The sequence below is a fragment of the Bradyrhizobium sp. NBAIM03 genome, assembly GCF_020194055.1.
GTDB lineage: Bacteria > Pseudomonadota > Alphaproteobacteria > Rhizobiales > Xanthobacteraceae > Bradyrhizobium > Bradyrhizobium yuanmingense.
In genome coordinates, this window is the sequence record NZ_JADYVS010000018.1 from 112,316 (window position 1) to 153,054 (window position 40,739).

Genomic DNA, 40,739 nt, shown 5'->3' on the forward strand with positions numbered 1-40,739 from the left:
GACATGCGCGCGCGCGGCGATCTCCGGCACCACGCCGCCGAAGCGGGCATGCTCCTCGATCTGCGACCGCACGATGTTGGACAGGATCTTGCCCTTGCCGTCGGCCGCGCGTTCGATCACGGCCGCGGCGGTCTCGTCGCAGGTGGTTTCGATGCCCAGCACCAGCATTGGCGAATTGTTATCCAATTTGCGCCCTTGCGCTCATCCATAAAGCAGAGTTCTGGTACGTCCGGTAGCATCCCGGGGTCGGCTTGCGCAATCGTCACGCGCAGCCGTTCTGGTCAATGCGTCACCGCCAAATGGTCCGGGAACAGCAGCGATGTCCATTCTTGTCACACGGCCGCATCCCGACAATGCGGCGACGGCGGACAATCTGCGCACGCGCGGGCATGCGGTACTGCTTGCGCCGGCGCTCAAGCTCGAGCCGGTCGCCTTCCAAGGCGAGAGCGAAGTTTCTTATGATGCCGTTCTCGTCACCTCGGCCAACGCGATTCGCGCCATAGCGCCGCAATTGCCGGATCTCGGTCTGCTGGTGCTGCCATTGTTCGCGGTCGGCGAACATACGGCTGCAGCGGCGCGAGAGGCTGGTTTTGCCGAGGTGATCGTCGCCGGGGGCGACGCCGCGTCCTTGCGCGACAAGGTGATGCAGAGCGCGTGCGACAAGGTGTTGAAGAAAAACAGCACGCTGCTGTATCTCGCCGGCGCGGATCTGTCGCGCGACCTCGGCGGCGAACTCGGGGCGGAAGGTTTCCGCGTGGTGACGCAGACGACCTACCGCATGGCGCCGGTGAAGCATCTGCCGCGCGAGGTGTGCGAGGGCTTTGCCGCCCACGGGATCGAGGCGGTGCTGCACTACTCCCGGCGCAGCGCACGTGCGTTCCTCGATGCGGCGCGGGACGAAGGTGTCGAAATTTCGGCGCTGGCGATCCCGCATTGCTGCCTGTCCGAGACCGTTGCGGGCGTGCTGCGCGATGCCGGCGCGTCACAGGTTCTGGTGGCCGCAACGCCGGACGAAACTGCCTTATTCGACACCTTGGAGCGTGCGTTGCGGACCCGTTTGGCGTAAAGGTCGGGCCGAATCCGACGCAATCTAATCCATCCCTGGTATGGAAGTGTGAGGAACCGTCACGATGGCCGACGACAAGCCTGAAGACGCTGGATTGGCGCCCGATCCGGGTCGTGCCAAGCGCACCCCGCCCACCATCGACCTCGAGGCGACGGAAGTCTCGACCCAGCCGCAGCAGGTCGCGGGCGAGCCCGAGGCATCCGAGCATGTCGCGCAGGAGCAGGCCAGGGTGGAAGAGCCCGGCTCGGAGCAGGTCAAGGCCGAGCCTCAGTCCGAATCTGCAGAGCAGCAGGCCTCCGCGGCGGTGCCTGTATCGGCGCCGATTTCGCCCTGGGTCATCGCGCCGTTCTCCGGCGTTGCCGCGGCTGCGGTCGTGATCGCAGTCGGCTGGATGCTGGGCTGGCCCGCGGTGCAGGCCCCGCCGGCCGCGCCGCAGGTCACCAGTGCGACCGTCGATGCGCTGAGCGGACGCGTTGCCGCGGTCGAAGCCAGGGCCGCGAGGCCGGCGGCCGATCCGGCCCAAGTCGCGCGGATCGACGCGTTGGAGAAAGCGGCGAGCGCACTGCGCGGCGACATCGCCGATTTGCGCGCACAGTTCGATAAGACGGCGAGCGCGCTGAACGATGCGAAATCCGCGCCGCCGAGTGCCGCGCCCGATCTTGCCGCGCTCACCGACCGCATCGCCCAGCTCGAGCGCGCGAGCAAGACCGAGCGGGCCGAGCTTGCGCAGCAGGGCGAGAAGATCGCCGAGGCCAAGACGATGGACGACAAGCCGCTCCGCTATGTGGTCGCGGCGTCCCTGCTCGACGTTGCCGTTCGCCACGGCGACCCCTATCAATCGCAATTGGCGGCGGCGCGGTCGCTGGCGACCAAGCCCGATATGCTCAAGCCGCTCGAGGCGTTTGCATCGTCCGGCATCCCGACATCGGCGGCGCTGAGCCGCGAGCTCCTCAATATCGTGCCGAAGCTGTCGCCGCCGGCTGAAGCTCCGTCGAGCGAGGCCGGCATTGTCGAGCGGCTCCAGGCCGGCGCGTCAAAGCTCGTGCGGATCGAGCGCACCGATGGTGTCGGCAACGATCGCGGCGCCATCGTGACGCGCGTCACGGCGGCGGCGCTCCGCAGCGATTTCGCCGAAGCGCGGCGCGAGCTGAAGACGCTGCCCGAGGCTGATCGTGCTCCGGCGCAGGCCTGGCTCGACAAAGCCGACGCCCGCGACGCCGCGCTCGCCGCGTCCCGCAAATTCGCCGACGATGCCATGGCGGATCTCGCCAAATCTACTCAATAAGATCGCGCAACAATCGGCGCGTATAGGGATCGACCATGCTTCGCATCGTCCTGTTTCTCGTCTTGATCGCACTGGCGGCGGCCGGCGCGGCCTGGGTGGCCGACCAGCCAGGCGATCTCGTGCTGACCGCGGGCAGCTTCCGCATCTCGACGACGCTGCCGAGGTTCGTGTTCTTGCTCGGCCTCTTCGCCGCTTCCGTCGTGCTAGTCTGGAGCATCCTGACGATGATCTGGCGCATGCCAGGGCGCTTGCGCCGCCGCCGTCATGACAAGCGCCATGCCCGCGGCCGTCACGCCATCACCCATGGCCTGCTCGCGATCGGCCACGGCGATTCCGCGCTCGCGCGCCGGCACGCCGAGGCGGCGCGGCGGCATGCGCCGAACGATCCGCTCGCACTGCTTTTGCACGCGCAGTCGGCGCAGCTCGAAGGCAATCGCGACGAGGCGCAACGCGTCTTCCGCGCCATGGCCGAACGCGAGGATACGCGGCTGCTCGGCCTGCGCGGTCTCTTCATCGAGGCGCAGCGCGCCGATGATGCGGTCGGCGCCGTGATGATCGCGGAGGAAGCGATCAAGCTGTCGCCGTCCGCGACCTGGGCCTCGCACGCGGTGCTCGGCTTCCGCTGCGCGCGCGGCGACTGGAGCGGCGCGCTCGCGATCCTCGATTCGAATCTGTCCGCGGGCCTGATCGACAAGCAGACCTATCGCCGGCAGCGCGGCGTGCTGCTCGCCGCGCGTGCGCTGGAGCTGGAAACGATGGACCGCGACGTCGCGCGCGAGAGCGTGATGGAGGCGGTCAAACTCGCGCCGACCCTGGTGCCGGCGGCCGTGCTCGCGGCAAAATTCGAGAGCGAGGCGCATCAGGTGCGCCGCGCCATGAAGATGGTCGAAGCCGCCTGGCTCGCCAATCCGCATCCCGATCTCGCGGATGCCTATGCGCATGTGAAGCTCGGCGATTCCGCGTGGCACCGCTTGCAGCGGGTAGAAACTCTCGCCGCGAAGACCCCCGCCGACAAGCCCGGTTATGTCGAAGGGCAGCTCGCGATCGCGCGTGCTGCGATCGAGGCCTCCGAGTTCGCCCGCGCGCGCGAGGTGCTCGCGCCTTATCTCAAGGATCCGACCCAGCGCGTCGCGCTGCTGATGGCCGAGCTTGAGCGCACCGAGCATGGTGATGGCGGCCGCGCCCGCGTCTGGACCTTGCGCGCGGTGCGCGCGCGGCTCGATCCCGCCTGGACCGCCGACGGCTATGTCAGCGACCGCTGGCGTCCGGTCTCCCCGGTCACCGGCCGCCTCGATGCGTTCCAGTGGCAGGCGCCGGTCGCGAGCTTGCCGTCGGACAGGGGCCCCACGCTCGAATCCTCGGCCTTCGAGGAAGCGATGCTGGCCGCTCCGCCGCCGAAGCGGGTGACGGTGGCTCCCGGCGAAGCCGCGATGGAACCGCCGGAGGTGGCCCCGGTGCCGGCACCGGCCGCGCAGGACAATTCACCCCCTCAGGCCAAGGACGCCGCGAAGGAGGCTGCCAAGGAAGTGGCCAAGGAGACTGGGGAGCAAACTGCGAAGGTCGACGAGCCGGCCGTCACGCCCGCCGAGCCGGCGAATCCGGCTTCGGCGCCCGCCGAATCATCGCCGCCGGCGGCGACACCGGTCTTCCGGACCCGGGCCGACCTCAGCAAGCCCGCATCGGCGCCGACCCAGACCGTCATCCCGATCGTCCGCGCACCCGACGATCCCGGGATCGACGACGACGGCCCAAGCGATGAATTTACGGAACAAATCGGCACGCCCAAAGCCCAGGCGGGCGGCTGGCGCGGATTCTGGTCCCGCTGGGGCGCGTGAGCGGTATTTCGCCTCCCGCTTGTCCTTGCCAATTCGGGCCATGCCCGATATCAGGGGCGCGCGTATCGGGGCCGACATTGCTTTGGTCCCGGCAGGTTCGCCGCAATAGCTCAGTCGGTAGAGCACGTCATTCGTAATGACGGGGTCGGGGGTTCGAATCCCTCTTGCGGCACCAGCGCCCCGGTTCATCCGATCCCCAAGGGCTCGCTCGGCTGCGTGATCGCGATCACATAATCGCAGACATGGCTCCCCCTAACGTCCTGTCACGCCAACACGGGGAGACTTCACATGTGCAAGATCATTCTGATTGCCGCCATGCTGCTGGCTTCGGCCTCCGCCCAGGCAGGCGGCTCCCGCGGTCTGTCGCTGGCGGCGGCAGGCGAACAGACCTCCACTCCGCAAACCACGACATCGGCGAGCACCGTGACGGCGCAGGTGAGCGAAGCCGCGCCGGCCACCGAGGTTCAGAAATATCATGATCGTCCGCCGGCGGTGTCGCTCTCCGCGCCGACAGTGGCGACCACTCCGACGGTCACCACACCGGCGACGGCCTCCGCGCCGGTCACGACGCCCAAGCCCGCCGCCAAGACCACGGCAAAGGCGGACAAGCCGAAGCCCAAGCGCAGCTGGACCGAGCGCCGCATCATCAGCGAGCTGCATCGCCACGGCATCTATTGGTGAGGCGCTGACCTGTACCCTGATCTCGCCGTCATGCCCGGGCTTGACCCGGGCATCCACGTCTTCGCGCCTGATCCTAAAACGTGGATGGCCGGGACAAGCCCGGCCATGACGCAAGAGTTTTGGATTTGGCGCTTATTGCGAGATCGTTTGCACGACGCTCGCGATCGGACGGGAGTTCGTGCCTGCGGTCGGCACCTTCATGTCCTTCATCAGCGCCTCGTCATATTCCGGCAGCGTCTGGAGGCTCGTCTTGGCCTTCATCTGCACGACCTTGTAACCGCCGGCCTTCAGGCGCGCGAGCAGCGTCGGCAGGGCGAGGCCCGTGTTCTTCTGGAAGTCGTGCATCAGGATGATGCCCTTGCCGAGCTTGTCCAGCCTCGTCATCACGGTCTCGACGATCTTCTCCGGCGTCGCGCCCTTCCTGAAGTCGAAGGAGTCGATTTCGGTCGAGAACATCGCGACGTTGCGGGTGCCGAAATAGCTCACCATCGCGGGATTGTGCTGAAGCTGCGGGAAGCGGAAGAACGGCGCCGGGTTGGTGCCGAGCGCGAACTTCACCGCGCTGAAGCCCTTCTCGACCTCGTCCTTGACCTGTTGCTCGGTCAGCTTCTTGCTGTTCAGATTGACATGCGACCAGGTGTGCGTGCCCACCGTATGGCCCTGGGCCAGCACCTGCTTCAGGATCTCCGGATGGTAGGTCGCGTGCTTGCCGACCGAGAAGAACAGGCCCTTGGTGCACTCGTCCCCGAGAGCCTTCAGCACCGTGGGCGTATTCACCGGCCACGGACCGTCGTCGAAGGTCAGCACGACCTCCTTCTCGGTCAGAAAGTCGAACTGCTTGAAATGCTCGAAGCCGAAGCCGGGGCCGCCGGTCGTGTCGATCTCGACGACGCGGGACACACCCAGCGCGTTCGGATTGGCGCAGGCCTGCTTCGACTGCATCGGCATGAGCGGCGCTGGCGCAGGTGCCGGCGCGGCTGCGGCCGGCTTGGCCGCGACGGTCGCGGTGGTCTCGACGTCGTCCTTGGCGGCGAGCTTCGCCTGTGCCGGCAATGGATCGGCGGCACGGGCGGCAACTGTCTTGGGGGCGCCCTGGTCGGCGCGCGCGGAATAATAAAACCAACCGCCGGCGGCGATCACGACCGCCGCAACTACACTGGCCAGCATCAGGCCCAACGCATTACGCATCGTTACTCTTTCCAATTACGCAACCAAACCGGCGGAATTTCCCGCGCGACGAGCCATTAATGCGAAGTAAGAGTTAACGTGACACCAACACGACAGCGGTTGCGAAGGAATTTCAGTGGGCTGCGTCTGAGTGACTGAGATCACAAAAGACGGGTCTCCCGTGAGCGTCATCACAGTGGAAACGGTTTTGCCGGAGCATCGTAGCTCCCATCGACAACGGGCCCGCTGAGGCGGCGCCAACGGGAGCTTCAAATGACCAAGTCGTTTACCGGCAAGATCCGCGACGCCAGCCTGGCCCTGGGCTTTGCCGCCATCGTCTCGATCGCTTCGATGGGCGCGAGCTTCGCCTTCTCGGCCGAGGCGCAGCAGATGTGCACGGGCGATGCCTTCCGTCTCTGCTCGGCCGAGATCCCCAATATCCCGAAGATCACCGCGTGCATGATCAAGCATCGCTCGGACCTCAGCGCCGGATGCCGCGCGGTGATGGACAAGACCCTCGCCAAGGGCGCCTCGCGCAAGGTCGCTGACGCTCAGGACACACAGTAACCAAGACGCTGCAGCTCCCCTCGTCATGCCCCCCGGCATGAAGCCGGGGTGATGCGGCGGCGCCCTGCAGCTAGTCAACAAAGCCGTTGCAGGTGCGGGATCGTCGCACTAGCTTCGCCCGCACGTCTTTCCGGGTAAGAGGCAATTGCGCGATGACCAGACTGCTTTTCGTTATTTCCTTGCTCCTGTGCGCATCGAGTGCCTCCGCGCAACAGCAGCCCGGCCATGATGCCTGCGCGCGCGACGTCACGCGCTTCTGCCGTCCCGTAATGGACAATGGCGACGGTGCCGTGCTGGCCTGCCTGAAGCAGAACCGCACCAAGCTGAGCAAGGCCTGCGACAAGGTGCTGACCCAGCACGGGCAGTGATCGTCATTCCGGGGCGCGCGAAGCGCGAACTATGGTGCGCAACTGCGCACCTGAGAATCCATCGCGCGACCAACTCCTGCGATAAATGGATTCCGGGTTCGCACCTTACGGCGCGTCCCGGAATGACGAGAGGCCTACGTACTGCTTCCCGCCGCGGTCGCGACCACCGGCAGCACCTCGCTGTTGGCGCGGTCCGGCGTGTCGTCCTTCCAGCGCACCGAACCGAAGGGGCGCTCCAGCATGCGGCGGATTCGCACCGGCTCGGGACCGATGTGGAAATCGATCGCCTGCTGGTGCAGCGCGCGTTCTGACTGGGTCGCACGGTTGCGCTGACGCAAATAGTCGAGCCAGGTCGGGCAGTGATAGCGCTCGGTCCACAGCTCGGGGTCGGCGATGTCGCGCGCGATCGACCAGCCATAGGCACCGTTGCGCTGGCGCGAGAGCTGCACGTCCTGCATCACGTTGTGGAACGCGCGCGCATTCTCTTGCGCAACCCGATATTCGATCTCGACCACGAGCGGGCCGCTGCGCCCTGTCAGCGACAGCCTCACCTCGGGATCGGCCAGCATGTCCGCATCCTCGTTGCGGGCGCCGACACGCGGCATCGTGAGCCAGATGCCGAGCAGCGGCGAGATCAGCATCAGGCCGGCCGAGGTCAGCAATGCGATCTCGACGCCGGCATAGTCGGTGAGATGGCCCCAGCCCCAGGCGCCGATCGCGATGCCCCCGGCGATCGCGGCCTGGAAGGCTGCGAGCGAGCGACCGGCGACCCAGCGCGGGGCCGAGAGCTGCACGCCGATATTGAACAGCGCGATCGCCGCCATCCAGACTGCGCCGCCTAGCACCAGCGCGGCCGCCGTCAGCACCGGCTCCGTGCTCAAAGCGAGGGCGGCCATGGTGAAGGCCATCGTGATGGTGCAGGCGCGGATCGCGGCCTCGCCGCTCATGCGCTTGCGCAATTCGTGGATGTTGAGCGCGCCGATCACCGCGCCCATGCCGAAGGCGCCGAGCATGATGCCATACATCTGCGCGCCGCCATGCAGGAGGTCGCGCGCGACCAGCGGCATCAGCGCCATCACCGCGCCGCCGATCAGGCCCATCACCAGCGTGCGCAACAGCACGATCTTGATCGGCGGCGAATTGGTGATGTAGCGCACGCCCGAGACCATGGCGCGGTTGAGCTTTTCCCGCGGCAGGCGCGACACCTCGGTGTTGCGGCGCCAGAGCAGCAGCACCACCAGCAGCGGCAGATAGAGGATCGCATTGCAGGCGAATGCGGCCACCGCACCGAGCGCAGCGACGATGACGCCGCCGACCGCCGGACCGAAGCTGCGCGCGATGTTGTAGCTGATGCCGTTCAGCGCCACCGCGGACGCCAATGCCTCGGGCGGCACTTGTTCGCTGACCGAGGACTGCCAGGCCGGACCGAACAGCGCATTGCCGCTGCCGACGATGAAGCAGAAGGCGAGCAGCAATTCCGGAGTGATCAGGTTGAAGCCGGCCAGCACGGTGAGCACGCTCGCGCCGATCAGCGCGATCGACAGCGAAATCACACTGACGATGCGGCGGTCATACATGTCGGCAATGGCGCCGGCCGGCATCGAGATCAGCATGATCGGCAGCATGAGCGCGGTCTGCACCAGGGCCACCTTGTCTGCCGAGGCCGCCATCTGCGTCATCGCCCAGGCCGCACCCACGCCCTGGATCAGGAGGCCGAGATTGGAGAGCAGGCTGGCGAGCCAGATCCGCCGGAACACGGTGTACCGCAGGGGCGCAGTGATGCCGTCGGCGGCCAATTTCGGGCGGTTCGGCTGCTCGGTCATATCCCCTTCCATGTCGGATGGCAGAAGTGGTCGTGGTGATTCCGGCCAATTCAGTGATGCCCGCGAAAGTCCTTCGCTGTCCAGTGCTTAGGCCGGTATAAGCAGTGCAAAGAGCTAGGTTTGCCGGGGAGGAACAGATGAAGCTGTCGCGACGGACGATCTTGCAAGGGGCTGCGAGCGTGCCTTTCGCACTTGCGAGCTTGCGGACGGGCGCGCTGGCGCAGACCGCGCCCGCCACGGAGCTGCCGCCGATTCTGTTCGTCCACGGCAATGGCGATTACGGCGCGCTCTGGATGACGACGCTTTGGCGGATGGAGTCCAACGGTATCGCGCGCGATCGCATGATGGCGATCAATTTCACCGACCCGCTGGCGCGCAACGACGACAAGGTCGAGCAGGCGGGTCGCTCCTCGACCGAGGACCAGCGCCTCGAGCTCGCTGCCGCCATCACCGAGCTGAAGCGCCGCACCGGCGCAGCCCGCGTGGCGCTGGTCGGCAGCTCGCGCGGCGGCTACGCGATCCGTAACGTCATCAAGAACGGCGGCGCCGGTGATGTCAGCCATGCGGTGCTGTGCGGTACGCCCAATCACGGCGTGTTCGCAACAGACGACCAGCCGAACAACGAATTCAATGGCCGCGGCACGTTCCTGCGCGGACTGAACGAGGGCGAGAGTGAGGTGACGCCGGGAGTCGCTTTCCTCACGCTGCGCAGCGACGGTCTGGACAAATTCGCGCAACCCGATGGCCGCTTTATCGGCAAGCCCGGCATGCCGACCAATGTCACCGCCGAAGGGCCGGAGCTGAAGGGCGCCACCAATCTCGTGCTCGGCGCGCTCGACCATCGCGAGGTGGCGTTTCACCCGCGCGCGTTCCGCGAGATTTACAAGTTCATCGCGGGGCGCGAACCTGCGCGCATCGCGATCGTGCCGGAGACCAGCGTGAGATTGAGCGGCCTCGTCACGGGTACGCCCGGCGGCGTGCCGACCAATCGTCTGGTCGCGGGTGCAATCGTCGATGTCTTCCGTGTCGATCCTGATACCGGGGAGCGCAAAGACGGTGCGCTGTACAGCTCGACAACAGGCTCAGATGGCCGTTGGGGGCCGGCGCAGGTCGATCCCGCCTGGTCGCTCGAATTCGTGCTGACCTCGCCGGATGCGCCGACGACGCACATCTACCGCTCGCCCTTCCCGCGCTCGTCCGAGGTTGTGCATCTGCGGCCCGCGCGGCCGCTCGGGCCGGCCGACAAGGCCGCCGGCGCCGTCGTGATCATGTCGCGCCCGCGCGGCTATTTCGGCCTGCCGCGCGACGTGGTGCTGCTCGACGGCAAGGAGCCGGCCGACGTCAAGCCGGGCGTGCCCACGGATGCGGCAGCCACCCTGCGGCTTCCCGCCACCGAGGTTGGCCGTAACATCGTGGCCCAATTCGGCGAAGAACGGATTGTGGCACGCGCCTGGGCTGCGTCCGAGAACCGGATTGCCATCGCCGAGCTGACTTACTAGCTATTTACCTGCGTCCCACCTTGCGGGAGAGAGCCATGAATATCGCCAGCGTGCGTCGGCCCATCACCCCTCCGGCTCCTCCGCGAGCGCCCGACGATATGTCGTTCTTCGGCCGGCTCGCGGTCATCAGGCAGAATATGATCGCGACCTGGGGTCAACGCGCCTACGAGGAAGAGGTCATTTCTGGCCGCTTCTTCTTCCGCAATAGCTTCATCCTGAACCAGCCGGACGCGATCCGGCACGTGCTGCTCAGCAATTACGAGAACTACACGCGCACGCCGGCCGGCATCCGCATGCTGCGCCCCGTTCTCGGCGACGGCCTTCTGATCGCGGAAGGTCATTCCTGGACGTTTCAGCGCCGCACGCTGGCGCCGGCCTTCACGCCGCGCGCGACCGCAAACCTCGTTCCGCACATGACGGCCGTGCTCGACGAAACCATCGCCAAGCTGGACGCGCAAACCGGTGAGCCGGTCGACCTGCGCGCGATCATGCAGCGCATGACGCTCGAGATCGCCGGTCGCACGATGTTCTCGTTCGGCATGGACCAGCACGGCGCAACCCTGCGCAACTTCATCATGGAATATGCCGCGCGGTTGGGGCGTCCGTACTTCCTCGACATGGTGCTGCCGGTGTCCTGGCCGAGCCCGATGGATTTTGCCCGCGCCCGTTTCCGCAAGCGCTGGACCGAGTTCGTGGCCATGCTGATCGCCGAGCGGCGTAAGGCGGGCAAGAAGGACGGTGCGCCGCCGCGCGATTTGTTCGATCTCATGGACGAGGCACGCGATCCCGAGACGGGCCAGGGCTTCTCCGACGAGCAGCTGGTCGACGAGGTCGCGACCATGATCCTCGCCGGTCATGAGACCACGGCGACGGCGCTGTTCTGGGCGCTCTACCTGCTCGCGCTCGATCCCGATACGCAGGAGGAGGTGGCGTCCGAGACCCGCGGCGAGCATCTCGACAGCATGGCCGACATCGATCGCCAGAAATTCACCCGCGCGGTGATCGACGAAACCATGCGGCTCTATCCGCCGGCCTTCCTGGTCGCGCGTGCCGCGCGCGATAGGGACAATGCGGCGGGCGTCGAGATCGGCAAGGGCGACATCATCATGATCGCGCCCTGGCTCTTGCACCGGCACGAGAAGCTGTGGGATCAGCCGAACGCATTCATTCCAAAGCGCTTCATGTCGCAGGAGGCGCCGGACCGTTTTGCTTACCTGCCATTCGGTGCAGGTCCGCGCGTCTGCATCGGCGCACCGTTTGCCCAAGCCGAATCCGTGCTGGCGCTGGCGCGGCTGATCGGAGCGTACCGAATCGAGCTTGCCGACCCCGCGACCCCCGTAATTCCGCTCGGCGTCGTCACCACCCAGCCGGACCATTCACCCCTGTTCCGCATCACGCGTCGGTGACAGGCTCGCGTCTGGCCGCTGGCGTGATCCAGCCTACATAGAGTTTCGCCATGAGCGACATCCAGGCCCAATTCTCCGTTCTGAAGCAGACCGCCGATCCCGTTGTGGTGGAGGCCATCGCGCAGCTGATCGCCAACGGTCATGATCGCGATCTCAACCGGATCAATGCGCTGGATTTTGCCGACCGGACCGGGCTCGACCAGGAGAAGGTCATTTCCGGCTTCCTGCACGCCTCGCGGCTCGGCCTGTTCGACATGAGCTGGAACGTGCTGTGTCCCGGCTGCGGAGGTGTGCTGGGCGCGCACGCCACACTGAAGTCGTTGAAGCACGACGACTACAATTGCGCGCTCTGCGCCGCCGGATACGAGGCCTCCGTCGACGAGATGGTCGAGGTGGCCTTCACCGTCAGCCCGCGGGTCCGCCGCATCGGTGCTCATGATCCCGACACGTTGCCGATCTGGGAGTATGTGCGGCAGATGTTCTGGAGCTCAGGCGTCGACATCAACGACGAATCCTTTTCCCGCCTGATCAACCAGGTAACGCTCGAAGCCCTCGAATTGCCCGCCGGCGAGAAGGCGATCCTCTCACTCAATCTGCCGAGCCAGTTCATCATCGTGTTCGAGCCGGTCACCCATTCCGCCCATTTCCTGGACGTTCAGGGTGAGCCGACCAGCGAGCGTCAGCAGCTGTCGATCATGTTCAACAAGCTGGAGGCGCCGACGGGGACCACCGTGATGCGCCCCGGACCGTTGCGTCTCATGCTCGAGAACCAATCGGACAGTCGCGTATTGCCCTCGGTCTGGATTGCCGACCACGCGTTGCACGAGATGATCGGCAAGCGCAAGCCGATCCTGACCGCCAAGCGCATGCTGTCCAACCAGACGTTCCGCGACGTCTTCAAGGCCGACAACCTCAATGTCGACCAGCGACTGAAGATCACGTCCCTGACGTTCCTGTTCACCGACCTGAAGGGTTCGACGGCGCTGTATGAGCGGGTCGGCGACCTCAATGCCTTCGATCTCGTGCGGGCGCATTTTCGCGCGCTGCTGGAGATCATCGCCGCCGAGAAGGGTGCGGTCGTGAAGACGATCGGCGATGCCGTGATGGCGACCTTCGTCAGGCCCGAGCACGCCATCACCGCGGGACTGCGCATGCGCGCGGCGATGGACGAATTGAACAAGCAGCGCGGCGCCAACGACCTCATTCTCAAGATCGGGATCCACGAAGGCCCCTGCCTCGCGGTCATGCTCAACGAGCGGCAGGATTATTTCGGCCAGACCGTCAACATCGCCGCCCGCGTGCAGAGCCTGTCGACCGCGCAGGAGATCCACATCACCGGCCCGGTGCTGGACGCTCCCGCAGTCGCCGAGGTGCTCGAGCAGCGCGCGATCAAGCCGATCCAGAAGCAGGCCGCGCTGCGCGGCATCGCCGACAAGATGGTGGTGTACGAGATACCGTGAGGCATCATTCGTCATTCCGGGTTCGATGCTGGCGCATCGCCCCGGAATGACGGTGAACAGATTGCCGAAACGTAATACGCGCGCGGAACTGACGCACGTTGCGCCGGTTGGGTTTCTTGCTCATATAATGCTGGTAACGGCCGCGCTCCTTGCGGCGTCATCAATCTCGGTAGGACCTATGCTCGACGGCTTGCGCCAATTCATCGCCGACATTGTCGGTCCCCAAGCCCAGGACCGCGCATTTGGCGACAGCGATTACCGGCTGGCCGCGACCGCGCTGCTGGTCCATGTGGTCTCGCTGGACGGCCAGCCGAGCGCGGCCGAGCAGCGCAAGCTGCACAGCCTGATCGAAAGCCATTTCGGGCTCGACCGCGGCACCGCTGACCGTCTCATCGCCGACGCCACCCAGGTCGAAGGCGAGGCCGTCGACCTCTATCACTTCACCAGCGTCATCATGCGCTCGCTCGACGAAGCGGGTCGCAAGCGGATCGTGCAGATGATGTGGGAGCTGGTCTATGCCGACGGAGAGGTCAGCGAGTTCGAGGACAATGTGGTCTGGCGCGCGTCCGACCTGCTCGGCATCTCCCAGCGTGACCGGATCGAGCTGAAGCACGCCATTGCGGAGCGTGCCGGTGGCCAGGTCAAGGATCGCGCCGTCGGACCGGTCCCCGGCGGATTGCCTGGCCTGCGAGCCACATGACGAAACTTTAATATAAGCCCGGCGGTCCCCCGCTTCTGCGGATTCGACTGCAAATACCGGTCTTTCCTGCTTCCACTGTCGCTCTCACAAGCAGCCATGCTGCCAGCGCCGCTTGCCTGGCGCGCACGGCTTATGCTCTCGTTCTGGTATTGCCGGGACCACAGACTTCAATTCAAGAGACTTCGATCGTGAATGAGCGGGTAACGTTGATCACCGGTGCCTCGGCGGGCATCGGGATGGAGCTGGCGCGTGTGTTTGCCGCCAATGGACATCGCCTCGCATTGACGGCGAGACGGGTGGATCGGCTCGAAGCGCTCGCGAACGAGATCGCCGCCAAGGGTGGCAAGAAGCCGATCGTGATCGCCTGCGATCTCGAGGACCCGCATGCCGGTGAGAGGATCGCCGCGACACTTGCCGCCGAAGGCGTCGAGCTCGATCATCTCGTCAACAATGCCGGCTTCGGCGTATTCGGCGATGCCATCGAGCGCGATCGCGTCGCGCAGCTCGGTATCGTCGATGTCAACGTCCGCGCCCTGACGGATCTGTCGCTGCGCTTCGCCGATCAGCTCATCCGGAACAAGGGCGGTCTTCTCAATGTCGGCTCGGTTGCAGGCTTCCTGCCCGGCCCCGGCATGGCCGTGTACTACGCATCCAAGGCCTATGTGATTTCCTTCACCGAAGCATTGCGGGCGGAGCTCGCTCCCCGCGGCGTCCGTGTCACCGTGCTTTGCCCGGGCCCGGTCCCCACGGAATTCCAGGCCCGCGCCGGCGTCGGCTCGCAACATGACACGGCCTTTCTCAACGTCTCAGCTGCCGAGGTTGCGCGGGAGGCGTATCGCGCTCTGATGGCCAACAAACGGGCAGTGCTGCCCGGCCTCGGCAACAAGATTGTGCCGTTCGCGCTGCGCTTCTTCCCACGCGGCTTCATCCTGGCGGCCACTAGCCGGTTCCAGCGGCAGCGGCGCTGAACGCCGCCGCCCGCGTCCGTAGTGGCCCGGAGCTTGCTTCCAGACGTGCGCGTGTGTGCGCAAACTCACACGATGTTAACCATCGCTTAGCTATGCTGGCGGTCTGAACCGATAGCACTCGCAGAGGCCATGTCGTTCCGGACGGACAGGTTTGGTGGCGCAGAGGTGGTCGCCTTCCCACAGAGGGCGGCGAGCGTCGCCGCCGCTGAAACCCGGCTGCCGGTTCTGATCGTCCTGCATCAGGAATGCTCGACACCCGGCCGCGTCGGCAATGCGTTGCGCGCGCTCGGCCACCGCCTCGACATCCGCCGTCCTCGCTTCGGCGATCCCCTGCCCGAGACGCTCGATCAGCATGCCGGGGCCGTGATCTTCGGCGGGCCGATGAGCGCCAATGATTCCGACGACTACATTCGCCGTGAGATCGACTGGATCGAAATTCCGCTCCGCGAGCAGCGCCCGTTGCTCGGCATCTGCCTGGGGGCGCAGATGCTGGCGATGCAGCTCGGGGCCCGTGTCGCGCCGCATGCGCAGGCGCTGACGCAGATCGGGTACTACCCGATCAGGCCGACCGCCGCGGGCCGCGCGCTCTGCCCGCACTGGCCGGCGCAGGTCTATCACTGGCATCGCGAGGGCTTTGAGCTGCCTGAAGGCGCCGACTTGCTCGCCGAAGGCGATGATTTCCCGGTGCAGGCGTTCCGCACGGGCAATGCTTTCGGCGTGCAGTTCCACCCCGATGTGACCTATGCGATGATGTGCCGCTGGACCACGCGCGGTTACGACGGCTTCAGCGCGCCCGGTGCACGGCAGCGGCATCATCATTTCGCGGATCGCGCCGTCTACGATGTCGCCGAACGCGCCTGGCTCGATCATTTCCTCGACGGCTGGTTGGAGCGCCGGCCGATGCTGGCGCAAGCCGCCGAGTGATCGCGGCTTCGCGCAAGTCCTTGGCGCAGGTCCTTGGCGCAAGTCCTTCTCCCATCCCGGGGTATGCTAGGCTCGCTTCTAACGAGCGCGTGCGAACGCGTGCCGGCAAACAAGGGAGAGCGTCATGGCCTACGAACACATTCTCTATGAGGTGAGCGACAAGATCGCGACCATCACGCTCAGCCGCCCCGATCGCATGAATGCATGGACGCCGGTCATGGAGCGCGACGTGCGCAACGCGATGGAGGCATCGAGCGCCGACGACAATGTCCGCGTCATCGTCCTCACCGGCGCGGGCCGCGCCTTCTGCGCCGGCGCCGACATGGATGCGCTGAAGGGCCTCGATCCCAACGACGTCAGGCGCGCCTCGAACCTGCCGCCGTTCGACATGAATCGCCGGCCGGACTGGCAGACGCGGTACGGCTATTATCCTTCCATCAAGAAGCCTGTGATCGCCATGCTGAACGGCGCGACGGCAGGCATTGGACTGGTGCATGCACTCTATTGCGACCTTCGCTTTGCCGCCGACAACACCGTGTTCACCACCGCCTTCGCGCGGCGCGGCCTGATCGCCGAGCACGGCATCAGCTGGATGCTGCCGCGCATCGTCGGCCACGCCAATGCGCTGGATCTGCTGCTCTCGGCGCGGCGCGTGTCGAGCGAGGAGGCACTGCGGATCGGGCTGGTCAACCGGCTCTGTCCGCCGGAGAAGCTGCGTGAAGAGACGTATACTTACGCGCGCGATCTCGCCGATTTCGTCTCGCCGAGCGCGATGGCCGTGATCAAGCGCCAGCTCTACGAGGTGCCGTTCCAGACGCTGGCCGAGGCGACGATCGAGGCCAACCGGGAGATGATGGTGGCGCTGAACGGGAGTGATTTCAGGGAGGGCGTGGCGAGCTTCATGGAGAAGCGGCCGCCGAGGTTTACGGGGAGGTAGGGGGAGGAGTGTGAGGAGACAGTCCGTCTTCGCCCTGCGGGCTTCGCCGGACACCACGCTTCACTCTTCGGGCTCCGCGCGGCTGCGCCACGCGTAGCCCGAAGGGCGAAGCGTGGTGGAGCCAGGCGGGATCGAACCGCCGACCTCGTCATTGCGAACGACGCGCTCTCCCAGCTGAGCTATGGCCCCTTTGCTGGCCGCTCTGGTGAACGCGGCCGACAACCGGGCGCCATTTAAGTCCCCGCCAAGGTCAAGTCAAGGACGGGCGTAACCCGGTTTTAGCTCTCAGGGTGCCGACTTCCCTTGTTTGGGCCTGACGGAACCGATATCTAGCAAACGGGGCGTCAATCCCGACCGAGCCAGAGTTTCCAAAAGCCAGAGGCCTCATAAGCCATGCGTGCCGTTCTCGACATCGTCATCATCGTGCTCGACCTCTACGTCTGGCTGCTGATCGCCTCCGCGATCCTGTCCTGGCTGATCGCCTTCAACGTGGTGAACACGCGTAACCAGTTCGTGTCGGCGGTGGCGGAGTTCCTCTACCGGATCACCGAGCCTCTGCTGGCGCCGATTCGCAATTTCCTGCCCAGCCTCGGCGGTCTCGACATCTCGCCGATCATCCTGATCCTGATCATCATGTTCATCGAGCGGGTGATCCTGTACTACATCTACCCGAACGTGGTCTAAGCGGGCGGGAGCGCCTTGGTTGCCAACAAGGAGCCTTGTTGTCAGGAGCTTGCCCTAAGGACCCTTGGCGCTACTCGGCCGCAGGAATCAGCATCGCGCTGCGGGTGACGCCGCGCGGCGGCCGCGACGACATCGACGGGATCGAGCAGCTTTCGGATGGCCGCAGCGTGCTCAAGGTGCGGGTGCGCGCCATTGCCGATGGCGGCGAGGCCAACAAGGCCGTGCTGGCGCTGCTGGCGAAATCGCTCGGCGTGCCCAAGAGCAATGTAAAGCTGCTATCCGGAGCCACGTCGCGGCTGAAGCAGATCGCGGTCGACGGCGATCCGGCGCGTCTCGGCGAAACCCTGCGCCAGCTCACATCGGCCAAACCGACAGATTGAGAGAACGGACATGACCGCTGATATCATCGATGGAAAAGTCATTGCGGCGGAACTCCGTGGCCGCGTCGCCGAGGAGGTCGCCCGCGTCAAGCGCGAGCACAATCTGGTGCCGGGCCTTGCAGTGGTCCTGGTCGGCAACGACCCCGCCAGCGAAGTCTATGTCCGTTCAAAACACACCCAGACCCAGGCCGCGGGCATGGCCTCGTTCGAGCACAAGCTGCCGGCCGACGTCTCCCAGGCAGATCTGCTGGCGCTGGTCGCAAAGCTCAATCGCGATCCCGCCGTGCACGGCATTCTCGTGCAATTGCCGTTGCCGAAGGGGCTGAACACCGAGGCCGTCATCAACGCCATCGACCCCGCCAAGGATGTCGACGGGCTGCATCCGAACAATGCCGGCCGGCTCGCCGGCGGCTTCGAGGCGCTGTCGCCCTGCACGCCGCTCGGCTGCATCATCCTGACCAAAAGCGTGCACGCCTCGCTCGAAGGCATGAACGCCATCGTCATCGGCCGCTCCAACCTGGTCGGCCGCCCGCTCGTGCAATTGCTGCTGAACGAGAACGCCACGGTGACGATCGCGCATTCGCGCTCGCGCGACCTGCCTGGCCTCGTGAAGAAAGCGGACCTCGTCTATGCAGCAGTGGGCAAACCAGAAATGGTGCGCGGCGACTGGCTGAAGCCGGGTGCGACCGTGATCGATGTGGGCATCAATCGCATCCCGAAGGAGGACGGCAAGACGCGCCTCGTCGGCGATGTCGCCTATCAGGAAGCGCTTGCCGTTGCCGGCGCGATCACGCCGGTGCCGGGCGGTGTCGGCCAGATGACGGTGGCGTGCCTGTTGGTGAACACGCTCCGCGCGGCCTGCGCGATCGCCGGCCTGCCGAAGCCGGCGGTGTAGTTGAGCGTCATTCCGAGGCGGCTCGCAGAGCCAAACCCGGAATCTCGCGCCCCGACCTCTGGATTCCGGGTTCGCTCTGACGCGCCCCGGAATGACCGTGCGGATCAGCCCTTCTTCTTCTTCTCGCGCTCGATGCCTTCTTGGATCAGCTGGTGCGCTTCCTCGGGGCCGCCCCAGCGCAGGATCTTCACCCACTTGCCCTTTTCGAGATCCTTGTAGTGCTCGAAGAAGTGCTGGATCTGCTGCAGCGTGATGTCAGGCAAATCGGAATACGACTTCACCTTGTCGTAGCGCTGCGTCAGCTTGGACGACGGCACCGCCAGGATCTTCTCGTCGCCGCCGGCTTCGTCCTCCATGAACAGCACCCCGACCGGGCGCACGCTCATGACGGCGCCGGGGATGATGGCGCGGGTGTTGATAATCAGCACGTCGCAGGGGTCACCGTCATCCGACAGCGTATGCGGGATGAAGCCGTAATTGCCGGGGTAACGCATCGGCGTGTAGAGGAAGCGGTCGACCACCAGCGTGCCGGCCTCCTTGTCCATCTCGTACTTGATCGGTTCGCCGCCCACGGGGACCTCGATGATGACATTGACGTCGTGGGGGACGTTCTTTCCGATCGAGACCGCATCGATACGCATTCAAGGCTCCGTTGTTGCCGAGGATAAATCGCGCCCGGCAGCGATTTTGGCGCTGTCATACGCGGGCTTGGCCCGCTGATCCATCGCGTTTTTGTGAAATAATGAATCCGGCGATCACCGGCGCAAGCGGCCTGCGGTATCGACGGATGGGAACGCTGCCCGGCTAGGGTTTCAGCAGCTCAATTGGTCCAAGCGAAGGCAACCTTGTCGAGCGCCTTCGGTCCGAAACGCTCCGACGAGCGCGCCACCATGCGACCACCCAGGGCGCGGTAGAACTCGGTAGCGGGATCGTTGTCCGAGAGCGCCCACACCACCATGCTCTTCAGCCCGCTCTGCATCAGGTCGCGGCGGGCGGCGGCAAACAGGCGGCGGCCGAAGCCGAGGCCCTGAAACTCGGGCCGCAGATAAAGCTCGTAGATCTCGCCGTCGAAATGCAGGCTGCGGGCCCGGTTGCGGCCGTAATTGGCATAGCCGGCGATCTTGTCACCGAACACCAGCACGCTGACACGGCTGCCCTTGCGGATCGCGCTGTCCCACCACTGCGGACCGCGGCGGTTGATCAGCTTCTCCAGCTCGGCGCCGGGAATGATGCCCTGATAGGCCGAACGCCAGGCTTCGTCATGGGTCGACGCCACCGCAGTTGCATCTGCGGCTTTGGCCGGCCGGACCTCGATCAGGGTTGTGCTCATGGACGCGATCAAACCAAGTCGCCGCGCCGGCGGCAAGACCTATCGTTAATTATCGGTTAACCTGTGGACTTTCTGCATCAGTATTTCAACCGAGTTGTGCCGAAAAAAGACAGGACGGCAACTCCGAGGGCACCTGCGTGCGTGCCGTCGGTGCAAAACTCCTGTTGCTTGCGGCAACGAAGGAACGGCAATGGGCACCGCAGAAAGTCCGCTCATTGTGATTCGTTCCTACTAGTGTGCCTGTCGCTGTTCTTGTTCGCCCTCGGCAATTCATGCGGCTCCTCAATACCATCGCGCTCCTGCCTCTGCTGGCCTTGCTGACCGCGCCGCCTCTGTGCGCAGAGGTCAGGTTCGGTCCATCGGGAGAGGAGGGCGAACCGTTTCGTCGGCAGGAATGGCGCGTGCCAACGCCGGATACCGATCTTGCTGCGCATGCCCTGCTGTTTCGCCCCTCGGGCCCAGGTCCGTTCCGGCTCGCGGTGATCGCACACGCCTCGACGCAGAACACGCTACGTCGGGTGCAAATGCCGCAGCCGGAATACCGCCCGCTCGCCGGCTATCTCGTCGCGCGCGGCTTTGCCGTGCTGGTGCCGGAGCGGCCAGGCCATGGTGCCACCGGCGGCCGCTACCTCGAGGATCAGGGCGGCTGCGGCGAGCCCGACTACACGCGCTCGGGCCGCGCAACGGCCGACGCAATCAAACTGGCGCTGGTCCAGCTGCAAAAGCAGGATTTCATCCGCAAGGATGGCGCGATCGTGATCGGCCATTCCGCCGGCGGGTGGGGTGCGCTGGCGCTCGCCGGTGCCGATCCGAAGGTGATCTCCGCCATCACCGTGTTTGCACCGGGACGCGGCGGCCATGCCAATGATGAGCCGAACCGAATCTGCGCGCCGCACACCCTGCTCGCCGCCGCAGCGGAATTCGGCAAGACCGCGCGCATTCCCGTCACCTGGCTCGTTGCGCCCAATGACAGCTATTTCGCGCCGGCATTCTCGCAGAAACTCGTCGATGCGTTTCGCGGCACGGGCGGCAAGGCTGAGTTTCGCCCGCTGCCGGCCGTCGACAGCGAAGGCCATTGGATGATCGAAACCGAAGCCGGCGTCAAAGCCGCCAGCGGCGAGCTCGCGCGGGCGCTGAACCCGCCCAAGCCTGTGGCGACCAAGAAGCCATGACGCTGTATTTCCTGTTCAAATTTGTTCACGTCCTCGGCGCCATCGTCATTCTCGGCACCGGGACCGGCATCGCCTTCTTCATGCTGATGGCGCATCGCACGCAGGACCCGGAGTTCATCGCCCGCACCGCTTCGGTCGTGGTCATCGCGGATGCGATCTTCACGCTGTCGGCCGTGATCCTCCAGCCGGTCAGCGGCGGCGTGCTGATGATGCTGTCGGCGACCTCGATCACGGAGCGCTGGCTGCTGGCCTCACTCGCGCTCTACGCGATTGCCGGCTTGTTCTGGGTGCCGGTCGTGTTCATGCAGATCGAGATGCGGGACCTCGCGCGCAAGGCTGCTGCGCAGCGCAGTGCGCTCCCACAGCGCTATTTCGTGCTATTCCGCCGCTGGTTCGCGTTCGGCTTCCCCGGCTTCGGCGCGACGATGGCCATCCTGTGGCTGATGATCGCGAAACCGTTTTGAGAGAAGCGATGAGTGAGCGAACCGTTTTGGTGCTCGGCGCCTCCGGCCTGATCGGCCGCTTCGTCACCGACGATCTGCGCACGCGGGGCTTTCGCGTCGTCGGCGTGGCGCGGAGCCTGTCGCCGGCGCAGAGGATGAGCGCGCTGGACATCGAGCTGCCGATCCTCATCCTCGACACGGCCGCGCTGACGCGTCTCCTCAGCGAGCACGGGGTAGACGTCGTCGTGAACTGTCTCGGCGTGCTCCAGGATGGCCCCGGCAGCAACACGAGCGCGGTGCATCGCGATTTCGTCGCGCGACTGCTTCGGGCGATCGGCGGCAGCGGCCGCGCAATCCGGCTGGTGCACATCTCGATCCCCGGCTCCGCGGAGGCGGACCGCACCGCCTTCGCTACGACCAAACGCGAGGCCGAGCGCCTGATCGGGGCTAGCGGCATTCCTCATGCCATCCTGCGGCCCGGCTTCGTGGTCGCACCGTCAGCCTATGGCGGTAGCGCCATGCTCCGCGCGCTTGCAGCCTTTCCGATCGATTTGCCGGCCAAGGACATGGCAACGCCATTTCAGCCCGTGGCGATCGAGGATATTACGGCGACCATCGCCTGGCTCGCCGCGCGCGACATCGACGATGCCTCGTTGAGGGCGGTGAGCTGGGACCTAATGCAGGCCGAACCGATCACCATGGCCGGCGTCATCAAGCCGTTTCGCCATGCGTTCGGCACGGACGGCTGGCCGCGCATCGCGATGCCCCGCTTCCTGCTCGATCTCGGCGTGAAACTCGGCGATGTCGCCTGCTATCTCGGCTGGACGCCGCCGATGCGCTCGACCGCCATTGCCGAGCTGCGTCGCGGCGTGACTGGCGATCCGTCAGCGTGGAGCGCCGCGACGGGTATCGCGCCGAAGCATCTGGCTGAGGCGATCGGACGCCATCCTGCCAGCATCCAGGACAAATGGTTCGCGCGCCTGTTCCTGGTCAAGGCGCTGATTTTCGCAAGCCTGGTCGCGTTCTGGGTCGTCTCCGGTTTCATCGCCTTGTTCGTGTCCTACGGTGCCGCCGCCGGCATTTTGACCGCGCACAACTTTCCGCCCGCGCTGGTTGATCCCATCACCATCGGCACCAGCCTGATGGACATGAGCATCGGTGTCTTGATCGCCTTCCGCCGAACGGCTGCGATCGGCTTGGTCGCCGGTATTTTCGCTTCGCTCGGCTATATGCTGGGCGCGGCGATCCTGACGCCCGACCTCTGGATCGAGCCGCTTGGCGCGCTGGTGAAGACCGGGCCGGCGATCGTCTTGATGGTCGTCGCGCTCCTGATGCTGGATAACCGATAGCGTTTTCGAGCGAAGTGGATTCCGGTTCGCGTGAAGAAAACGCGTCAAAAAGAGAGTCTGATGCCCAAATGGCCTGAGGACGAAGTCATTCTGTTCGACGGCGTCTGCATCTTCTGCTCACGCTGGGTCCGCTTCGTCGCCAAGCGCGACACGGCGAGGCAGTTTCGGTTCACGCCGATCCAGTCTGATTATGGCGCCCGGCTCGCGCGCACGTTCGGCATCGACCCCGATGATCCCGACACCAACGCGGTTGTCCACGGCGGCGAGGTGTTCATGAAGTCGGATGCTGTGCTGACGGTGCTGTCGCAACTCCCAGGCTGGCGCTGGGTGCGCGCATTATTGGTGTTGCCGAAGCCGCTGCGGGATGCGGTCTACAGCCTCGTCGCGCGCAACCGCTATCGCATCTTCGGAAAGTATGACGCCTGCTTCGTGCCAGATGCGGATTTGCGAGCGCGAGTGATCGAGTAGCCCGCAATGACGGAGCTTGCAGCTAAGGCTTGCCCAGAGCCGCCAGCACTTCCTTCGCCGCCCGCTCGCCGCTGTCCCGTGCACCATGCGCGGTCGTGAAGAAGGTCGGCGACGTCGCCTCGCCCGCGAAGAACAGACGTGCATCCACCGGCGCAGCCAGCACGGCACGGTCGCCGGCATGGCCGGGCAGCGCATGCGAATACGACCCCCGCGCAAAGGGATCGCGGGCCCAACGCGATTCATACAGCGGCTTCAGCTTGCGGCGGATATCGTTGCCGAGAAAACCCGCGATCTCGCTGATGGCTTGGGCGGCGATGGCACCGTCGCCGGCATCTTCCAGCGCGCGGGCAAAGCTGCCGCCGAAAAAGCCCTCGATGCAGGGCTGGCCGAACGGGCGGATGTGATAGGTGCCCATCTCCGTGCGCATGGTGGCGCCGCGTAGATTGCCTTCTGTCGGAAAGGTCTCGGCGTCATCGAGGGCCAGCGTCACCTTATCGTCGACGCCGAGCGGCAGGCCCGCCGCTGCGTTCACCTTTGCGGGGAGCGGCGGCGAGAAGCGGATGGCTTCCTCCGCAATGAGATTGGTCGGCACGGTGACGATCGCCTTGTCCGCGGTCAGCGCGCCCCGCGACGTCTCGATGTGGACGCGTTTGTCCGAATGATCGATCAGCGCGACATTGCAATTCAGCGCCACCGGGCAGGGCGCACCATAGGCCGCAATCAGCGCGCCATAGCCGCGGCGGACGCGCCAATTGAAGTTGGTGTCCTCATAGGCTTCCCAGTCCAGCGTCGACATATCCTTCAGCTCGCAGCCGTTGATATAGGTCGAGATCGCGTCGATCATCGGATTCCAGCGATTACCGGGCTCCAAATGCGAGCTCGCGGCCTCGTCCTTACCTGTTTGCGCCGCTTCCCACAGACGCTCATAGAACGCGTCCATTGCGCGCATGAAATCGTCGCGCTCGCTTTCCGGAAAGGCATTGCCGTAGGCCCGCTCGCGCCAGGGCGGCAGGTCCTTGTTGAGCTCGAAACCGAGCTGTCGCGCGATTGGCACGAAAGAGTTCTTGTCGGCCGAATGCAGCCAGCCGCAGCCGACGTCGAACGTCACCTCGGGTGAGGCCTGCACGGTCCAAGCCCGGCCGCCGAGCCGGTCACGCGCCTCCAGCACGATGACGGAAAGGCCGGAGCCTTGCAGCGCATGGGCTGCGCCGAGGCCGGCGGCACCGGCGCCGATGATCGCGACGTCGACGGAGGAAGGGAGGGACATGAAAAAGCGAATAGTGAGTGGCGAATGGCGAATAGAGTATCGGAACTAGGGCCTGTGGCCAAACGGCCCTATTCGCCACTCGCCAATCCCCATTCGCCCGCTTACGCCACCGCTTCCTTGGCCTTTTCCGCGCGCTTGCGCTCGTTCGGGTCGAGGTGCTTCTTGCGCAGGCGGATCGACTTCGGGGTGACCTCGACCAGCTCGTCGTCCTCGATATAGGCGAGCGCCTTTTCCAGCGTCATGCGGATCGGCGGGGTCAGGCGCACCGCCTCGTCCTTCGAGGTGGTGCGGATGTTGGTGAGCTGCTTGCCCTTGAGCACGTTGATCTCGAGATCGTTGTCGCGGGTGTGCTCGCCGACGATCATGCCGCGATAGACCTTCCAGCCCGGCTCGATCATCATCGGGCCGCGGTCTTCCAGCTTGAACATGGCGTAAGCCACCGCTTCGCCCTGGTCGTTGGAGATCAAGACGCCGTTGCGGCGGCCCTGGATCTCGCCCTTGTACGGGGCATAGCCGTGAAACAGGCGGTTCATGATCGCGGTGCCGCGGGTGTCCGTGAGCAATTCGCCCTGGTAGCCGATCAGGCCGCGGGTCGGCGCGTAGAACACCAGGCGCTGGCGGTTGCCGCCGGACGGCTTCATCTCGATCAGCTCGGACTTGCGCTCGCTCATCTTCTGCACGACGACGCCGGAATGCTCCTCGTCGACGTCGATCACGACCTCCTCGATCGGCTCCATGGTTGCGCCGGTCGCTTCGTCCTTCTGGTAGACGACGCGCGGACGCGACACCGAGAGCTCGAAGCCCTCGCGGCGCATGGTCTCGATCAGGATCGCGAGCTGGAGTTCGCCGCGGCCCGACACTTCCATCGCGTCCTTGTCGGCGGATTCGACGACGCGCAGCGCGACGTTGCCCTCGGCTTCGCGCAGGAGACGGTCGCGGATCATGCGGCTCGTCACCTTGTCGCCTTCGGTGCCGGCGAGCGGGGAATTGTTGACGATGAACGACATCGACACGGTCGGCGGATCGATCGGCTGCGCCGGCAGCGGCACCTCGACGGTCGGATCGCAGAAGGTGTCGGCGACGGTGCCCTTGGTGAGGCCCGCAATGGCGACAATGTCGCCGGCTTCGGCTTCGTCGAGTGGCGTGCGCTCGAGGCCGCGGAACGCCAGGATCTTGGTGATGCGCCCGGACTCGACCAGCTTGCCGTCGGCGTTCAGCACCTTGACCTGCTGGTTCGGCTTCAGCGTGCCGGAAGAGATGCGGCCGGTGATGATGCGGCCGAGATAGGGGTTGGCTTCGAGGATGGTGCCGATCATGCGGAACGGACCTTCCTCGACCTTCGGCGGGGCGACGTGGCGCAGGATCAGGTCGAACAGCGGCTCCATGCCCTTGTCCTGCGGGCCTTCGGGGCTGTCCGCCATCCAGCCCTGCTTGGCCGACCCGTAGAGGATCGGGAAATCGAGCTGCTCCTCGCTGGCATCGAGCGCCGCGAACAGGTCAAACACCTCGTTGATGACTTCGGTCGGGCGCGCGTCGGGGCGGTCGACCTTGTTGATGACGACGATCGGCTTGAGGCCGACCTTGAGCGCCTTGGAGACCACGAACTTGGTCTGCGGCAGCGGGCCTTCGGCGGCGTCGACCAGCACCAGGGCGCCGTCCACCATGTTCAGGATGCGCTCGACCTCGCCGCCGAAATCGGCGTGGCCGGGGGTGTCGACGATGTTGACGCGGGTGTCCTTCCACTGCACCGAGGCCGCCTTGGCCAGGATGGTGATGCCGCGCTCGCGCTCCAGATCGTTGGAGTCCATGGCGCGATCGGTCACCTTCTGGTTCTCGCGGAACGTGCCGGACTGCTGCAGGAGTTTGTCGACCAGGGTCGTCTTGCCGTGGTCGACGTGGGCGATGATGGCGACGTTACGAAGATTCATGAGTGAGCTTCTTTGCGGTCGAACAATGGGTTAAGCGCGATCTCGCCGGTCGGACCGGGACCTCTTCTCGAAACAACGCTGGAAGACTGGAAACGGGGCGCTTTCCGCCCAAAAAGGAAGCCCGGCCATATCAGACCGGGCGCCCTGCGCGTTGCGGCGCAATATATGCAAAAACGGCCAAAAAACAATGTGTTCTTTGACCGTTGGTTGACTGAATTTTGTCCGGGAATCCCCGGGGCTTAGGGCTGGGTCGGGGGGTGAGCGGGGACCCTGCGCCCCTTGATGGCCGCCCAGATCATGGCGACCCCGCCGATGCCCACGACCAGTCCCAGAAGGACGAACGGCGCGATGTCGCCAGCTATCTTGCCGTCCTCGAACATCGACACTCCGCCGAACAGCAGCGCGCAGACACCCGGCAGCAGCATGAAGATCCCGGCGATCGCCATCAGGGCGGTGAGGCAGCCGCTGCGAGCTGGGGCGGGCGTTGGTGCGGGTGGTAGAACCGGCGGTGGCGTGTCGCTCATCGTGGTGCCTCCTCGGTTTGCCTCGCCTCGTGATAGGTCTGCCCCTCGAGCCCGGCGCGAATCCGGGAGATGGCGCCATTCCGATAGAACAGATTGTAGGTGTCGAACGGGATGATCGCCCCCTGCTCGGTCACGAAATGGATGCAGCTGCGCTTGACGTTGCCGACGCAGAAATTGAAGCGGTCGAGAAACTGCACGATGGTGACGCGGAAGACGTTTTCGTAGGTGAGGCCGTCCGGCACCTGAAAGCTCGGCAGGCAGCACAACAATTCGCAGACGCGCTCGGACGTGTTGAGGGGCCCTGACGAGAGCGAGAACAGGTCGATGAACTTTTCCCGCAGCATCGGATACTTTTCCGGGCTGATCGTGTTTGGCATCACCGCAACCAGCTGCTCTTGCGGAATCAACGAGGTCAGCGGCAGCACCTTCTCGCCGTTGCGCAGGCCATAGCCGATCGAGATGCTCTCGGGGTTGCAGGGCAGCGGGATCATGTCCTTGTCGCCGAACACGCCGGTTTCGATCACGCGCTTGCGGATCTCCGACAGCATGATGCGGTCGGTATTCTTGTCGAAGCTCTCGTTGCGGCCGGCATCCTGGACCGGCTGCAATGTCACCCCGCGCACGCACGTCCAGGTCAGCGCGTGGCGCACGATGTCGCCGATCTCGGAGTCGTTGACGCCGCGCTTGATGGTCGCGACCAACGTGGTCGAGATGCCGCAATGCTCGAGATTTTCCAGCGCCTGCTGGCGGATCTTTCGTAAATCCGCGCCGCGCAGGTTGATCAGCGCATCGCGATGCAGCGAATCGAACTGGAGATAGATCTCCAGCCCGCGCCTGTTTTTGGCGAGCCGCGCCACGAAATCCTTTTCGCGGGCGATGCGCAGGCCGTTGGTGTTGATCATGACGTGGCGGATCGGCCGGGCGCGCACCGCGTCCAGGATCGCGAAGAAGTCGGGATGCAGCGTTGGCTCGCCACCGGAAATCTGCACGAGATCGGGCTCGCCCTCGCTCGCGACCAGCGCGTCGAGCATCTTCTCCACCGTCGCGAGCGGCGTGAATTTGGTTCGTGCCGGCGAGGACTCCGCAAAGCAGACCGGGCAGGTGAGGTTGCAATGCTCGGTGATCTCGATCAGCGCCAGGCAGGAATGCTGCTCGTGGTCGGGACAGAGACCGCAATCATAGGGGCAGCCGAATTGGGTTCGTTCCTGGAATTGCAGCGGCCGGTCGCCCGGCTTGATGAAATCCTTGCACAGCCGCCAATAGGCGGCATCGGTCGACACCAACGTCGATTGCACGCCGTGCTCCCTGCAACGCTTTTCGTACCAGACCTCGTTGCCGAGAATCTGGATCTTGGTCGGAACCAGCTTCAGGCAGGTCTCGCAAAGAGATTGGGTCTGGCCCCAGAAGATGTAGGGTCGCGACTTACGCAACGGCGCGTTCATGCAAGTGACTCGTTTTGTAAGCGTCTCGCTTGGGGTGCCGTCGCGAGCATGAATGCGGCGTAGAGCAGGACGGACAGCGACAGTAGGTGAAACAGGGTCAGGGGCCCGACCAGCGTGCCATAGGGCTTGAGGAATTCCCATAGGAAGCGCTGCATTCCGTAATAGGCGAGCACCAGGTAGAAACCATTGGTGATCGTGAACGCGTTCCGGTTCAAGACCGCCACCACATAGGCGAGCGCGAACAGGGCCATGGCCGCGCTCTCGTAGAGCTGCACGGGATGGCGGCGAACGCCGTCGCCGAAATCATGGCCGAAGGGCAGCGCCGTCGGCGTGCCATAGGTGAAATCGTCGAGCCCTGCGAAGTAACAGCCGATCCGGCCGATCGCGATGCCGAGCGCCAGCGGCAGCGCGAAGCGCGCGCCGGTTCGCACCGTGACGCCTGCGGACCATTTGTAGAGCTCGATTCCCACGATGCCGCCGGCCAGCCCGCCCTCGACCGAGCGCGCAATGCCGCTTTGCCCGGACAGCCACAGATTGGCGGAGCCGAACAGATAGGCGCCAAGGCCTGCGCCAAACACCAGCGTGGCGATATAGGGCAGCGCGAAGGATTGCGAGGGAAACTGCAAGCCCCGTCGCGACAGCCAAAAGACGGCGGTAGCCGCCGCCAGCCAGGCCAGGATGTCGAAGAGAGTGTGAAGGAAAGCCCCGCTCATGCGGGGCCAGTATAGCACGACCGCGGTTAGAGCGGCGCGCCGCGCATTATAGCGCCACAAGAGAGAAGGAAGAAGCTACCCCGCCTCCCGCTCCTCGGTCGGATAGACCCCGCGCAGCACCTCCTCGAAATGCATCTTCACCGCATCGTTGCACAGGCAGGCGCGCAGCCTCAGGCCGTCGCGGTTGCGGACGAGGATCGAGCCGCGCCGCGTGTCGAGCACGCCTTCGGCCTTGAACGACTGAAGCACGCGGCTGGCATAGGAGCGGCCAACGCCGAGCAAAGTCGCGAGCTGTTCGTGGGTCAGCGGCACACTGGTCTCGTCGCCGGTCCGCTCCATCGCCGCCAGGATCCATTTGGCGGTGCGCTGCTCGATCGAATGGATCGCGTTGCAGGCGGTCGACTGGAAGATCTGGGCCAGCATGCAATCGGCATAGCGGGCAAAGACGTTGCGCAGCGACGCCGAGCGCAGCTTGGCCGCTTCCAGCTTGGCAACGTGAATGCGCGCAAACGGTCCGCCGAATTTGACGCAGATCCGGGTATAGGCCGGCAGAAACCCCTCGCTGACGATGCCGCCCACCGCGCCTTCGCGGCCGACCAGAATGGTTTCGACGTCGCGGCCATCCTCGTTGGGGACGAGGAAAGTCGCGAGCGACGGGCCGCAGGGGAAGTGGACCACTTGCACGTCATCGCCGGGATTGTAGAGCAAGTGCCCGGCTGCAGAGTCCTCGACGGTCACGTGCGGCGCCACGAGGCCGTAGTCGACCTGACTCAAACGCCGCAGCAGATTGTTGGCCGGCCGGCTCTCGACCTCGGTGATCTTGCCGATACGCGCATCCATTCTGAACTCCCACCCTTCCTCCCACCTTAGCGAGTTCCATCCGTTTCCTGTGTGCACAAGTGGACAGACCAGAGAACGATGATGTGGTGAGTTTCGTTCCGGGAACCCCCCGATGCGCTGCGCGCAGGCATCGTGTCGCGGCAGTCTGATCCAAAAACCCCAAACCAAGATGCGATCATGGTACCTGCACACCCCAATGGCACAGGCTGGCCGGCCGATGTTCTGATCGTCGAGGACGATCCGATCATCGCGATCGATTTCGAGGATCGCCTGCTCGGATTTGGTGTGGCCGCCGTGCGGACCGCGGGTTCGGTGACGCAGGCGTTGAACGCCATCGCCAAACGGACACCCGATTTCGCGCTGCTCGATGTCGAGCTGATCCGCGAGACGAGCTTTGCGATCGCCGAGCGGCTGATCGCGCTAAAGGTTCCGTTCGTGTTCGTCACCGGCTACGGCGCCGAGGTGCGCATCCCGCCCGGATTGGCGGGCCGGCCCCGGCTGCAGAAGCCGTGCTCGAGCGAGGCGCTGGAGGCGGCGCTGCAGGCACGGGACACCTGATCGCTACTTGCCGGAGCGAATGCAGAGCTCGGCGAGGTCGGTCTCGACGCCCTTGAAGAAGGTGTGCGGAAGCGGCGGCGGCGATGAGGCTTTCTTGATCGCCGCACTCTGCGCAATCGCCTCTTGATCGGACAATTGCAGGAAACGTTTCAGCGCCTTCGAGCGACTCTTCCTGGCGAATGTCTCCAACCGCTCTTCCGTTGCATCGGTCGGATTGAGACGGAGCAGAGCTTCGTTGCCTGTCTGCAATGGATAGACCCCTCCAAGTTTCACGCGGGCGATCACGTTATAGCGGTCGAAATGCTCGAAGATCAAATCCAGGATCTTCGCCTGACGTATCGGCTCTTCCATCGCGAGATAGCGCTTCACATCCGGATTGCTCTTCAGGCTTTCCAATTCGGCTGCGCCGGCAAATGGATTGTCGGAGGTCTGCCGGTCGATGAACGCCGATGCGCCATCCAGCATATGCGTGCCCCATCTGATGACGATATCGCGGCCGCGCGGTTCGAGCTGGTCGGCAGCCAACCCCTTGTCCGTCAGACATGCCGGGTCGGCGCTTGCGCGCAGTGACTTGCCGAGCTCGGCGGTCAGCGCCTTGCCGTAAGGCGAAGCGAGGGCCTCGCGCACCAGCGTCGCTTTGTCCTGAGCCTTCTCTTGGGTCTGCGCGCATGTGGGGGATGCTGCGCTCAGCAGCAGCGCAATAACGATCGTTCGGCGGCTGAACGGCACGGCATCAACTCGAAAACGGCTCGGATGGCATCACGCCCTCGAAAATGCGCGGGCGCTCGCAATTGTCGTCCGGGCCGGCCGGATGGTTCATCCGGCTTCGAATGGCCGTCACGCAAGCTTCGGATCGAGCGTGGTCGACCACAGCGCGACGTCGGCGCGATCGCGCAGGGTCACCGTCATCCGGCCGGACGCGCCGTCGATCTTGACGTGACCAAAGAACTGCATGCCCGCGGACGGCGGCAGGTTCTGGCTGTCCTTGCCCGGCGCCTTGACGAAGCGCACCTCGGGACCAAAGGTATTGTCGAGCGCGTTCGGGCCGAACGTGCCCGCGTGCAGCGGGCCCGAGACGAACTCCCAGAACGGCTCGAACTCCTGGAATTGCGCCTTGTTCGGATCGTAATAATGCGCGGCGGCGTAGTGCACGTCCGCGGTCAGCCACACCGTGTTGCTAATCGGCGCCACCTTGATGAAGCGCAGGATGTCGGCGATCTCGAACTCACGGCCACGCACCGGGCCGTCGCCCTGTGCAACGGCTTCCGAGCCGCCCTTCGGCGTGTCGGAGACGATCAGGCCGATCGGCATGTCCGATGCGATCACCTTCCATGTCGCGCGTGAATTCAGCAGGCCGCGCTTGAGCCAGGTGATCTGGTCCGGGCCGAGGAAATAGCTGGCGGGGCCATAGGCGGTTTCGAGATTGGCACCGTTCGGTGCGCGATAGCTGCGCTCGTCGAGCACGAATACGTCGAGATGCGGGCCGTAGGAGATCTGGCGATAGACGCGGCCGGGTTCAGTGATGCTCTCCCGCATCGGGTACATCTCGTGGAAGGCCCGGCCCGCGCGGGCTGCGAGCAGTGAGATGTCGCGCACCTTGTAGGCGGCCGGCAAGTCTTTCGACAGCGACCAGTTGTTGGTGACCTCGTGGTCGTCCCACTGCACGAAGACCGGCACCTCGGCATTGAAGGCGCGGAGATTGTCGTCGGTGAGATTGTATTTGTACGCGGCGCGAAACTCGTCCAGCGTCTCGGCGACCTTGGCCTTCTCCGGGATGGTCAGATTCTTCCAGATCTTGCCGTCGGCGAGCTTCACCTCGGGTTGGATCGGACCGTCGGCATAGATCGTGTCGCCCGAGTGCAGGAAGAAATCCGGCCGGTGCTTGCGCATGGTCGAGAAGGTGACCATGCCGCCGTCGTCGGAATTGATGCCCCAGCCCTGCCCTGCGACGTCGCCGCCCCAGACGAAGCTGACGTCGCGGCGGTCGGCCGGCGCGGTGCGGAAGCGGCCGGTCACCGCCTCGCCCTCGATCGCGCTGTGGGAGAGATCGCGGAAGCGGACGCGGTAGAAGATGTCCTGGCCGGCGGGTAGATTTTCGACCAGCATCTTGGCGGTGAAGTCGCTCTCGGGCAGCGCCGCAATCGGCGGCAATGCCCGGGCGTCCCTAAAGGACTCGCTCGTGGCGACCTCGACCAGCATCTGCGCGGGCCGGTCGGTTCGCGCCCACACCACGCCGCCGTCGACGGTGATGTCGCCCGCTTGCACGCCGTGGGTGACTGCCGGCCGGTCGGCCGCGCGCGAAAGATACGGCATCGCCAGCGTGCCGAGCGCACCGGCGCTGCTGGCGAGGAAGCGGCGGCGGGAGAATGTGATGGTCATGAGGCTCCGACCCCGGGGCTTGCGGGGGAGTCCGTCATTCCGGGGCGCGCGTAGCGCGAACCCGGAATCCATGTCTCCCCGCGAATGCTGCGCAATGGATTCCGGGTTCGATGCTTCGCATCGCCCCGGAATGACGTTGGGAGCTATATTGAGACAATGTGACGCAGCAATAACGCGCGCGGGCGCTCACGCGTTGCCGGCGGCCCGGAACTGCGCGCCGGCACGTTGCAGGTTCGGCGGCAGGCTGAACAGCACAGCCTTGCGGTCGGCGACGGCGGCGTGGAATTGGTCGAGTGCGATGTTGAAGGCGGTGAGCGCGGCTTCCTCGATGGCGCCGTGATCGAAGCAGCGCAGCGTGTCGCGCAGGATCTCGTCGGCCTCGGTCTGCATCTGGTCCAGCTCTTCGGTCGTCTCGCACTTGCGTGCCGCGGCGATCATGTCGAGCAGGCGTTCGCGCTGGTGATTGTTGTTGTCGCGCTCGTCCTTCTTCAGATAACCGGCGAACCAGGCGCCGACCGAGCCCATGGCCGAGAGCGCCATCAGGCTCCACCAGATGTAATCGCTGTACTTGTCGAGGAAGGTCTTCTCCTCGCCGTCGACGAAAGCGGCCGCACCCGGATGCACCGGGATCACTGCATCCTTGTCGGTGTCGGGCGTCTCGATCTTCGCCGCCAGCGGGAATTCCGTCACCAGTTGCTGGCGCACGGCGAAGAGCTGGCGCGTGAACGCTGCGATGTCGGCCTCGGACACGCCTTTGCGCGCTACGATGTGGTGCGCGAAGCTGATGGTCTTGACCTCGTCCTCGGGCCGGTCGGGCGAGCCGCCGTAGGTGCCGGCGGGGATCTCGCCCGCTTCATAGACTGGATGATTTTGCGCGATCGCATCGGCGGAATCGATGGCGAGGAAGGTTGGCGTGCCGCCCTCCCTGACCGATGCCGAGATCGCGTCCGCCGTGATCTTGCTGTTGACCGGGCCTGCCGCGAGGTAGACGTCGGCCTTCTGCGCCTTGATCGCCTCGGCAACTTCATTGACGGGAAATTGCACGATCTCGACCTTGGCCGGGTCGACGCCGTATTGGTGCAGGATCACCTTGAGCAGATTGACGTTGGCCTGGGTGCGGCCGACGACCCCGACGCGATGGCCGGCGAGCTGCGCGATCTTGGTGATCTTCGCGCCCTTCTTCTTTCCTTTGGCGGGCACGGACCACAGCACCACGACGTTCTTGCGCAGGGTCGCGACAGCCTGCGCGTTCTTCGGCACGTCGAGATCGCCGCGCACGATGGCGAGATCGACCTTGCCTTCCGCGAGCGCATTGGCACTGGCGGTCGCGCCGTCGGTCTGGATCGGGCGCAGCCGCACATAGCTCTTGTGCTGCGCGAAGCCTTGCGTCAGCGCCTGCACGACCTTGACGTCGTCGCTGTTGGCGGGGCCGACCGCGATTCTGAGCGTCACGGGACGCATCGCGAAGTAATAGCCGCCGGCGACCACGCCGACGATCGCAAGCAGGAACGCCAGAGACACGAGCGCCGTCTTCCGCGCCGCGGATCGCGGCGAAGGCGGAGGGGGCGTTTCGGCCAGGTCCAATCCCCCGGTCATCGGTCTCCCAAAGAGGCGCTTCAGGCTCGGTTTCATCTTGGCCGGCGATTTACGCCCGCAATTGTAGCAAATTTCTTGTCCGGCGGGGTTACATCTCCGTCATGGTTAGCGGATGCAGGAAATCCCGTATGAACCGGGGCGCCGGGGCGGTGTTAGAGTAAAGTTCCCCCTAGAGGACGGAGACGACCATGGCAGAACGGCTCTCGGCGGAGGCGCGCAGGCAGGCGCTGGGCGGACTATCCGGCTGGACTGACGTCCAAGGCCGCGACGCCATCGGGAAAACCTTTGTCTTCAAGGATTTCAACGAGGCGTTCGGCTTCATGACCCGCGCCGCGCTGGTCGCCGAGAAGATGGATCACCACCCCGAATGGCGCAACGTCTACAAGACGGTGGAGGTGGTGCTGTCGACCCATGACGCCGGCGGCGTCACCGCGCGCGACATGGCGCTCGCCAAGGCGATGAACGCCATCGCAGGCTGACACCAAGCAGACGTCTTGAAGCAGACGTCTTGCAGGGACCGGCTGCATCCCCATCTTGTGATCAGCCGGGATCGGGCGGTCCTCCGCCTCCCGCAGAACGGGGAGCATTTGAGCATGGCTGCCGAGCACAGCGTTGGCTTCGAGCCGGCCGATCGGCTTGCGGAAGATCGCGAGAGCGTGCGCCGCCGCTTCTGGCGCAAGCTGAAGCGGGTCGCTGCGCATCTGCCGTTCGCGGAGGATCTACTTGCCGCCTATTACTGCGCGTTCGACCGGCAGACGCCGCGTCACGTCCAGGCTTCGCTGCTCGGTGCAATCGCCTATTTCGTCCTGCCGTTCGATTTCGTCGCGGACGTGATGCCCATGCTCGGCTTCGCCGATGACGCCGCCATGCTCGCCACCGCCATCCGCATGGTTGCCGGCCACATCACGAACGAGCATCGCGAGGCCGCCCGCGCCGTGCTGAGGCGCGGCGTAGATGAGGCGGACGTCGAGGCAGCGTAACAGTTTCGCCACGCCTTCCGCTGTCATTCCCCGCGAAGGCGGGGAATCCAGTACGCCGCGGCCTCCCGGTTCAATCGCTGACGTCACGGAGTACTGGTTCGCCCGCCCCTGTGCGCAATTGCGCACTAGGCGGGCGATGACAGTGAGTGTGTGGTGTGCAGGTCGCGACAAACGCGTTTCCGTCTCGCATCCTCACGGATGCAAGATCACCTTGCCCATGGCCTGACGTCCCGCCAACACCTTCAACGCATCGGCCGTCTGCGCCAGCGGGAAGGTGCGGTCGACATGCGATGAGATCTTGCCTTCCGCGGTCCACTTCACCAGCTTCTCCAGATTGGCGCGGTTCTTGGCCGGGTTGAGCCGGGTCCAGGCGCCCCAGAACACGCCGCGGATGTCGCAGCCCTTCAGGAGCGCGAGGTTCAGCGGCATCTTGGGAATGTCGCCGGCGGCAAAGCCGATGACGAGGAAGCGGCCTTCCCATGCGATCGAGCGCAGCGCCTGTTCGGCGTAAGCACCACCAACGGGATCGAAGATGATGTCGACGCCCTTGCCGCCGGTGAGCTTGCGCAGGCCTTCCTTCAGATCTTCCTTGGCGTAGTTCAGCGTCAGCTCGGCGCCGTGCGCCTTGGCGAATTCGAGCTTCTCGTCCGACGAGGCGCAGGCGATCACCTTCAAGCCCATCAGCTTGCCGAGCTCGCAGGCCGCAAGGCCGGTGCCGCCGGCCGCGCCCAGCACAGCGAGCGTCTCGCCCGGCTTGGGGCTGGCGCGATCTTCCAGCGCATGCAGCGCGGTGCCGTAGATGATGATGATGCCGGCCGCGCGGTCGTAGTCGAGATTGTCGGGGATCTTCACGATCGATGCCGCCGGCAGCGCGATCTTCTCGCGTGCGCCGTTGTGGCCGCAGGAGGCGACCACGCGATCGCCGACCTTGAGATCAGTGACGCCGGGACCGATGCTCTCGATCACGCCCGCAACTTCCGCGGCCGGCGAGAACGGGAACGGCGGCTTGATCTGGTACTTGCCTTGGATCATCAGGATGTCGAAGAAATTCAGCGCCGCCGCCTTGATCGCGATCACGGCTTCGCCGGGCCCCGCCACCGGATCGGGCACCTCAGTCAGGACGAGGTCGTCGGGCTGGCAATATTGCGAGCAGAGGATGGCTTTCATGGCGGCACCTTGAGGGCGTTTCGGGTGGAATTATAGTTTGGCCGTTTCTGCCGGATTTAGGCAGTGGCGACAATCCGGATTCTTTGTCTGGGGTCAGCGACGGCCTATCCTCCGTCGTTGCGAGCGCAGCGAAGCAATCCAGAGTCCGTCCTGCGGAATAGTCTGAATTGCTTCGCGAAGCCCGTCATCGGGCCGCGCTTCGCGCGGACCCGGTGGCTCGCAATGACGAAATCCGCGGAGAAAGGATTCAAACGATGTTTGAAACAAGCCTGCTGAAGAACAAGCGCATCCTCATTACCGGGGGTGGTTCGGGTCTCGGCGCTGCGATGGGGCGTCGCTTCCTCGCGCTCGGCGCCGAGCTCGTGATCTGCGGCCGCAAGCTCGAGCGGCTCGAGGCGACGGCGCGCGAGATGCGCGACGAGATCGGCGGCACGGTCATCACCATCGCCTGCGATATCCGCGACGGTGCGGCGGTCGACGGCATGATGGATGCGATCTGGCGCGAGGCGCCGCTCGACATCCTCGTCAACAATGCCGCTGCCACCTTCATCGCACAGAGCGAGCATCTCTCCTTCCGCGCCGCGGACGCGATCCTGGCGACGACACTGCATGGCGCGATGTATTGCACGCTCGCCGCCGGCAGGCGCTGGATCGAGGCTAACCAGCGCGGCGTCGTGCTGTCGATCCTCTCGACCTCCACCATTACCGGCCGCGCCTTCACCGTTCCCTCGGCGATGGCGAAATCCGCACTGCTGGCGATGACCAGGAGTCTTGCGGTGGAATGGGGCCCGAAGGGCATCCGGACCGTGGCGATCGCGCCGGGCCCGTTTCCGACCGCAGGGGCCACCGGGCAGCTCCGTCCCGAAGGCCGCGACGAAGGCTGGACCTCGCGCAATCCGCTCGGCCGCACCGGCGAGCACGGCGAGCTCGCCGATCTCGCCAGCTTCCTGGTCTCGGATCACGCCGCCTACATCAATGGCGAGATGGTGGTGATCGACGGTGGCGCGCATCTGCGCAGTTCCGGCACCGAGGATTTGCTCGGCTGGACCGAGGCGCAATGGGCCGCGCAACGCGCCGCCCGATCCAGGGCCTAGCCGCCGAAGATACCGCTAACTGCCTTCCCAAATTGAACTTTCCCGGCTATCCCTGCCCGGGGACAAAGCGCGCTCGGGCCATCTTCCAGTCACAATATTGAGGGAACCACTGCGGCATGTGGCGGGTGCTGATTTTAGCTTTGATGACTGGCGTGGCGGCCGGGGGAATCGCCGTGTCTGCGCGGGCGCAGACGGCGCAACCGACGCCCAAGTCCAGTCCAGCTCCAAAAGAGGCGGCACCGAAGCCGGCGGCGCCGCCGGCCAACACCAACGCGAAGGCGGCCCCGAAGCCCGAGAGCAAGCCGGCGGCCCCGGCTGCGGCCGTTGCGGGGGGCGCGGAGCCGACCCTGATCGGGCAGTTCGGCACCTGGGGTGCCTATTCGGCGACGCCGAACGGCAAGAAGGTCTGTTTCGCGCTGGCCAAGCCGTCATCGTCGAAAACCAACCCGCCGAACCGGCCGCGCGACCCCGCCTATGCCTTCGTCTCGACCCGGCCGGCCGAGAAGGTCAACAACGAAGTCTCGGTCATGATCGGCTATGCGCTGAAGCCGGGCTCGGAATCGACCGCCGAGGTCGGCGGCGCCTCCTTCGCCATGTACACGCAGGGGGACGGGCTCTGGATCAAGAACGCGGCCGAGGAGGAGCGGATGGTCGAAGCCATGCGCAAATCCGCCGATCTCGTCGTCAAAGGCGTCTCGGCCAAGGGGACCGAGACGACCGACACCTTCTCGCTGAAGGGCCTCGCCCAGGCGCTCGACAAGATCGCGCAGGATTGCCGGCGTTAAGACTGCGGGCGATAAGGTCGCAATCGGCGGTTCCGGTTGTTATATAGGGGCCGTTCCAGATTTCTTCGTCATTCCGGGGCGCGCACAGCACGAACCCGGAATCTCCGAGGTTCCGGGTCTGGTCCTCAGGGTCGCTTCGCGATCTCTTCGGACCATCCCGGAACGACCAAGCCATTAGGTCCATTCAATGCAACCGACGACCGAGCCGCACAACGGCCTCCTGGTGGAGAAGACCCCGCTCGAAACCTATGTGCCGCCGGCCAAGCCGTCGCTGATCGGCCTGTCGCGCACCGAGCTTGCCGATCGGCTCGGCGAGATCGGTGTCGCGCCGGCCCAGCGCAAGATGCGGGTGCAGCAGCTGTGGCACTGGATCTATTTCCGCGGCGCCCAGAGCTTCGACGAGATGAGCTCGATCTCCAAGGGCATCCGCGCCGAGCTCGCCCAGCATTTCACCGTCGACCGGCCGGAAGTCGTGGCCGAGCAGATCTCCAACGACGGCACCCGCAAATGGCTGTTGCGCCTGCCGAGCGGCGATAATGTTCAGAAGGCGCATGAAGTCGAATGCGTCTACATCCCCGAGACCGACCGCGGCACGCTCTGCGTCTCCTCGCAGGTCGGCTGCACGCTCAATTGCGCCTTCTGCCACACCGGCACCCAGCGCCTGGTGCGCAACCTCACCGCCGGCGAGATCGTCGGACAGGTGATGGTCGCGCGCGACCGATTGAATGACTGGGCCGATCGCGAGGACGGCACGCGCCGCGTCACCAACATCGTGATGATGGGCATGGGCGAGCCGCTCTACAATTTCGACGCCGTGCGCGATGCGCTTCTGATCGTCGGCGACAACGAAGGCATCGGCATCTCCCGCCGCCGCATCACGCTGTCGACCTCGGGCGTGGTGCCGAACATCGTGCGCGCCGGCGAGGAGATCGGCGTCATGCTCGCGATCTCGCTGCACGCGGTGCGCGACGAGCTGCGCAACGAGCTGGTGCCGCTCAACCGCAAATATCCGATCAAGGAGCTGTTGCAGGCCTGCCGCGACTATCCCGGCGCCTCCAACGCGCGCCGCATCACCTTCGAATATGTGATGCTCAAGGGCGTCAACGATTCGCTCGACGATGCCAAGCTGCTGGTAAAGATGCTCAAGGGCATTCCGGCCAAGATCAACCTGATCCCGTTCAATCCCTGGCCCGGCACCGCCTATGAATGCTCGGACTGGGACCAGATCGAAAAGTTCTCCGAATATATCTTCAACGCCGGCTATTCCTCGCCGGTGCGCACCCCGCGCGGCCGCGACATCCTCGCCGCCTGCGGCCAGCTCAAGTCGGAGACGGAAAAGCTCTCGGCGCGCGAGCGCCAGGCGCTGCGCGCCATGGCGATGACGGATTAGGTCGGGATGCCCACGCTCCCGCCTCCTCGTCATTGCGAGCGCAGCGAAGCAATCCAGAATATCTCCGCGGCCTCGGTCTGGATTGCTTCGTCGCATCAGCGCAAAATTGCTGCGCAATTTTGTCGCGAGCTCCTCGCAATGACGGCGAGGTGATTTTGACGTCATGTCCCTGATCGGCCGCCTCGTCGTCATCTTCATCGGCTTCCTCGCCGCATGCTTCGTCGGCGGCATGATCGTCGTCGTCGCGCTGCTGTTTCCGGAGTTCGCCGATCTCGGCGCCGGTCCGGTCGACCAGGGCACGATCGACATCCTGCTCGGCTTCGGCTTCATCTTCGTGTCGGGCTTTGCGCTGGTGCCGGCGGCGGTGATCGTCGCGATCACCGAAGCGCTCTATATCCGCAGTGCGATCGCCTATGCGGTCGGCGGCGGCCTTGTCGGGCTCGCCTGCTATCTCGGCCTCGTCCCGTTCCATTCCGACACGTTGCAGTTCGAGGGCATCGTCCGGCGTCACCTGGAGATCATGACCGGCGCGGGCATCGTTGCCGGCTTCGTCTACTGGCTGATCGCCGGCCGCAACGCCGGCGCCTGGCGCATCCCGCCGCCCCCGCGCAATCCACCGCCGCCATTGCCGGCGAATTCAAGGCCGGGCCCGCGGTGAGTTTCCTACCC

At 65.2% G+C, this 40,739-nt stretch carries 42 protein-coding genes and 2 tRNA genes (1 of these 44 cut by a window edge); 28 read left to right on the plus strand and 16 right to left on the minus strand.

Annotated features, from left to right (window positions below; translation table 11 throughout):
- Nucleotides 1-162, minus strand: the 5' portion of a protein-coding gene (gene tsaD, locus I6F21_RS25140) for a tRNA (adenosine(37)-N6)-threonylcarbamoyltransferase complex transferase subunit TsaD (RefSeq protein ID WP_193375182.1). The gene continues 906 nt to the left of window position 1, outside the view; the window shows 162 of its 1,068 coding nt (coding positions 1-162); it begins with the start codon at nucleotides 160-162; the stop codon falls past the left edge of the window.
- Nucleotides 163-319: 157 nt separating this feature from the next.
- On the opposite strand from tsaD, the gene I6F21_RS25145 reads away from it, so the two are divergent.
- The 5 genes from I6F21_RS25145 to I6F21_RS25165 all read left to right on the plus strand — a co-directional run bounded on the left by I6F21_RS25145 (nucleotide 320) and on the right by I6F21_RS25165 (nucleotide 4,867).
- A complete protein-coding gene (locus I6F21_RS25145; RefSeq protein ID WP_225157726.1) occupies nucleotides 320-1,066 on the plus strand; it encodes a uroporphyrinogen-III synthase in 747 nt (248 codons plus the stop codon).
- Nucleotides 1,067-1,130: 64 nt separating this feature from the next.
- Nucleotides 1,131-2,351: a hypothetical protein gene (locus I6F21_RS25150; RefSeq protein ID WP_225183562.1), complete on the plus strand. Its 1,221-nt coding sequence runs from the start codon at nucleotides 1,131-1,133 to the stop codon at nucleotides 2,349-2,351.
- Between the two features lie 35 nt (nucleotides 2,352-2,386).
- Nucleotides 2,387-4,186: a heme biosynthesis HemY N-terminal domain-containing protein gene (locus I6F21_RS25155; protein ID WP_225183563.1), complete on the plus strand. Its 1,800-nt coding sequence runs from the start codon at nucleotides 2,387-2,389 to the stop codon at nucleotides 4,184-4,186.
- Nucleotides 4,187-4,285: 99 nt separating this feature from the next.
- Nucleotides 4,286-4,361: transfer RNA gene (locus tag I6F21_RS25160), tRNA-Thr, on the plus strand.
- A gap of 113 nt (nucleotides 4,362-4,474) precedes the next feature.
- Nucleotides 4,475-4,867, plus strand: a complete 393-nt coding sequence (locus I6F21_RS25165) for a hypothetical protein (RefSeq protein ID WP_225183564.1) — start codon at nucleotides 4,475-4,477, stop codon at nucleotides 4,865-4,867.
- A 132-nt stretch (nucleotides 4,868-4,999) separates the two neighbouring features.
- Here I6F21_RS25165 and I6F21_RS25170 read toward each other — a convergent pair whose 3' ends face one another.
- Nucleotides 5,000-6,055, minus strand: a complete 1,056-nt coding sequence (locus tag I6F21_RS25170; RefSeq protein ID WP_225183565.1) for a polysaccharide deacetylase family protein — start codon at nucleotides 6,053-6,055, stop codon at nucleotides 5,000-5,002.
- Nucleotides 6,056-6,307: 252 nt separating this feature from the next.
- Here I6F21_RS25170 and I6F21_RS25175 point away from each other — a divergent pair, with 252 nt between their 5' ends.
- Nucleotides 6,308-6,601, plus strand: a complete 294-nt coding sequence (locus I6F21_RS25175) for a hypothetical protein (protein WP_225183566.1) — start codon at nucleotides 6,308-6,310, stop codon at nucleotides 6,599-6,601.
- Nucleotides 6,602-6,753: 152 nt separating this feature from the next.
- Entirely contained in the window at nucleotides 6,754-6,969 is a 216-nt protein-coding gene (locus I6F21_RS25180) for a hypothetical protein (protein ID WP_036002903.1), read from the plus strand.
- A 134-nt stretch (nucleotides 6,970-7,103) separates the two neighbouring features.
- On the opposite strand, the gene I6F21_RS25185 is transcribed toward I6F21_RS25180, so the two are convergent.
- Nucleotides 7,104-8,792, minus strand: a complete 1,689-nt coding sequence (locus tag I6F21_RS25185; RefSeq protein WP_225153151.1) for an MFS transporter — start codon at nucleotides 8,790-8,792, stop codon at nucleotides 7,104-7,106.
- A 137-nt stretch (nucleotides 8,793-8,929) separates the two neighbouring features.
- Between I6F21_RS25185 and I6F21_RS25190 the strand changes: the two genes are divergently transcribed.
- The 7 genes from I6F21_RS25190 (at nucleotide 8,930) to I6F21_RS25220 (ending at nucleotide 16,686) form a co-directional block, all read left to right on the plus strand.
- Nucleotides 8,930-10,291 (plus strand): hydrolase, encoded by a 1,362-nt coding sequence (locus I6F21_RS25190; protein WP_225183567.1) that lies wholly within the window; start codon nucleotides 8,930-8,932, stop codon nucleotides 10,289-10,291.
- A 35-nt stretch (nucleotides 10,292-10,326) separates the two neighbouring features.
- The gene (locus I6F21_RS25195; protein WP_036002897.1) at nucleotides 10,327-11,697 is read left to right on the plus strand and encodes a cytochrome P450; all 1,371 of its coding nucleotides are present in this window, start codon (nucleotides 10,327-10,329) and stop codon (nucleotides 11,695-11,697) included.
- A gap of 50 nt (nucleotides 11,698-11,747) precedes the next feature.
- The gene (locus tag I6F21_RS25200) at nucleotides 11,748-13,157 is read left to right on the plus strand and encodes an adenylate/guanylate cyclase domain-containing protein (protein ID WP_036038810.1); all 1,410 of its coding nucleotides are present in this window, start codon (nucleotides 11,748-11,750) and stop codon (nucleotides 13,155-13,157) included.
- Between the two features lie 178 nt (nucleotides 13,158-13,335).
- Complete coding sequence (locus I6F21_RS25205; RefSeq protein WP_036002890.1) at nucleotides 13,336-13,857, plus strand: TerB family tellurite resistance protein; 522 nt, start codon at nucleotides 13,336-13,338, stop codon at nucleotides 13,855-13,857.
- 188 nt (nucleotides 13,858-14,045) lie between these two features.
- On the plus strand, nucleotides 14,046-14,825 hold the full coding sequence (locus tag I6F21_RS25210) for an SDR family oxidoreductase (protein ID WP_109142002.1): 780 nt from the start codon (nucleotides 14,046-14,048) through the stop codon (nucleotides 14,823-14,825).
- A gap of 129 nt (nucleotides 14,826-14,954) precedes the next feature.
- On the plus strand, nucleotides 14,955-15,749 hold the full coding sequence (locus I6F21_RS25215; RefSeq protein ID WP_036024207.1) for a glutamine amidotransferase: 795 nt from the start codon (nucleotides 14,955-14,957) through the stop codon (nucleotides 15,747-15,749).
- Nucleotides 15,750-15,873: 124 nt separating this feature from the next.
- Entirely contained in the window at nucleotides 15,874-16,686 is an 813-nt protein-coding gene (locus I6F21_RS25220; RefSeq protein WP_225183568.1) for an enoyl-CoA hydratase, read from the plus strand.
- 113 nt (nucleotides 16,687-16,799) lie between these two features.
- Here the strand turns inward: I6F21_RS25220 and I6F21_RS25225 are convergent.
- A tRNA-Ala gene (locus tag I6F21_RS25225) sits at nucleotides 16,800-16,875 on the minus strand.
- 204 nt (nucleotides 16,876-17,079) lie between these two features.
- Between I6F21_RS25225 and I6F21_RS25230 the strand changes: the two genes are divergently transcribed.
- Genes I6F21_RS25230 through folD form a run of 3 tightly spaced genes read left to right on the plus strand, consistent with a single transcriptional unit; the run spans nucleotide 17,080 to nucleotide 18,645 of the window.
- A complete protein-coding gene (locus tag I6F21_RS25230) occupies nucleotides 17,080-17,370 on the plus strand; it encodes a YggT family protein (RefSeq protein ID WP_036002872.1) in 291 nt (96 codons plus the stop codon).
- Nucleotides 17,371-17,408: 38 nt separating this feature from the next.
- Entirely contained in the window at nucleotides 17,409-17,750 is a 342-nt protein-coding gene (locus tag I6F21_RS25235; RefSeq protein ID WP_225183569.1) for a DUF167 domain-containing protein, read from the plus strand.
- 10 nt (nucleotides 17,751-17,760) lie between these two features.
- Nucleotides 17,761-18,645 (plus strand): bifunctional methylenetetrahydrofolate dehydrogenase/methenyltetrahydrofolate cyclohydrolase FolD, encoded by an 885-nt coding sequence (folD, locus tag I6F21_RS25240; RefSeq protein ID WP_225113187.1) that lies wholly within the window; start codon nucleotides 17,761-17,763, stop codon nucleotides 18,643-18,645.
- A 104-nt stretch (nucleotides 18,646-18,749) separates the two neighbouring features.
- Here folD and ppa read toward each other — a convergent pair whose 3' ends face one another.
- Both ppa and I6F21_RS25250 read right to left on the minus strand, forming a co-directional pair.
- The gene (gene ppa / locus I6F21_RS25245) at nucleotides 18,750-19,286 is read right to left on the minus strand and encodes an inorganic diphosphatase (protein ID WP_036002867.1); all 537 of its coding nucleotides are present in this window, start codon (nucleotides 19,284-19,286) and stop codon (nucleotides 18,750-18,752) included.
- A 179-nt stretch (nucleotides 19,287-19,465) separates the two neighbouring features.
- On the minus strand, nucleotides 19,466-19,975 hold the full coding sequence (locus I6F21_RS25250; RefSeq protein WP_024338772.1) for a GNAT family N-acetyltransferase: 510 nt from the start codon (nucleotides 19,973-19,975) through the stop codon (nucleotides 19,466-19,468).
- A gap of 272 nt (nucleotides 19,976-20,247) precedes the next feature.
- Here I6F21_RS25250 and I6F21_RS25255 point away from each other — a divergent pair, with 272 nt between their 5' ends.
- Genes I6F21_RS25255 through I6F21_RS25270 form a run of 4 tightly spaced genes read left to right on the plus strand, consistent with a single transcriptional unit; the run spans nucleotide 20,248 to nucleotide 23,407 of the window.
- The gene (locus I6F21_RS25255) at nucleotides 20,248-21,147 is read left to right on the plus strand and encodes an alpha/beta fold hydrolase (protein WP_225183570.1); all 900 of its coding nucleotides are present in this window, start codon (nucleotides 20,248-20,250) and stop codon (nucleotides 21,145-21,147) included.
- Nucleotides 21,144-21,611 (plus strand): DUF2269 domain-containing protein, encoded by a 468-nt coding sequence (locus I6F21_RS25260; protein ID WP_057025834.1) that lies wholly within the window; start codon nucleotides 21,144-21,146, stop codon nucleotides 21,609-21,611. The genes I6F21_RS25255 and I6F21_RS25260 overlap by 4 nt, the downstream gene beginning before the upstream one ends.
- Nucleotides 21,612-21,619: 8 nt before the next feature.
- Nucleotides 21,620-22,939 (plus strand): SDR family oxidoreductase, encoded by a 1,320-nt coding sequence (locus I6F21_RS25265; RefSeq protein WP_225183571.1) that lies wholly within the window; start codon nucleotides 21,620-21,622, stop codon nucleotides 22,937-22,939.
- 60 nt (nucleotides 22,940-22,999) lie between these two features.
- The gene (locus tag I6F21_RS25270; protein ID WP_225183572.1) at nucleotides 23,000-23,407 is read left to right on the plus strand and encodes a thiol-disulfide oxidoreductase DCC family protein; all 408 of its coding nucleotides are present in this window, start codon (nucleotides 23,000-23,002) and stop codon (nucleotides 23,405-23,407) included.
- Between the two features lie 22 nt (nucleotides 23,408-23,429).
- On the opposite strand, the gene I6F21_RS25275 is transcribed toward I6F21_RS25270, so the two are convergent.
- The 6 genes from I6F21_RS25275 to I6F21_RS25300 form a co-directional block, all read right to left on the minus strand.
- A complete protein-coding gene (locus I6F21_RS25275) occupies nucleotides 23,430-24,674 on the minus strand; it encodes an NAD(P)/FAD-dependent oxidoreductase (RefSeq protein WP_225183573.1) in 1,245 nt (414 codons plus the stop codon).
- Nucleotides 24,675-24,775: 101 nt separating this feature from the next.
- Nucleotides 24,776-26,602 (minus strand): translational GTPase TypA, encoded by a 1,827-nt coding sequence (gene typA, locus I6F21_RS25280; protein WP_036002847.1) that lies wholly within the window; start codon nucleotides 26,600-26,602, stop codon nucleotides 24,776-24,778.
- 239 nt (nucleotides 26,603-26,841) lie between these two features.
- On the minus strand, nucleotides 26,842-27,126 hold the full coding sequence (locus tag I6F21_RS25285) for a hypothetical protein (RefSeq protein WP_225183574.1): 285 nt from the start codon (nucleotides 27,124-27,126) through the stop codon (nucleotides 26,842-26,844).
- Nucleotides 27,123-28,568 carry a radical SAM protein gene (locus I6F21_RS25290; RefSeq protein ID WP_225183575.1) on the minus strand — a complete coding sequence of 482 codons (1,446 nt, stop codon included), beginning with the start codon at nucleotides 28,566-28,568 and terminating at the stop codon, nucleotides 27,123-27,125. The genes I6F21_RS25285 and I6F21_RS25290 overlap by 4 nt, the downstream gene beginning before the upstream one ends.
- Entirely contained in the window at nucleotides 28,565-29,281 is a 717-nt protein-coding gene (locus tag I6F21_RS25295; RefSeq protein WP_225183576.1) for a prolipoprotein diacylglyceryl transferase family protein, read from the minus strand. Before I6F21_RS25295 ends, I6F21_RS25290 begins: the two co-directional genes overlap by 4 nt.
- A 75-nt stretch (nucleotides 29,282-29,356) precedes the next feature.
- Nucleotides 29,357-30,121, minus strand: a complete 765-nt coding sequence (locus I6F21_RS25300) for a helix-turn-helix domain-containing protein (RefSeq protein ID WP_036002835.1) — start codon at nucleotides 30,119-30,121, stop codon at nucleotides 29,357-29,359.
- A 177-nt stretch (nucleotides 30,122-30,298) separates the two neighbouring features.
- Here I6F21_RS25300 and I6F21_RS25305 point away from each other — a divergent pair, with 177 nt between their 5' ends.
- Entirely contained in the window at nucleotides 30,299-30,679 is a 381-nt protein-coding gene (locus tag I6F21_RS25305; RefSeq protein WP_225183577.1) for a response regulator, read from the plus strand.
- A 3-nt stretch (nucleotides 30,680-30,682) separates the two neighbouring features.
- Here the strand turns inward: I6F21_RS25305 and I6F21_RS25310 are convergent, their stop codons facing one another.
- The 3 genes from I6F21_RS25310 to I6F21_RS25320 all read right to left on the minus strand — a co-directional run bounded on the left by I6F21_RS25310 (nucleotide 30,683) and on the right by I6F21_RS25320 (nucleotide 34,690).
- Nucleotides 30,683-31,408 carry a hypothetical protein gene (locus tag I6F21_RS25310; RefSeq protein ID WP_036024191.1) on the minus strand — a complete coding sequence of 242 codons (726 nt, stop codon included), beginning with the start codon at nucleotides 31,406-31,408 and terminating at the stop codon, nucleotides 30,683-30,685.
- 108 nt (nucleotides 31,409-31,516) lie between these two features.
- On the minus strand, nucleotides 31,517-33,058 hold the full coding sequence (locus I6F21_RS25315) for an alkaline phosphatase D family protein (RefSeq protein ID WP_225144204.1): 1,542 nt from the start codon (nucleotides 33,056-33,058) through the stop codon (nucleotides 31,517-31,519).
- Between the two features lie 186 nt (nucleotides 33,059-33,244).
- Nucleotides 33,245-34,690, minus strand: a complete 1,446-nt coding sequence (locus tag I6F21_RS25320; protein ID WP_225183578.1) for a TAXI family TRAP transporter solute-binding subunit — start codon at nucleotides 34,688-34,690, stop codon at nucleotides 33,245-33,247.
- A 152-nt stretch (nucleotides 34,691-34,842) separates the two neighbouring features.
- On the opposite strand from I6F21_RS25320, the gene I6F21_RS25325 reads away from it, so the two are divergent.
- Both I6F21_RS25325 and I6F21_RS25330 read left to right on the plus strand, forming a co-directional pair.
- The gene (locus I6F21_RS25325) at nucleotides 34,843-35,133 is read left to right on the plus strand and encodes a 4a-hydroxytetrahydrobiopterin dehydratase (RefSeq protein WP_036002826.1); all 291 of its coding nucleotides are present in this window, start codon (nucleotides 34,843-34,845) and stop codon (nucleotides 35,131-35,133) included.
- A gap of 114 nt (nucleotides 35,134-35,247) precedes the next feature.
- Entirely contained in the window at nucleotides 35,248-35,634 is a 387-nt protein-coding gene (locus I6F21_RS25330) for a YkvA family protein (RefSeq protein WP_225183579.1), read from the plus strand.
- Nucleotides 35,635-35,826: 192 nt separating this feature from the next.
- On the opposite strand, the gene I6F21_RS25335 is transcribed toward I6F21_RS25330, so the two are convergent.
- Nucleotides 35,827-36,801, minus strand: coding sequence for an NADPH:quinone oxidoreductase family protein (locus I6F21_RS25335; protein ID WP_225113194.1), 975 nt, complete (start codon nucleotides 36,799-36,801; stop codon nucleotides 35,827-35,829).
- Nucleotides 36,802-37,055: 254 nt separating this feature from the next.
- On the opposite strand from I6F21_RS25335, the gene I6F21_RS25340 reads away from it, so the two are divergent.
- From I6F21_RS25340 to I6F21_RS25355, 4 genes are all read left to right on the plus strand, one after another.
- A complete protein-coding gene (locus tag I6F21_RS25340) occupies nucleotides 37,056-37,895 on the plus strand; it encodes an SDR family oxidoreductase (RefSeq protein WP_225183580.1) in 840 nt (279 codons plus the stop codon).
- A gap of 116 nt (nucleotides 37,896-38,011) precedes the next feature.
- The gene (locus I6F21_RS25345) at nucleotides 38,012-38,680 is read left to right on the plus strand and encodes an invasion associated locus B family protein (protein ID WP_036002810.1); all 669 of its coding nucleotides are present in this window, start codon (nucleotides 38,012-38,014) and stop codon (nucleotides 38,678-38,680) included.
- 187 nt (nucleotides 38,681-38,867) lie between these two features.
- Nucleotides 38,868-40,070 carry a 23S rRNA (adenine(2503)-C(2))-methyltransferase RlmN gene (gene rlmN / locus I6F21_RS25350; RefSeq protein WP_036024187.1) on the plus strand — a complete coding sequence of 401 codons (1,203 nt, stop codon included), beginning with the start codon at nucleotides 38,868-38,870 and terminating at the stop codon, nucleotides 40,068-40,070.
- Between the two features lie 163 nt (nucleotides 40,071-40,233).
- Nucleotides 40,234-40,728, plus strand: a complete 495-nt coding sequence (locus I6F21_RS25355; protein WP_225183581.1) for a hypothetical protein — start codon at nucleotides 40,234-40,236, stop codon at nucleotides 40,726-40,728.
- The last annotated feature ends 11 nt before the right edge of the window (nucleotides 40,729-40,739 follow it).

What these genes read in the sequence shown, in the direction of transcription:
- I6F21_RS25145 (WP_225157726.1), top strand. Translation starts at nt 320, where the DNA reads ATGTCCATTCTTGTCACACGGCCGCATCCCGACAATGCGGCGACGGCG.
- I6F21_RS25150 (WP_225183562.1), top strand. Translation starts at nt 1,131, where the DNA reads ATGGCCGACGACAAGCCTGAAGACGCTGGATTGGCGCCCGATCCGGGT.
- I6F21_RS25155 (WP_225183563.1), top strand. Translation starts at nt 2,387, where the DNA reads ATGCTTCGCATCGTCCTGTTTCTCGTCTTGATCGCACTGGCGGCGGCC.
- I6F21_RS25165 (WP_225183564.1), top strand. Translation starts at nt 4,475, where the DNA reads ATGTGCAAGATCATTCTGATTGCCGCCATGCTGCTGGCTTCGGCCTCC.
- I6F21_RS25170 (WP_225183565.1), bottom strand. Translation starts at nt 6,055, where the DNA reads ATGCGTAATGCGTTGGGCCTGATGCTGGCCAGTGTAGTTGCGGCGGTC.
- I6F21_RS25175 (WP_225183566.1), top strand. Translation starts at nt 6,308, where the DNA reads ATGACCAAGTCGTTTACCGGCAAGATCCGCGACGCCAGCCTGGCCCTG.
- I6F21_RS25180 (WP_036002903.1), top strand. Translation starts at nt 6,754, where the DNA reads ATGACCAGACTGCTTTTCGTTATTTCCTTGCTCCTGTGCGCATCGAGT.
- I6F21_RS25185 (WP_225153151.1), bottom strand. Translation starts at nt 8,792, where the DNA reads ATGACCGAGCAGCCGAACCGCCCGAAATTGGCCGCCGACGGCATCACT.
- I6F21_RS25190 (WP_225183567.1), top strand. Translation starts at nt 8,930, where the DNA reads ATGAAGCTGTCGCGACGGACGATCTTGCAAGGGGCTGCGAGCGTGCCT.
- I6F21_RS25195 (WP_036002897.1), top strand. Translation starts at nt 10,327, where the DNA reads ATGAATATCGCCAGCGTGCGTCGGCCCATCACCCCTCCGGCTCCTCCG.
- I6F21_RS25200 (WP_036038810.1), top strand. Translation starts at nt 11,748, where the DNA reads ATGAGCGACATCCAGGCCCAATTCTCCGTTCTGAAGCAGACCGCCGAT.
- I6F21_RS25205 (WP_036002890.1), top strand. Translation starts at nt 13,336, where the DNA reads ATGCTCGACGGCTTGCGCCAATTCATCGCCGACATTGTCGGTCCCCAA.
- I6F21_RS25215 (WP_036024207.1), top strand. Translation starts at nt 14,955, where the DNA reads ATGTCGTTCCGGACGGACAGGTTTGGTGGCGCAGAGGTGGTCGCCTTC.
- I6F21_RS25220 (WP_225183568.1), top strand. Translation starts at nt 15,874, where the DNA reads ATGGCCTACGAACACATTCTCTATGAGGTGAGCGACAAGATCGCGACC.
- I6F21_RS25230 (WP_036002872.1), top strand. Translation starts at nt 17,080, where the DNA reads ATGCGTGCCGTTCTCGACATCGTCATCATCGTGCTCGACCTCTACGTC.
- folD (WP_225113187.1), top strand. Translation starts at nt 17,761, where the DNA reads ATGACCGCTGATATCATCGATGGAAAAGTCATTGCGGCGGAACTCCGT.
- ppa (WP_036002867.1), bottom strand. Translation starts at nt 19,286, where the DNA reads ATGCGTATCGATGCGGTCTCGATCGGAAAGAACGTCCCCCACGACGTC.
- I6F21_RS25250 (WP_024338772.1), bottom strand. Translation starts at nt 19,975, where the DNA reads ATGAGCACAACCCTGATCGAGGTCCGGCCGGCCAAAGCCGCAGATGCA.
- I6F21_RS25255 (WP_225183570.1), top strand. Translation starts at nt 20,248, where the DNA reads ATGCGGCTCCTCAATACCATCGCGCTCCTGCCTCTGCTGGCCTTGCTG.
- I6F21_RS25260 (WP_057025834.1), top strand. Translation starts at nt 21,144, where the DNA reads ATGACGCTGTATTTCCTGTTCAAATTTGTTCACGTCCTCGGCGCCATC.
- I6F21_RS25265 (WP_225183571.1), top strand. Translation starts at nt 21,620, where the DNA reads ATGAGTGAGCGAACCGTTTTGGTGCTCGGCGCCTCCGGCCTGATCGGC.
- I6F21_RS25270 (WP_225183572.1), top strand. Translation starts at nt 23,000, where the DNA reads ATGCCCAAATGGCCTGAGGACGAAGTCATTCTGTTCGACGGCGTCTGC.
- I6F21_RS25275 (WP_225183573.1), bottom strand. Translation starts at nt 24,674, where the DNA reads ATGTCCCTCCCTTCCTCCGTCGACGTCGCGATCATCGGCGCCGGTGCC.
- typA (WP_036002847.1), bottom strand. Translation starts at nt 26,602, where the DNA reads ATGAATCTTCGTAACGTCGCCATCATCGCCCACGTCGACCACGGCAAG.
- I6F21_RS25285 (WP_225183574.1), bottom strand. Translation starts at nt 27,126, where the DNA reads ATGAGCGACACGCCACCGCCGGTTCTACCACCCGCACCAACGCCCGCC.
- I6F21_RS25290 (WP_225183575.1), bottom strand. Translation starts at nt 28,568, where the DNA reads ATGAACGCGCCGTTGCGTAAGTCGCGACCCTACATCTTCTGGGGCCAG.
- I6F21_RS25295 (WP_225183576.1), bottom strand. Translation starts at nt 29,281, where the DNA reads ATGAGCGGGGCTTTCCTTCACACTCTCTTCGACATCCTGGCCTGGCTG.
- I6F21_RS25300 (WP_036002835.1), bottom strand. Translation starts at nt 30,121, where the DNA reads ATGGATGCGCGTATCGGCAAGATCACCGAGGTCGAGAGCCGGCCGGCC.
- I6F21_RS25305 (WP_225183577.1), top strand. Translation starts at nt 30,299, where the DNA reads ATGGTACCTGCACACCCCAATGGCACAGGCTGGCCGGCCGATGTTCTG.
- I6F21_RS25315 (WP_225144204.1), bottom strand. Translation starts at nt 33,058, where the DNA reads ATGACCATCACATTCTCCCGCCGCCGCTTCCTCGCCAGCAGCGCCGGT.
- I6F21_RS25320 (WP_225183578.1), bottom strand. Translation starts at nt 34,690, where the DNA reads ATGAAACCGAGCCTGAAGCGCCTCTTTGGGAGACCGATGACCGGGGGA.
- I6F21_RS25325 (WP_036002826.1), top strand. Translation starts at nt 34,843, where the DNA reads ATGGCAGAACGGCTCTCGGCGGAGGCGCGCAGGCAGGCGCTGGGCGGA.
- I6F21_RS25330 (WP_225183579.1), top strand. Translation starts at nt 35,248, where the DNA reads ATGGCTGCCGAGCACAGCGTTGGCTTCGAGCCGGCCGATCGGCTTGCG.
- I6F21_RS25335 (WP_225113194.1), bottom strand. Translation starts at nt 36,801, where the DNA reads ATGAAAGCCATCCTCTGCTCGCAATATTGCCAGCCCGACGACCTCGTC.
- I6F21_RS25340 (WP_225183580.1), top strand. Translation starts at nt 37,056, where the DNA reads ATGTTTGAAACAAGCCTGCTGAAGAACAAGCGCATCCTCATTACCGGG.
- I6F21_RS25345 (WP_036002810.1), top strand. Translation starts at nt 38,012, where the DNA reads ATGTGGCGGGTGCTGATTTTAGCTTTGATGACTGGCGTGGCGGCCGGG.
- rlmN (WP_036024187.1), top strand. Translation starts at nt 38,868, where the DNA reads ATGCAACCGACGACCGAGCCGCACAACGGCCTCCTGGTGGAGAAGACC.
- I6F21_RS25355 (WP_225183581.1), top strand. Translation starts at nt 40,234, where the DNA reads ATGTCCCTGATCGGCCGCCTCGTCGTCATCTTCATCGGCTTCCTCGCC.